This window comes from Microbispora sp. KK1-11, assembly GCF_006874435.1.
In the GTDB taxonomy this organism is placed as follows: Bacteria; Actinomycetota; Actinomycetes; order Streptosporangiales; family Streptosporangiaceae; genus Microbispora; species Microbispora catharanthi.
The window spans coordinates 1-55,018 of sequence record NZ_VIRJ01000034.1; the positions used below are offsets into that span (position 1 = coordinate 1).

At 68.9% G+C, this 55,018-nt stretch carries 59 protein-coding genes and 1 tRNA gene (1 of these 60 cut by a window edge); 40 read left to right on the plus strand and 20 right to left on the minus strand.

All coding sequences use genetic code 11. The annotated features are described in order from the left end of the window. Nucleotides 1-546: cellulose binding domain-containing protein (locus FLW16_RS35145; protein WP_185949726.1), on the plus strand; the 546-nt coding region annotated here is incomplete at its 5' end. 65 nt (nt 547-611) lie between these two features. Here FLW16_RS35145 and FLW16_RS35150 read toward each other — a convergent pair. The 3 genes from FLW16_RS35150 to FLW16_RS35160 all read right to left on the minus strand — a co-directional run bounded on the left by FLW16_RS35150 (nt 612) and on the right by FLW16_RS35160 (nt 3,368). Continuing rightward, nucleotides 612-1,646, minus strand: coding sequence for a LacI family DNA-binding transcriptional regulator (locus tag FLW16_RS35150; RefSeq protein ID WP_142564836.1), 1,035 nt, complete (start codon nt 1,644-1,646; stop codon nt 612-614). Between the two features lie 121 nt (nt 1,647-1,767). Continuing rightward, on the minus strand, nt 1,768-2,619 hold the full coding sequence (locus tag FLW16_RS35155) for a helix-turn-helix transcriptional regulator (RefSeq protein ID WP_142564838.1): 852 nt from the start codon (nt 2,617-2,619) through the stop codon (nt 1,768-1,770). Nucleotides 2,620-2,645: 26 nt separating this feature from the next. Next, a complete protein-coding gene (locus tag FLW16_RS35160; protein ID WP_221891437.1) occupies nt 2,646-3,368 on the minus strand; it encodes a TetR/AcrR family transcriptional regulator in 723 nt (240 codons plus the stop codon). A 105-nt stretch (nt 3,369-3,473) separates the two neighbouring features. On the opposite strand from FLW16_RS35160, the gene FLW16_RS35165 reads away from it, so the two are divergent. Further along, complete coding sequence (locus FLW16_RS35165; RefSeq protein WP_260615922.1) at nt 3,474-4,163, plus strand: DUF2306 domain-containing protein; 690 nt, start codon at nt 3,474-3,476, stop codon at nt 4,161-4,163. 2 nt (nt 4,164-4,165) lie between these two features. Here FLW16_RS35165 and FLW16_RS35170 read toward each other — a convergent pair whose 3' ends face one another. After that, on the minus strand, nt 4,166-5,680 hold the full coding sequence (locus tag FLW16_RS35170) for an MFS transporter (RefSeq protein WP_142564840.1): 1,515 nt from the start codon (nt 5,678-5,680) through the stop codon (nt 4,166-4,168). Nucleotides 5,681-5,762: 82 nt separating this feature from the next. Between FLW16_RS35170 and FLW16_RS35175 the strand changes: the two genes are divergently transcribed. The 3 genes from FLW16_RS35175 to FLW16_RS35185 all read left to right on the plus strand — a co-directional run bounded on the left by FLW16_RS35175 (nt 5,763) and on the right by FLW16_RS35185 (nt 7,307). Next, entirely contained in the window at nt 5,763-6,173 is a 411-nt protein-coding gene (locus FLW16_RS35175) for an SRPBCC family protein (RefSeq protein ID WP_142564842.1), read from the plus strand. Between the two features lie 103 nt (nt 6,174-6,276). Beyond that, nucleotides 6,277-6,492 carry a hypothetical protein gene (locus tag FLW16_RS35180; protein ID WP_142564845.1) on the plus strand — a complete coding sequence of 72 codons (216 nt, stop codon included), beginning with the start codon at nt 6,277-6,279 and terminating at the stop codon, nt 6,490-6,492. After that, the gene (locus FLW16_RS35185) at nt 6,489-7,307 is read left to right on the plus strand and encodes a sugar nucleotide-binding protein (RefSeq protein WP_142564847.1); all 819 of its coding nucleotides are present in this window, start codon (nt 6,489-6,491) and stop codon (nt 7,305-7,307) included. The genes FLW16_RS35180 and FLW16_RS35185 overlap by 4 nt, the downstream gene beginning before the upstream one ends. A 91-nt stretch (nt 7,308-7,398) precedes the next feature. Here FLW16_RS35185 and rph read toward each other — a convergent pair whose 3' ends face one another. Then, entirely contained in the window at nt 7,399-10,089 is a 2,691-nt protein-coding gene (gene rph, locus FLW16_RS35190) for a rifamycin-inactivating phosphotransferase (protein WP_260615923.1), read from the minus strand. A 124-nt stretch (nt 10,090-10,213) separates the two neighbouring features. Here rph and FLW16_RS35195 point away from each other — a divergent pair, with 124 nt between their 5' ends. From FLW16_RS35195 to FLW16_RS35205, 3 genes are all read left to right on the plus strand, one after another. After that, entirely contained in the window at nt 10,214-10,807 is a 594-nt protein-coding gene (locus tag FLW16_RS35195; RefSeq protein ID WP_142564849.1) for a DUF4291 domain-containing protein, read from the plus strand. A 124-nt stretch (nt 10,808-10,931) separates the two neighbouring features. Beyond that, nucleotides 10,932-11,915 carry an ATP-binding cassette domain-containing protein gene (locus tag FLW16_RS35200; RefSeq protein ID WP_142564851.1) on the plus strand — a complete coding sequence of 328 codons (984 nt, stop codon included), beginning with the start codon at nt 10,932-10,934 and terminating at the stop codon, nt 11,913-11,915. After that, nucleotides 11,912-12,775 carry an ABC transporter permease gene (locus FLW16_RS35205; RefSeq protein ID WP_142564853.1) on the plus strand — a complete coding sequence of 288 codons (864 nt, stop codon included), beginning with the start codon at nt 11,912-11,914 and terminating at the stop codon, nt 12,773-12,775. The genes FLW16_RS35200 and FLW16_RS35205 overlap by 4 nt, the downstream gene beginning before the upstream one ends. A gap of 6 nt (nt 12,776-12,781) precedes the next feature. On the opposite strand, the gene FLW16_RS35210 is transcribed toward FLW16_RS35205, so the two are convergent. Further along, entirely contained in the window at nt 12,782-15,895 is a 3,114-nt protein-coding gene (locus FLW16_RS35210) for a BTAD domain-containing putative transcriptional regulator (protein WP_142564855.1), read from the minus strand. A gap of 59 nt (nt 15,896-15,954) precedes the next feature. Between FLW16_RS35210 and FLW16_RS35215 the strand changes: the two genes are divergently transcribed. Together FLW16_RS35215 and FLW16_RS44095 are read left to right on the plus strand one after the other, a co-directional pair. After that, nucleotides 15,955-16,386: a hypothetical protein gene (locus FLW16_RS35215; protein ID WP_142564857.1), complete on the plus strand. Its 432-nt coding sequence runs from the start codon at nt 15,955-15,957 to the stop codon at nt 16,384-16,386. Nucleotides 16,387-16,513: 127 nt separating this feature from the next. Continuing rightward, nucleotides 16,514-16,690 (plus strand): hypothetical protein, encoded by a 177-nt coding sequence (locus FLW16_RS44095; protein ID WP_185949727.1) that lies wholly within the window; start codon nt 16,514-16,516, stop codon nt 16,688-16,690. A gap of 257 nt (nt 16,691-16,947) precedes the next feature. Here the strand turns inward: FLW16_RS44095 and FLW16_RS35220 are convergent, their stop codons facing one another. Continuing rightward, nucleotides 16,948-17,487 (minus strand): GNAT family N-acetyltransferase, encoded by a 540-nt coding sequence (locus tag FLW16_RS35220; protein ID WP_142564859.1) that lies wholly within the window; start codon nt 17,485-17,487, stop codon nt 16,948-16,950. A gap of 479 nt (nt 17,488-17,966) precedes the next feature. Beyond that, on the minus strand, nt 17,967-18,377 hold the full coding sequence (locus tag FLW16_RS35225) for a VOC family protein (RefSeq protein ID WP_142564861.1): 411 nt from the start codon (nt 18,375-18,377) through the stop codon (nt 17,967-17,969). A 411-nt stretch (nt 18,378-18,788) separates the two neighbouring features. Between FLW16_RS35225 and FLW16_RS35230 the strand changes: the two genes are divergently transcribed. Together FLW16_RS35230 and FLW16_RS35235 are read left to right on the plus strand one after the other, a co-directional pair. Then, entirely contained in the window at nt 18,789-19,169 is a 381-nt protein-coding gene (locus tag FLW16_RS35230) for a YccF domain-containing protein (RefSeq protein WP_142565008.1), read from the plus strand. A gap of 639 nt (nt 19,170-19,808) precedes the next feature. Continuing rightward, the gene (locus FLW16_RS35235) at nt 19,809-20,480 is read left to right on the plus strand and encodes a shikimate kinase (RefSeq protein ID WP_142564863.1); all 672 of its coding nucleotides are present in this window, start codon (nt 19,809-19,811) and stop codon (nt 20,478-20,480) included. Between the two features lie 956 nt (nt 20,481-21,436). On the opposite strand, the gene FLW16_RS35245 is transcribed toward FLW16_RS35235, so the two are convergent. After that, nucleotides 21,437-22,048, minus strand: a complete 612-nt coding sequence (locus FLW16_RS35245) for a TetR/AcrR family transcriptional regulator (protein ID WP_142564865.1) — start codon at nt 22,046-22,048, stop codon at nt 21,437-21,439. 144 nt (nt 22,049-22,192) lie between these two features. Here FLW16_RS35245 and FLW16_RS35250 point away from each other — a divergent pair, with 144 nt between their 5' ends. Together FLW16_RS35250 and FLW16_RS35255 are read left to right on the plus strand one after the other, a co-directional pair. After that, nucleotides 22,193-22,927 carry an SDR family NAD(P)-dependent oxidoreductase gene (locus FLW16_RS35250; RefSeq protein WP_142564867.1) on the plus strand — a complete coding sequence of 245 codons (735 nt, stop codon included), beginning with the start codon at nt 22,193-22,195 and terminating at the stop codon, nt 22,925-22,927. A gap of 32 nt (nt 22,928-22,959) precedes the next feature. Beyond that, nucleotides 22,960-23,583, plus strand: a complete 624-nt coding sequence (locus FLW16_RS35255; RefSeq protein ID WP_142564869.1) for an NADPH-dependent F420 reductase — start codon at nt 22,960-22,962, stop codon at nt 23,581-23,583. Nucleotides 23,584-23,778: 195 nt separating this feature from the next. Here FLW16_RS35255 and FLW16_RS35260 read toward each other — a convergent pair whose 3' ends face one another. Next, nucleotides 23,779-24,243: a hypothetical protein gene (locus tag FLW16_RS35260; RefSeq protein WP_142564871.1), complete on the minus strand. Its 465-nt coding sequence runs from the start codon at nt 24,241-24,243 to the stop codon at nt 23,779-23,781. Between the two features lie 464 nt (nt 24,244-24,707). Here FLW16_RS35260 and FLW16_RS35265 point away from each other — a divergent pair, with 464 nt between their 5' ends. After that, nucleotides 24,708-25,298 carry a DUF6461 domain-containing protein gene (locus FLW16_RS35265; protein WP_142564872.1) on the plus strand — a complete coding sequence of 197 codons (591 nt, stop codon included), beginning with the start codon at nt 24,708-24,710 and terminating at the stop codon, nt 25,296-25,298. Between the two features lie 676 nt (nt 25,299-25,974). Here the strand turns inward: FLW16_RS35265 and FLW16_RS35270 are convergent. Next, complete coding sequence (locus FLW16_RS35270; protein WP_142564874.1) at nt 25,975-26,295, minus strand: STAS domain-containing protein; 321 nt, start codon at nt 26,293-26,295, stop codon at nt 25,975-25,977. A 310-nt stretch (nt 26,296-26,605) separates the two neighbouring features. Between FLW16_RS35270 and FLW16_RS35275 the strand changes: the two genes are divergently transcribed. Beyond that, on the plus strand, nt 26,606-26,977 hold the full coding sequence (locus FLW16_RS35275; RefSeq protein ID WP_221891438.1) for a tyrosine-type recombinase/integrase: 372 nt from the start codon (nt 26,606-26,608) through the stop codon (nt 26,975-26,977). 379 nt (nt 26,978-27,356) lie between these two features. Here the strand turns inward: FLW16_RS35275 and FLW16_RS35280 are convergent, their stop codons facing one another. Together FLW16_RS35280 and FLW16_RS35285 are read right to left on the minus strand one after the other, a co-directional pair. Then, nucleotides 27,357-28,097, minus strand: a complete 741-nt coding sequence (locus FLW16_RS35280) for a carbonic anhydrase (protein ID WP_142564878.1) — start codon at nt 28,095-28,097, stop codon at nt 27,357-27,359. Nucleotides 28,098-28,514: 417 nt separating this feature from the next. Then, nucleotides 28,515-28,760, minus strand: a complete 246-nt coding sequence (locus FLW16_RS35285; RefSeq protein WP_221891439.1) for a hypothetical protein — start codon at nt 28,758-28,760, stop codon at nt 28,515-28,517. A 600-nt stretch (nt 28,761-29,360) separates the two neighbouring features. On the opposite strand from FLW16_RS35285, the gene FLW16_RS35290 reads away from it, so the two are divergent. Both FLW16_RS35290 and FLW16_RS35295 read left to right on the plus strand, forming a co-directional pair. Next, the gene (locus FLW16_RS35290) at nt 29,361-29,585 is read left to right on the plus strand and encodes a hypothetical protein (protein ID WP_142564879.1); all 225 of its coding nucleotides are present in this window, start codon (nt 29,361-29,363) and stop codon (nt 29,583-29,585) included. Beyond that, complete coding sequence (locus FLW16_RS35295; RefSeq protein ID WP_142564881.1) at nt 29,582-29,983, plus strand: hypothetical protein; 402 nt, start codon at nt 29,582-29,584, stop codon at nt 29,981-29,983. Before FLW16_RS35290 ends, FLW16_RS35295 begins: the two co-directional genes overlap by 4 nt. Here the strand turns inward: FLW16_RS35295 and FLW16_RS35300 are convergent. Continuing rightward, nucleotides 29,972-30,045: transfer RNA gene (locus FLW16_RS35300), tRNA-Gly, on the minus strand. The two genes, FLW16_RS35295 and FLW16_RS35300, sit on opposite strands and share 12 nt — an antisense overlap. A gap of 119 nt (nt 30,046-30,164) precedes the next feature. On the opposite strand from FLW16_RS35300, the gene dcd reads away from it, so the two are divergent. The 3 genes from dcd (at nt 30,165) to FLW16_RS35315 (ending at nt 32,513) form a co-directional block, all read left to right on the plus strand. Then, complete coding sequence (gene dcd / locus FLW16_RS35305) at nt 30,165-30,740, plus strand: dCTP deaminase (RefSeq protein WP_142564883.1); 576 nt, start codon at nt 30,165-30,167, stop codon at nt 30,738-30,740. 156 nt (nt 30,741-30,896) lie between these two features. Beyond that, a complete protein-coding gene (locus FLW16_RS35310; RefSeq protein WP_030510423.1) occupies nt 30,897-31,514 on the plus strand; it encodes a DUF47 domain-containing protein in 618 nt (205 codons plus the stop codon). Next, complete coding sequence (locus tag FLW16_RS35315; protein ID WP_142564885.1) at nt 31,515-32,513, plus strand: inorganic phosphate transporter; 999 nt, start codon at nt 31,515-31,517, stop codon at nt 32,511-32,513. Nucleotides 32,514-32,568: 55 nt separating this feature from the next. Here the strand turns inward: FLW16_RS35315 and mshD are convergent, their stop codons facing one another. Next, entirely contained in the window at nt 32,569-33,459 is an 891-nt protein-coding gene (mshD, locus tag FLW16_RS35320; RefSeq protein ID WP_142564887.1) for a mycothiol synthase, read from the minus strand. A gap of 130 nt (nt 33,460-33,589) precedes the next feature. On the opposite strand from mshD, the gene FLW16_RS35325 reads away from it, so the two are divergent. Then, nucleotides 33,590-35,380: a bifunctional UDP-sugar hydrolase/5'-nucleotidase gene (locus FLW16_RS35325; protein ID WP_142564889.1), complete on the plus strand. Its 1,791-nt coding sequence runs from the start codon at nt 33,590-33,592 to the stop codon at nt 35,378-35,380. A gap of 41 nt (nt 35,381-35,421) precedes the next feature. Here the strand turns inward: FLW16_RS35325 and FLW16_RS35330 are convergent, their stop codons facing one another. Further along, nucleotides 35,422-36,129, minus strand: a complete 708-nt coding sequence (locus FLW16_RS35330; protein ID WP_142564892.1) for a response regulator transcription factor — start codon at nt 36,127-36,129, stop codon at nt 35,422-35,424. 247 nt (nt 36,130-36,376) lie between these two features. Here FLW16_RS35330 and FLW16_RS35335 point away from each other — a divergent pair, with 247 nt between their 5' ends. From FLW16_RS35335 to FLW16_RS35385, 11 genes are all read left to right on the plus strand, one after another. Beyond that, entirely contained in the window at nt 36,377-36,625 is a 249-nt protein-coding gene (locus FLW16_RS35335) for a MoaD/ThiS family protein (RefSeq protein WP_139580713.1), read from the plus strand. Nucleotides 36,626-36,665: 40 nt separating this feature from the next. Continuing rightward, entirely contained in the window at nt 36,666-37,346 is a 681-nt protein-coding gene (locus tag FLW16_RS35340; protein WP_142564893.1) for a DUF2993 domain-containing protein, read from the plus strand. A 61-nt stretch (nt 37,347-37,407) separates the two neighbouring features. Next, complete coding sequence (locus tag FLW16_RS35345) at nt 37,408-37,920, plus strand: sigma-70 family RNA polymerase sigma factor (RefSeq protein WP_256862628.1); 513 nt, start codon at nt 37,408-37,410, stop codon at nt 37,918-37,920. Beyond that, nucleotides 37,917-38,840: an anti-sigma factor gene (locus FLW16_RS45610; RefSeq protein ID WP_142564896.1), complete on the plus strand. Its 924-nt coding sequence runs from the start codon at nt 37,917-37,919 to the stop codon at nt 38,838-38,840. Before FLW16_RS35345 ends, FLW16_RS45610 begins: the two co-directional genes overlap by 4 nt. Nucleotides 38,841-38,978: 138 nt before the next feature. Continuing rightward, nucleotides 38,979-39,344: a thioredoxin family protein gene (locus FLW16_RS35355; RefSeq protein ID WP_260615943.1), complete on the plus strand. Its 366-nt coding sequence runs from the start codon at nt 38,979-38,981 to the stop codon at nt 39,342-39,344. 173 nt (nt 39,345-39,517) lie between these two features. Then, on the plus strand, nt 39,518-39,928 hold the full coding sequence (locus tag FLW16_RS35360; RefSeq protein WP_142564898.1) for a DUF4395 domain-containing protein: 411 nt from the start codon (nt 39,518-39,520) through the stop codon (nt 39,926-39,928). Next, nucleotides 39,925-40,764 carry a sulfurtransferase gene (locus tag FLW16_RS35365; RefSeq protein ID WP_142564900.1) on the plus strand — a complete coding sequence of 280 codons (840 nt, stop codon included), beginning with the start codon at nt 39,925-39,927 and terminating at the stop codon, nt 40,762-40,764. Before FLW16_RS35360 ends, FLW16_RS35365 begins: the two co-directional genes overlap by 4 nt. Beyond that, the gene (locus tag FLW16_RS35370; RefSeq protein ID WP_142564902.1) at nt 40,764-41,063 is read left to right on the plus strand and encodes a DUF1416 domain-containing protein; all 300 of its coding nucleotides are present in this window, start codon (nt 40,764-40,766) and stop codon (nt 41,061-41,063) included. Before FLW16_RS35365 ends, FLW16_RS35370 begins: the two co-directional genes overlap by 1 nt. A 114-nt stretch (nt 41,064-41,177) precedes the next feature. Then, entirely contained in the window at nt 41,178-41,405 is a 228-nt protein-coding gene (locus FLW16_RS35375) for an AbrB/MazE/SpoVT family DNA-binding domain-containing protein (protein ID WP_142564904.1), read from the plus strand. Further along, nucleotides 41,395-41,829 carry a type II toxin-antitoxin system VapC family toxin gene (locus FLW16_RS35380; RefSeq protein WP_221891440.1) on the plus strand — a complete coding sequence of 145 codons (435 nt, stop codon included), beginning with the start codon at nt 41,395-41,397 and terminating at the stop codon, nt 41,827-41,829. Before FLW16_RS35375 ends, FLW16_RS35380 begins: the two co-directional genes overlap by 11 nt. Nucleotides 41,830-41,859: 30 nt before the next feature. Then, nucleotides 41,860-43,197, plus strand: a complete 1,338-nt coding sequence (locus FLW16_RS35385; RefSeq protein ID WP_142564906.1) for a hypothetical protein — start codon at nt 41,860-41,862, stop codon at nt 43,195-43,197. Here the strand turns inward: FLW16_RS35385 and FLW16_RS35390 are convergent. Genes FLW16_RS35390 through FLW16_RS35400 form a run of 3 tightly spaced genes read right to left on the minus strand, consistent with a single transcriptional unit; the run spans nt 43,151 to nt 45,407 of the window. Then, nucleotides 43,151-44,077 carry a hypothetical protein gene (locus tag FLW16_RS35390; RefSeq protein ID WP_142564907.1) on the minus strand — a complete coding sequence of 309 codons (927 nt, stop codon included), beginning with the start codon at nt 44,075-44,077 and terminating at the stop codon, nt 43,151-43,153. The genes FLW16_RS35385 and FLW16_RS35390 overlap by 47 nt on opposite strands. Next, the gene (locus FLW16_RS35395) at nt 44,074-44,751 is read right to left on the minus strand and encodes a DUF4352 domain-containing protein (protein WP_142564909.1); all 678 of its coding nucleotides are present in this window, start codon (nt 44,749-44,751) and stop codon (nt 44,074-44,076) included. Before FLW16_RS35395 ends, FLW16_RS35390 begins: the two co-directional genes overlap by 4 nt. Then, complete coding sequence (locus FLW16_RS35400) at nt 44,751-45,407, minus strand: hypothetical protein (protein ID WP_142564911.1); 657 nt, start codon at nt 45,405-45,407, stop codon at nt 44,751-44,753. Before FLW16_RS35400 ends, FLW16_RS35395 begins: the two co-directional genes overlap by 1 nt. Before the next feature lie 145 nt (nt 45,408-45,552). Between FLW16_RS35400 and FLW16_RS35405 the strand changes: the two genes are divergently transcribed. The 4 genes from FLW16_RS35405 (at nt 45,553) to FLW16_RS35420 (ending at nt 52,697) form a co-directional block, all read left to right on the plus strand. Then, complete coding sequence (locus FLW16_RS35405) at nt 45,553-47,481, plus strand: hypothetical protein (RefSeq protein WP_142564913.1); 1,929 nt, start codon at nt 45,553-45,555, stop codon at nt 47,479-47,481. 126 nt (nt 47,482-47,607) lie between these two features. Next, on the plus strand, nt 47,608-50,697 hold the full coding sequence (locus FLW16_RS35410; protein ID WP_142564915.1) for an ATP-binding protein: 3,090 nt from the start codon (nt 47,608-47,610) through the stop codon (nt 50,695-50,697). 28 nt (nt 50,698-50,725) lie between these two features. Further along, nucleotides 50,726-52,000: a MurT ligase domain-containing protein gene (locus FLW16_RS35415; RefSeq protein ID WP_142564916.1), complete on the plus strand. Its 1,275-nt coding sequence runs from the start codon at nt 50,726-50,728 to the stop codon at nt 51,998-52,000. Then, a complete protein-coding gene (locus tag FLW16_RS35420; RefSeq protein WP_142564918.1) occupies nt 51,990-52,697 on the plus strand; it encodes a type 1 glutamine amidotransferase in 708 nt (235 codons plus the stop codon). The genes FLW16_RS35415 and FLW16_RS35420 overlap by 11 nt, the downstream gene beginning before the upstream one ends. Nucleotides 52,698-52,719: 22 nt before the next feature. Here the strand turns inward: FLW16_RS35420 and FLW16_RS35425 are convergent, their stop codons facing one another. Beyond that, entirely contained in the window at nt 52,720-53,082 is a 363-nt protein-coding gene (locus tag FLW16_RS35425; protein WP_142564919.1) for a DsrE family protein, read from the minus strand. Between the two features lie 119 nt (nt 53,083-53,201). Here FLW16_RS35425 and FLW16_RS35430 point away from each other — a divergent pair, with 119 nt between their 5' ends. The 3 genes from FLW16_RS35430 to FLW16_RS35440 form a co-directional block, all read left to right on the plus strand. Beyond that, nucleotides 53,202-53,693 carry an FABP family protein gene (locus FLW16_RS35430; RefSeq protein ID WP_142564921.1) on the plus strand — a complete coding sequence of 164 codons (492 nt, stop codon included), beginning with the start codon at nt 53,202-53,204 and terminating at the stop codon, nt 53,691-53,693. A 392-nt stretch (nt 53,694-54,085) separates the two neighbouring features. Next, on the plus strand, nt 54,086-54,499 hold the full coding sequence (locus tag FLW16_RS35435) for a Fur family transcriptional regulator (RefSeq protein ID WP_142564923.1): 414 nt from the start codon (nt 54,086-54,088) through the stop codon (nt 54,497-54,499). A gap of 84 nt (nt 54,500-54,583) precedes the next feature. Continuing rightward, nucleotides 54,584-55,018 carry the 5' portion of an STAS domain-containing protein gene (locus FLW16_RS35440; RefSeq protein WP_260615930.1) on the plus strand. The gene runs 402 nt beyond the window's last position, so the window shows 435 of its 837 coding nt (coding positions 1-435); the start codon lies at nt 54,584-54,586; its stop codon lies off the right edge, out of view.

Below are 55,018 nucleotides of genomic sequence, written 5' to 3' on the forward strand. Positions count from 1 at the left end.
TGCACCGGCATCACGGTGTGGGGCATCACCGACAAGTACTCCTGGCGCAGCGGCGACAACCCGCTGCTGTTCGACGGCAACTACAACAAGAAGCAGGCGTACACCGCCGTCCTCGACGCCCTCAACGCAGCGACCCCGAACACGAGCCCGTCTCCGACCACCAGCCCGAACACCAGTCCGTCTCCGACCACCAGCCCGAACACGAGCCCGTCTCCGACCACCAGCCCGTCCTCGACACCGTCTCCGGTGACGGGGGCGTGCTCGGCGAGCATCGAGACGACCAACAGCTGGCCGGGCGGGTTCCAGTCGACGGTGACCGTACGGGCGGGCAGCGCGCCGGTGAACGGCTGGACCGTGAAGTGGACCTGGCCGAGCGGGCAGACCATCAGCAGTCTGTGGAACGGCACGCAGAGCGGGTCCGGCTCCTCCGTGACGGTCAGCAACGCCGCCTACAACGGCTCGATCGCGGCCGGCTCGTCCACCACCTTCGGCTTCACCGCCAACGGCAGCGCGGCCACGCCGTCCGTCACCTGCACCAGCCCCTGACGACCACTTCCCCGGGGAAGCGGGCCTCCGGTGCGGCGCACCCCGTCGCGCCGGAGGTCTCGCCCCTAGCGCTTCGGAGGAGCGGTGCTCTCGCGTACGACGAGGGTCGTGGCGAACTCCTTGCGGTGATGGGGGAGGGGCTCGCCCCTGGCGAGCGTCACCAGCATGGCGGCCGCGGCCCCCGCCATATCGGTCAGCGGCTGGTTGATCGTGGTCAGCGGCGGAATGGCCCACCGCACCGGGGGCATGTCGTCGAAGCCGACGACGCTGAGGTCCTCGGGGATGCGCAGCCCCAGTTGGTGGGCGGCGTGGTAGACCCCGATGGCCTGGCCGTCGTTGGAGGCGAAGACGGCCGTGGGCGGGTCGGACAGACGCAGCAGCCGGTGGGTGTGCGTCAGGCCGTCCTCGATCTGGTAGTCGCCCTGGCAGATCAGCTCCGGGTCGACGGGCACCCCGGCCGTGTCGAGCGCGGCGCGGTAGCCGTCGAGACGCGCCCGGCTGGACAGCGCGTGCGGCGGCCCGGTGATGATGGCGATCCGCCGGTGGCCCAGCTCAAGCAGGTGGCGGGTGGCGGTGAGCCCGCCGTTCCAGTTGCCCGCGCCGACGGAGGGGACGCGGTGTCCCGGGTCGCCGGTCGGGTCGAGGAGGACGAGGGGGATCTTGTGAGTGGCGAGCCGCTCACGCTGGACGCCGGTCAGGCTGGAGAAGACCGCGATGACGCCGGCGGGGCGGCGGCCGAGCACGTCTTCGAGCCAGTCGGCGCCGGGGATGTGGTTGCCCTGTAACTCGGAGATCGCCACGGCCATGTGATGCTCGCGCGCGACCTGTCCCACCCCCCGGGCGATCTCCGTCGGGTAGTCGCCCGCCAGTTCGTGGAAGACCAGCTCCAGCACGGCGGCGGGGCTGGAGCGCCGCCGCTGCCTGCGGAAGCCGTGCTCACGGATGAGGCCCTCGATGAGGGCGCGGGTCTCCGGCGCCACCGCGGATCTGCCGTTCACCACCTTGGAGACCGTCGCCTTCGACACTCCCGCGAGTTCGGCGAGCTGAGCGAGGGTCAGCGGTTCTCGGTCGGATGCGGGCGGCTCGTCGACAACGGTCACAAGGCGCAGTCTAACGTCGAGACGCGGCTAAAACTCTGAATGTTTCGGTGATCAGCCGAATAATTTCAGTCGGCCGCCAAGTTCGTCCTGATGTCGCCTACGAAAATTTTCGGAAACCGGTTTATACGGCGAGTGTCGGCGCGCTGAGCGCGGTGAGGGATGCGAGGCGTTCGGCGTCCTCGGTGCCGGGCTCGGCCGTGTAGACCATGATGCGCAGGTCGCTGCCCGTCACGGTGAGCACGTCGCAGTCCAGTGTCAGGGGACCGGCGTCCGGATGGTCGATGGTCTTGCGCCCGGCCTCGTGCCGGTCGACGGCACCGGAATCCCACAGCTCGGCGAACCGCTCGCTGTTCGCGCGCAGATTCGCGACCAGCCGCCGCAGCCGCTGGTCGGCGGGGTAGCGGTCGGCGGTCGCCCGCAGGTCGGCGACCAGGGCCGCCTCGAACGCCCGCAGGGACTCCGGAGTGTGCCGGGTCCGGCTGCCGGGGCCGAGGAAGTGCCGCCACACCGCGTTGCGCTGGTCGCCGCGCCACTCCGACGGGTCGCCCATCAACGCGGCGTACGGCGGGTTGGCCAGGAGCAGCGTCCAGCACGCGTCGAAGACCGCGACGGGGGTGCCGGCCAGCCGGTCCAGCAGCCGCCGGACGCTCGGCGTGATGTGCGCCGGCACCGTCTCCGGGCCGGGCGGCGCAAGCCCGGCCAGCCGGAACAGGTGCGCGCGCTCGGTGCCCGACAGCCGTAATGCCCGGGCGAGGGCCTCGACGACCTGGGCGGACGGGTGGGACGCGCGGCCCTGTTCGAGCCGGGTGACGTAGTCGACGGAGATTCCGGCCAGCAGGGCCAGCTCCTCACGGCGCAGTCCGGCCGCGCGCCGCTGTCCGGCCGCGGGCAGTCCGGCGGTCTCGGGCGCGACCCGGTCGCGCCAGCGGCGTACCGCCTCGCCGAACGCTCCGATCGTTCCTCCCGTCGCCATGCACACCAGTGTGCACCCGAGCGCCCTCAGGACCGGCCGGAGGACGTCCATCCCTGCCGGTGCAGCCGCTCGAACCCGTCGAGCAGCAGGTCGAGCGCGAACTCGAACTCGAACTGGTCGTCGCAGCCCTGGCCCACGACCGACCCTTCGTCGTGGGCGGCGGCCATGGCCACCTCCAGGATGTGGGGATACCTCCGGGCCATCTCCGCAATCATGGCCGCCTGCACCTGCGGGTCGGCCGGTGGCGGCGGGGAGGGGAACAGCTCCTGCGTGAACCCCCACATGCGGCTGCCGAGGACGTGCATCACATGGTGGGTGAGGTTGGCCGACAAGCCGCCGGCCCGGAACGTCGCGATGATCGAATCGATGTAGTCCAGCACGGCCGGGGTGGGGTGCGGGCGCGACTCGATGACACGCGACGCCCAGGGATGGCGCAGCAGCGTGCGCCTGGCCGACAGGATGCGCCCCCGGACCGCGCTCTTCCAGCCGGGGCCTCCTGCCGGGGGATCGATCTCGCCGACGATGACGTCGACCATGCCGTCGAGGAGCTCCTCCTTGTTGGCCACGTGCTTGTAGAGGGCCATCGGCACGACACCCAGCCTGTGGGCGAGGTTGCGCATGCTCACCGATTCGATTCCGGACTCGTCGGCGAGCGCGACGGCGGCACGCAGCACGCTGTCCCGGCTGAGGGGTGACCGGCGCGTGCCGTCCACCTGCTGGGGCATCTCGACCGCCTTTCGCGGAGTCATCCCTTGACGGTGTACGGCGTACACCCTACTGTGAGTCAAGAGGTGTACGCCGTACACCTGAATGACTCCGGCCGATCGAGGTCCGGTGCGAAGAAGGGACAGTGCGTGACCCCCTCCGCCAAGCGAGACTGGCTGGTGCCCGTCGGACTGATCCTGCTCAGCGCGATACCGGTGATCGCGGGCGCCTCCCGGGCCGCCGAGCTCGCCGGTGGCGCAGCCGTCACACCGGACAACGCCCGGTTCTTCGCCTCGCCGGTGCCCGTGCTCGTGCACATCGTGGGCGTCACCCTCTACTCGCTGCTGGGAGCGTTCCAGTTCCACCGCGGCTTCCGCCGCCGCAGGCCCGGCTGGCACCGCATGGCCGGGCGGCTGCTGGCCGTCTGCGGCCTCGCCGCGGCACTGTCGGGCCTGTGGATGACGCTGTTCTACGCCCGCCCTCCCGGCGACGGCGAACTCCTCACCGGCTTCCGGCTCGTCTTCGGCTCGGCCATGACCGGCTGCATCGTGCTCGGCGTCGCCGCCATCAGGCGCAGGGACGTCGCCCGCCACCGTGCCTGGATGGCCCGCGCCTACGCGATCGGCCTGGGCGCGGGTACGCAGGTCCTGACCCAGTTGCCGGTCATGCTGCTGATCGGCCGGCCCTCCGAGTTCGTCCGGGCGATGCTGATGCTCGCCGGCTGGCTGATCAACGTCGCCGTGGTCGAATGGGCCCTGCGCAGGCGCCCGGCCAGGCCGTCCCGGACGGCCGGGACCCGCCGTACCGGAGAACACCCGGGTGTCCTCGCCGGCCGATAGGTTCACGACGTGGGCGGGTGGGTTCGTTGATCCGTACCCCGATCGAGGTTCTCGAACAGGGCCGCCGCGCGTACGGCGGTGCCCAGAGCCGGGCGCCCGGTGCTGAGCAGCGCAAGGATCAGGATGCCGACGCCGAGTCCGAGCACCAGCCACCACACGCCGTGCTCCGCGCTGGTGTAGGCCGTTCCGCCGTGGGCCACGGCCGATCCCAGGAGCGTTCCGGCGATCGCGACGCCCAGGGTGGTGCCGGTCTGCCGGCCGGCCGAGGCCAGCGAGGCCGCCACCCCGGCCATCGAGCGGGGCATGCCGGAGACCGCCGTGTTGGTGATCGGCGGATTGACGGTGCCCAGGAAGACGCCGAACAGCAGATAGGTCGCGAGCACGGCCGGCAGCGGGGTGGCCGGCCCGAGCCAGAGTGACGCGCCGCCGCCCAGCGCCAGCGCGCTCCCGGCGACCACCAGCGGCAGCCGGGGACCGCGCGTGCCGACCAGCCGGCCGGTGAGCGGGGAGAGCAGCAGGACCAGCGCGCCGACCGGGAGCAGGCACAGCCCGGCAGCCAGCGCGGGCATGCCGCGTACGTCCTGGAGATACTGGGTGGTCACGAACAGGAACGCGCCGAACCCGCACAGGGCGAACAGCGCCATCAGGATCGCGGCGCCGAACGGCACGCTGCGAAACAGGCGCAGCTCCAGCAGCGGGTCGGCGCGGCGCGGCTCGTAGGCGAGGATGCCCAGCACGGCGACTACGGCGACGGCGAGCAGGCCGAGGATGACCGGCGAGGTCCAGCCCGTCGTCCTGGACTCGATGATCGCGTAGACGACGCTGCCCAGCAGCAGGATCACCAGGGTCTGTCCCACCGGGTCGAACCGGCGGGCCCGGGCGGCGCGGGACTCGGGCACGAACAACGCGGTGCACACGATCGCGGCGGCCGCGATCGGCATGTTGACCCAGAAGACCGAGCGCCAGCCGAAGCCGTCGACCAGGGCGCCGCCGAGGATCGGGCCCAGTGCCAGTGCGAGGCCGCTCATGGAGCCGAACACGCCGATGGCCCTGGCCCGCTCGGCCGGTTCTGGGAAGGTGTTGGCGACGATCGCCATCGCCACCGGGTTGAGCATCGTGCCGCCGACGGCCTGCAGCGCACGCGCCGCGATGAGCCAGCCGGTGCTCGGCGCCAGGCCGCAGAGCAGCGAGCCGAGCCCGAAGGCGGCCAGGCCGATCTGGAAGACGCGCCGGCGGCCCACCCGGTCGGCCAGTGACCCGGCCAGCACCAGGAAACCGGCCAGCACCAGCGTGTACGCGTCGACCGTCCATTGCAGGCCGGACATCGAGGCGTTCAGGTCGCGGCGGATCGCCGGCAGCGCGACGTTGACGATGGAGATGTCCATCACCACGACGACGATGCTGGCGCAGCAGATGGCGAGCACCAGGAACCGGCGGCGCGGGCTGAGTTCGCCCACGTCGGGCCGTAGCGGCCCGCGTTCGCCGGCCGTGGTTCCCGGCGGGAGTGAAGCAGTCATGACCGCGACGCTAGGAATTCGAGCGCGCTCGAGGTCAAGGGCACCGGGCAGGCAGTGTGGCCGGCTCCGGCATGATGGCGGCATGGCTTCGGAATCCAGGCACATCAGCGTGTGGATCGACCGGCACGCGGCCGACGTCTACGCGTACGCGTCGAACCCGGCCAACCTCCCCGAATGGGCTCCGGGGCTCGGCAGCTCGGTGGAGAACGTCGACGGGCAGTGGTACGTGGAGACCCCGTCGGGCCGGGTCGGTCTGGTCTTCGCGGAGCGCAACGAGTACGGCGTTCTCGACCACGACGTCACGCTGCCCTCCGGGCAGGTCGTCTACAACCCGATGCGGGTCATCCCCGACGGCGACGTCTGCGAGGTCGTCTTCACCCTGCGCCGCCTTCCGGGTGTGAACGACGAGGACTTCGCCCGCGACGCGGGACTCGTCCAGGCCGACCTCACCCGGTTGAAGCACATACTCGAATCCGCCGCTCGAGCACAGTGACCTCGCTTTCCCGTTGGTGAGGTGACGGAACGGGCGCGGGGCGCGGGGCATTTCCTTGCGCCTTCCGCTCGATCGGGATTCATTTCGTAGCATGCGCAGTCGCTTGAGGAAGCTCGTCGGCCTGACGCTCACCGGTCCGGACGGAGCTGCGATCGGCCGCCCGGCGCTTCTGGCGATCAGCGCGGTGGCCGGATTCGCCGTGCCGCCGGCCACTCTTCTCCTGCGCGGGATGACACGCTTCCAGAGCGACGTCACGGCGCCCAGCGAAGACAGCACTGCCGAAGCGGCCGCCTCGTTGAACTACGGTCACAGCCCATGAGGATCCTCATCGTCGGCGGCAGCGGCTTTCTCGGTCACGAACTCATGCGGCAGTCCGCGGCCGAGGGCCATGTCGTGGCCGCGACCTACCTGACCCGGCCGGGAACGGCCGCGGGAGTCGAATGGGTGCGACTCGATATCCGTGACCGTACCGCTGTGCTCGACCTGATCGGCGCGTTCAGGCCCGACGCCGTCGTAAACGCGGCCTACGGTCAATCGGACTGGGTGACGACGGCTGTCGGCGCCGCTCACGTGGCCATCGCGACCTCCGGGAACGGCGGGCGCCTGGTGCACGTGTCCAGCGACGCCGTCTTCTCAGGTAAGGCGATCACCTATGCCGAGGACCGCGTCCCCGATCCGGTCACTCCGTACGGAGCGGCGAAGGCGGCCGCAGAGGTGGCTGTGCAGGCGATCAGCCCCACGGCGGTGATCGCACGGACCTCCCTGATCATCGGGGACGGCGGCTCTCCGCACGAAGACTTGGTGCACGCGCTTGCCTCAGGTGGCATGCACGGGATGCTGTTCACCGACGATGTGCGCTGCCCGGTGCATGTCCGTGACCTGGCAGCGGCCCTCTTGGAGCTTGCGACGTCTGATCGCGCGGGGATCCATCACGTGGCCGGGGCCGACGCGGTAAGTCGATATGAGCTTGGATGTCTTGTCGCGCAGCGTGACGGCATCGATCCGGCTCGGCTTCCGTACGGCCGGCGTGCCGACACCGACCTGCCCGGGCCCCTCGATGTGCGGCTGGACTGCGGCCTGACTCAGCGGCACCTGAGGACCAGGCTGCGCGGCGCGCGAGAGTTCGTGAGATAGCTGTTACGCGACCCTGTGGACGTGTGGGCAGGCCGCGATCCGCGCACGCGGCCTGCCACTGCTGCTGGAGTCCCGGGCCCGAGGCGACGGTTCAGGAGAGGATCTCGACGTACCCGTCGGTTCCGTGAACGCGGATCCGCTGCCCGTCTCGGATCAGCCGGGTGGCCTGCTCCACACCCACGACGGCGGGCAGGCCGTACTCCCGCGCGATCACCGCGCCGTGCGTCATGAGGCCGCCCACCTCCGTCACCAGTCCGGCGACCGAGACGAACAGGGGGGTCCAGCTGGGGTCGGTGTAGGCGGTGACCAGGATGTCGCCCGCCTCGAGGTCGGCCTGAGCCATGTCCATGACGACACGGGCACGGCCCTCGACGGTCCCGGCCGAGACCGGGAGGCCGGTCAGCGCGCCGGGCGGGGCGTCGTCACGCCGATACCGGCCAGTGACGGCCTCGCCGTCCGACGTGAGGACCCGTGGCGGTGTGAGCGCCTCGTACGACCGGAACGCCTCACGCCTTTCCCGGATGAGTTCGGCGTCCACGTCGTTGGTGCGCACGACCTTCTTCAACTCATCGAGCCGGAGGAAGAAGATGTCGTCCTTCTCACGCAGGACACCGGACCGGACGAGGCGCTCGGCTTCCTGCAGCAACGCCTGCTTGTAGACGAAGTAGCGGCTGATCATGCCGTACTTGGGGTACTCGCGGTATCCGGCGAAGGTGCGGACGCGGTCGATCATCCGCTTGGTCTCCTCTGCCTTCTGCTCCCCATCGGGTAGGGCGCGCAAGCGCGTCAGCAGTTCCTGTTCTTTCCGTCGTGACTCCTGGCGTCCTTGCTCGAAGCGTCGCTTGCCGGCGCCCGGCTCGAAGTTCTTGACGTTGCCGAGGATGGCGGGCACGAGCATCGCGGGTTGCTCGCTCCAGCGGGTCCTGGTGATGTCGATCTCACCCGCGCAGCGCATGCCGTACTGGTCGAGGTAGCCCCGGATGGCGTCACGCGCTTCCCGTCCGCCGGCCAGCGCGGCCAGCTCGTCGAGGAAGCCGTCGCCCTCCCGGCCTTCGTCCACGACGCGCTGCAGGAACGCCACGACCTCGTCATGGGGTCGGATCGTGTCCGCGACGTCGAGGAGCGCCAGCCCCATCTCCGAGGTGACGTTGTGGGGGACGGACTGCGTGAGCGCGTCGGCCGCGTTCTTCTCGCCCAGCCATGCCTCAAGGTGTTCGTTGAGCCACCAGGTCGCCTCCATCCCCGCCATGATCGCCTGGTGGCTCCGCGGCTCGAACAGGATGCGCTTCAGCTCTGCGATGTCGGCCACGATGAAGTCGAGCAGCGCCGGCCCGGACAGATCCCGGATCTCGCGCCGCAGGGTGGCGACGGACGCCTCGCTGCGTCGGATCAGCTGGGTGACGACGGCCGGATCGGTCTCGATCGGCGCGGGTGCGTCACCGGCGGGTGGGGCGCCGGCGGGCGCGGCGCCAGGCCCTTCGTCCGGAAGCGAGCGGAGGAAGTCACCGCGGTCGAGGACGGTCTGTAGCGCGTCCAGAAACAACGGGTCGGCCTTTTCCAGCATCGCGAGGAAGTTCGCGCGACCCGCGGGTGTCGCCAGGATGGGGGTTACATCGACGAACAACCGTCCGCCCGCCTCGTGCATCGGTCGCGGCGTCGTCAGCTGCCACAGGGAGAGTCCCAGCGGCTTCATCGCGTCGGTCATCATCTGCTGGTGACCGACGGAGATGTAGACGTGGTTCTCCTGGTCATCGGTCGTGGGGACGGGGAACAGGGTGGTGATCGCCCGACTCTGGACGATGTGGAAGTCGTCGCCGACCAGGCACCATTCGATGTCCTGGGGCCGGCCGAAGTACGCTTCGATCCGCCGGCCCAGCCGCACCAGGCGCACGACTTGCGCGTCCGTCAGAGCCGGCTGCGTCTGCCGCCGCTGCTCGACCGGTGCGTCCTGGGTGCCGCCTTCCGGCGACGCCTGGACGAACCGCGACTTGGTGGCGACCGCTCTGCTGACGACCTGGTCGTCGCGCACCGTGTAGACGTCCCCGGAGACCAGGCCGGAGACAAGCGCCTCGCCGAGCCCCCAACCGGCCTCCACGGTGGCGATCTTCCGGTTCGATGTCACGGGGTCCGCGGTGAACAGGATCCCGGCCGCGTCGGGGAACACCATCCGCTGTACGACCACGGCCATCCGTACCTTCCGGTGGTCGAAGCCGTTACGGCGCCGGTAGGTCACCGCCCGCTCGGTGAACAGCGAGGCCCAGCACCTCCGGACGTGCAGAAGGATCGCCGTCAGGCCCACGACGTTCAGGTACGAGTCCTGCTGGCCGGCGAAGGACGCGGTCGGCAGGTCCTCGGCCGTCGCGCTGGAACGCACCGCGTAGGAGGCGTGCTCCCCGAGCCGGGCGAGCGATTCGCTGATCGCCGCCACGAGATCGTCGGGCAACGCGACGCCCTCGACGGCGCGGCGGATATCCGCGCTCAGGGTGCGGATCGTCGCGCGGTCGTCCGGTTCCACCCGCGACAACAGGTCAAGCTGGGCGTCGATCGACGGCACCTCGGCCACGACCCGCTGGAAGGCGTCCGTCGTGACGCAGAAGCCGTCAGGCACGCGGATGCCGTCGATTCGCGAGAGCTCGCCCAGGTGCACCCCCTTTCCGCCGACGTCTGCGACGTTCGTCGAGTCGATGTGCTCGAAACCCATCACGTAGCGCAATTCGCTCGCTCCATCGTTCGTCGGGTCGGTTCGCAACGGGCAAGTATGGAGCACTTTCCGACGCCTCATGAGGCGTGGGGATCTGCTATAAAGTGAAAGTGGAGGGGTGTGGAGCCTGCCACCGACGCCTGCGCCGCCGCGTTCCGGTTTATCCGCTTGTCCGGCTGGCCTGCGGTTCGCGATGCTCTGCGGAATGAATGTTCCGTACCGGCAGATTCGTGCCGCATTCACCGACGAAGCCATCACCGTCTACCAGGCCTACGACCCGGCCATCGCGGCCCCGGCCGTCGCCGCGCAACGATTCGTTTCGCCCTTCAAGCGCGAACGAATGACCTGGATCAAACCGTCCTTCCTGTGGATGATGTACCGCTGCGGCTGGGCCGCCAAGCCCGGTCAGACCAGGGTCCTGGCCATCGACATCACCCGAGAGGGATTCGAATGGGCGCTTGAGCACTCCTGCCTCAGCCATGCCGGCGACGGCGACGACCACGAGGCGTGGAGGAAACGCCTCCACGAAAGTCCGGTTCGAATCCAGTGGGATCCCGAACGGGACCCGCATCACAATCCTCTGCCGTACCGATCGATCCAGGTGGGCCTGTCCGGCGAAGCGGTCGCCCGGTACCTCGATCAGTGGGTCCTGTCGATCACCGACCTGACCGATCAGGTCCGCGACATCCGACAGGCGCTACGCGATGGCCGGGACCCCACGGACATGCTTCCCGTGGAACGCCCGTATCCCCTGCCCACAGAACTCGCCCGGGCCATCGGCGCCACGATCGCGCGATGACGCCGGAGCCGGTGGTGAAACCGGCAGGTCAGAGGTGAAACCAGCGTGAAGCCGCGATGAAGCCGGCAGCGCGGAAGCTCTTCTCGTACGCCGGGAGGTACCCGGCGGAGAGAGGAGACGCGTCATGGCGGACCTCAGTGCCGTCCGGGCCGACAGTCTGATCAAGAACTTCGGGGACTTCCGGGCCGTGGACGGCATCGACCTCGACGTACGGCAAGGCGAGATCTTCGGGGTCCTGGGCCCGAACGGAGCAGGTAAGACCACGATGCTCCGGATGCTCGCGACCCTGCTCCCGATCGACGGCGGCCACGCGGAGATCTTCGGCGTCGACGTCCGGCGGGAACCCCACCGCATCCGGCAACTGGTGGGCGTCACCGGCCAGTACGCCTCGGTGGACGAGGACCTGACCGCCCGGGAGAACCTCTGGCTGTTCGCCCGCCTGCAGGGCCTGACGAGCGCCCGAGCCAAGAGCATCGCCGGCGACCTGCTCGAACGCTTCGACCTCCAGGAGGCGGCCGACCGTCCCCTGTCCCAGTTCAGCGGCGGCATGCGCCGCCGCCTGGACCTGGCGTCGAGCCTGATCACCCGCCCACCCCTGATCTTCCTGGACGAGCCCACGACCGGCCTCGACCCGAGAACCCGTGGTCAGATGTGGGACACCATCCGCGAGCTGGTCACCGACGGTTCCACGATCCTCCTGACCACCCAATACCTGGACGAGGCCGATCAACTGGCCGATCGCATAGCCGTGATCGACCGAGGCCGGAAGGTCGCCGAGGACGTCCCCGACGCCCTGAAGACCCAGGTCGGCGACTCGACCCTGCAGCTCAGGCTCGCGGACGGCTCCGACACCGCCCTGGCCGCGGACGTCGTACGGCGGCTGCTGGGGGAGGAGCCGGTCCTGACCCCGGAATCAGGGCGCATGAACATCCCCCTCCCCGACCCCGACCGGGCCGCGGACGTCCTGATCGGCCTGCGGGAAGCGGGCCTCGGCATCTCCTCGGTGAGCGTCGCCAAGCCGACGCTGGACGAGGTCTTCCTGGCGCTGACCGGCCACGGCGCCGACGACGAATCCCAGATGAAGCCCCAGATGGAGGCGGCCCGATGACCACAAGCACCGTGACCACGACCACCGGGACCCCGGCCACCCGCGGCTCCCAGCGCATCGACCCCTCCGCCGTGGTCGCCCGCACCACGTCCCACAGCTCGCTTCAGGCAACCTGGGTCCAGATCCTGGCGATGGCATGGCGGGCGTTGAAGAAGATGCGCCGCAAGCCGGAGCAGTTCTTCGACGTCCTCATCCAGCCCTTGCTGTTCACGGCGATGTTCGCGTTCATCTTCGGCGGCGCGATCTCCGGCAGCGTGTCGAGCTACCTCCCGATACTGATCCCCGGCATCCTCGCCCAGACGGCCCTGACGGTCTGCATGGCGACAGGCGTGCAGCTGCGCGAAGACATGGACAAGGGGGTCTTCGACCGCTTCAAGTCCCTGCCGATCGCAAGGATCGCTCCCCTGGCCGGCCCGATGATCGCCGACCTCATCCGTTATGGCATCGCGTCGGTGCTGACGGTCGTCACCGGCCTGCTCATCGGTTACCGCCCCGGTGGCGGCGTGCTCGGCTGCATCGGTGGCGTCGCGCTCACCGTGATCGCGGGCTGGTCGCTGGCGTGGATCTTCACCTGGCTGGGCACGATGGCGCGTTCGGCGCAGAGCGTCCAGGGCATCTCAATGATGATCATGTTCCCGCTCACCTTCCTGTCCAACGCCTTCGTCCCCGCCAAGACGCTGCCCGGCTGGCTGGAGGCGTTCGTGAAGGTCAACCCGGTGTCGCACGTCGTCTCCGCGGTGCGCGACCTGTTCAACGACGGGGCCGTGACGGCCGAGGTCGGCTGGGCGGTCATCGGCTGCGCCGTCGTCGTCGCGATCTTCGCTCCGCTGGCGGTCCGCTCGTACTCCCGCAAGATGTAGCCGGTGTCAGAGCACCCGCTCCAGGACGGCGCGGGCCTCGGCCAGCAGGTCGGGGCCGCGCCGTTCGCCGTATTCGGCCTCGATCCGGGACATGACGCCGGGGGCGATCCGTTCGGCGTGCGCGGACAGCACCGACCACTGCATCGTCGGGACGAACCGGTTGTAGGCGAACCGATCGGCGAGCACGAGCAGCCGCACCGCCTCCTCGGCGGGCAGCGCCCCCTTTCGCAGGCCCCAGATGCTCAGCCCGGCGAGCACCATCCCCATCACCGGGTAGTCCCTGGAAGTGCGGTCCCTGTCGAACACGATCAGGACTTTGCTCCGCAACGACTCGAAGAGGTCCGCGCCGTCGTCGCCCTCGCCGTACTCCGCGAACGCCGACAGCGCGATGGCCTCGCCCAGGACGCCCCACGGTGTGAGGGAGTCGGGCGCGCCCGGGATGCGCATGTTCCTGAGCACCTCGGCGGTCTCACGGTGCCGCCGCAGGCCTTCGGCGATGTCGCCGTCGGCGAGAGCAAGCTGGGCTCTGCCGGCGGTGGCCGACAGGATCTCTCCGTAGGAGGTGGCCTGGGAAGCGAGCGCCTCCAAGTCGTCGATGATCCGTGCGGCCTCGTCGCGGCGCCCTTCGGCGAGCGCCGCCATGGCGATGGTGGCGCGGATCTGGATGACGTCGTCCATCGCCCCGAGGCGTTCGAGCACCGGGAGCGCCTGGGCGGCATGCCGGGAGGCCGACGCGGAGTCACCGAGATGCGCGTACAGGCCGGACAGCTGGGTGTGCAGCACCGCCCGGTGCCAGGGACCGACGTCCTCGCCCACGAGTTCGAGGGCGGCTCGGGCCGCCTCGATCGCGCCGACCGGGTCGCCGACGTTCTCCCTGCCGTGGCTCAGCCAGTGCAGCGCGATCCGGCGGATCATGGGGTCGGGATCGGCGGCCAGCTTCTCCAAGCCGCTCTCGGGATCCGACACCGTGGTGAGCAACGCGGTCACCAGCGCCCGGACGGCCGGATTCGCCGAGTCGGCGCCCAGCTCGGACAGCAGCCGCGCCGGCGTCGCGGAATCCTCGTAGGTGACGAGGATGGTGCTGAACAACGCGATGCTCAGGGCCGTACGGGTCCGGTCGAGGCGCCGGGGCGGAGGCGCCCAGCCGGTCAGGGCGGCGGCGACGGCCTGGGTGAGGACGATGATCCGGGGGTGGTCCCCGCGGATCATCCAGTAGCCGCCCAGAGCGGAGAACAGCACCACGACCGCTTCCGGGTCGGGGTCCGCGAGGGCCTCGCGCAGGATGTCGGCGAGGTTCGTCTCCTCCGAACGCAGCCGGTCCATCGCGTCGACCTGCTCCGGCGAGTACAAGCGGACGCCGTGCCGGTCGGCGTACCCGACGGCCCACGCGCGTACGGCCGCCCGCGCGTCAGCGGTCTCGCTGGCCGAATCCAGCCGCACCCGGCCGAACTCCCGCACCGTCTCGAGCATGCGGTAGCGGACGCCGCCGGCGGTCTCCACGACGGTGAGCAGGGACTGCTCCACGAGCTCTTCGACGTCGCCGAGAGCGTCGTCGCCGAGCACCTCCTCCGCGGCGTCGAGGGAGAAGCCGTCCGGGAAGGCCGAGAGGCGGCGCAGGGCCCGGCGCTCCCGCTCGCCGAGCAGGTTCCAGGACCAGTCGATCACCGCCAGCAGCGTCTGGTGCCGGGAGGGCGCGCTCCGGTCGCCGCCGCGCAGCAGCGAGAACCTGTCCTCCAGCCGCCGGGCGATCTCGCCCGGTGACATCACCCGCACCTTCGCGGCGGCCAGTTCGATCGCGAGCGGCAGGCCGTCCAACCGGGCCACGACGGCACGTACGTCGTCCTCGTCGAGGCGCACACCGGGCCGGGCCGCGGTCGCGCGGTCGCGGAACAGCTCGACGGCGTCACCGGTTCCCAGCTGGGGCAGCGAATAGACGCGTTCGGCGGCGATCGCCAGCGGCGAGCGGGTTGTGGTGAGGACGCGCAGCTCCCGTGTGGTCGCGGTCAGATAGGCGACCAGATCGGCGACCGCCTCCACCAGATGCTCGCAGTTGTCGAGCACCAGCAGCGTCGGGGCCAGATCGAGCTGCTGGGCGACACGCGCCCGGACGTCGGCGCGCTGCTGCGGGGTGAGCCTGCGGCGTCCGGTCACCGAGTCGCGGACGCCGAGCGCCGACCCGACCTCACCGACCAGGTCCTCGGGCGCGGTCACGCCGACCAGCTCGACGAAGTGCACCACCGGCTGCGGGGCCTCGCGGGCGACGGCATGGGCGAGCCGGGTCTTGCCGAGCCCGCCCGGACCGAGGATCGAGACCACCCGGGAGGTGGCGAGCAGTGCCCGCACCCGCCGGAGGTCGTCGTCGCGGCCGAGCAGCGGGGTCGTGTCGAACCGCACGCCGGCGCGCACGGGGCTGTCCAGCGCCAGCAGCTCACGGTGGATCCGCCGCAGCTCCGGGCCGACGTCGGCGCCGATCCGGTCGCGCAGGTCCGACCGATAGCGCTCGAAGCGGTCCAGCGCGGCGCCCGTTCCGCGCACCGCCGCCTCGCTGCGCAGGAGGTCGGCGAGCAGCCCCTCGTCCTCGGGGTGGACCCGCACAGCCTCCTCGAGCTCGGGCAGGGCGAGGCCGTGGTCGCCGCTCCGGCTACGGGCCCGGGCGAGCACGACCCGCGCGGACGCCAGATCGCGTTCCGCACGCCGGCGCACCTCGGCCAGCGGGCCGCCGCCCTCGGGCGGCAGCGCCCCGATGCCCAGCGCGAGCGCCTCCTCCGCCACCGCGACCGCCGCGGCCGGATTCTCGGCGAGCAGCGCCCGCGCGCGGCCCGACAGACCGTGCAGCCGGCCGGCGTCGACCCACTCGGGCGGAACTTCGAGCCGGTAGCCGCCCCCTTCCGTGACCAGCGCCTCCGACCCCACGACCGACCTGGTCCTGGACACCAGGACCTGCAGCGCCTTCGCCGGATTGGCCGGTTCGCTGTCTCCCCATACTTCCGCGACGAGCTGATCCGCGTTCACGGCCCGGCCGGCGAGCGCGAGAGCTGCGAGCAGCGCCTGAGCCCTCTCGCCGACCACCGGCTGCCCCCGCCACCGCACAGCGTCGAGCAGGGTCAGGTCGATCGGCATGCCGCAAGTCTAGGCTCCGATGAGCCATCCACCCGTGCCCCTCCTTGGAGCAACGCCCCATGACCCTCGCCCACGTCGAGCTCGCCTCCGGGCGAAGTCTCGGCCTGTCGGCCATTCGTCTCGACTCCACCTACGACGGCCTACTTGAGGGTTATCCGTGCACCAGGCTGAACGACAGACTCTTGTCCGTCCTGCGTAGCTGGGCGCAGACGTCTTATCCATCCCTGCCGTTCCATCTCATCGACCCTCCCCGGGCGTACCCCGACGAGAAGCCCGGCCCGTGGGGCCCGGTTGAGCTGTTGCCTCCGGTGAGGTGCCTGGGCCTGTTCAGCTCGTTCCCCCTGGCAGAGGACCACGAGCCCGTGCTGTACGAGTCGGTGCTCGTCGTGGGCTGGTTTCAGGCCGCTGTCTCTCTCCCGGTTGGAGAGGACGCGATGCCAAGGTTCCGGTCGCTGGCTTGGGAGGACCTGGCCCAGGACAGGGAACGCTGACGCGCTGATCATCTGGGCTGGCTCGCCACGACCCCGAAAACAATCAAGGCTCAGGTCGGGATCCATCTCCTGATCGTGTGGCCAAGTGACCGCCGCCGTTCGGGAAGCGCTTGGAGCACCCGGGAGCATGGTTCTGCAGAACGACAACATCCCAGGCCAGACGCTTTCTCATCTCCACGTCCACGTGATCCCTCGTTCCCCCGATGACGGTTTCATCCTCTCGGACCCCGGCAAGATCGAGGTTCCCTTCGAGGTCCGAGCGCAGCAGGCGGCTCAGCTCCGCAAGGCGCTCAGCAAGCGGTAGTCGAGGAACTGTGTCCCTGGCCTGGGCCTTTGTGCGTGGAGCGGGTGACGGGGATCAAACCTGCGCTGTCTGCTTGGGAATCGCATGGATCATGCCTTATAGCGGCGCTGAGCCCGACGTGGGGCCGGCCATGAGTGACCGTGGTTGACCCCTTGTCACCTCGTCCAATTGCACGCTGATCAGCCCGCGAGCGCGATCTTTCCGGAGGAGTGATACATCTCGCCGGCCTGGCCCGTCTGCCGCCGAGCTGAAGGCGTCTATTCGCTCTGAGTCGGCTTCCGCGCCGTCTCGGGACTCACGTAGTAGTGCAGCAAAGCGTTTTCGCCTGCTGCGTTCAGCCACTCGGCACGGGCGCTTGCCACGCGTTGCCATCCGGCGCGTTCGTACAGGGCGATGGCCGCGTGGCCGTCGTCGGATACGTCGAGCACGAGAGGTATTCCTAGATCGGCGGCCTTCTTGCCGACCACGTCGAGGAGGCGAGTGGCATGCCCGTGGCCTCGTCCCTGAGGAGTGACGAAGAGCCGGGTGATCGATCCGACCGGACCGGCCGACGTACTGATGGCCCGGGCGAGGGGCGCTTCAAGCGTTGCCGCGTCCAACTGCGAGAGGCCAACGTGTCCGACGACGTCAGAGCCTTCAACCACCACCCATGCTTCAACAAGGTTGGAAGGTGTCAGCCATCGCCAGGGATCGGCGGGCCAGTCCACTGGGTAGCGATCGGAAGCATGCACGGTGGCGAGAGCATCGATGCAGGCACGCAGATCCTTGACGGTTCTTGGACGGATCAAAGGGCTCATCACCCAGCGATTTTCTCAGGGCAGGGGCTTGGTCAGGACAGCGTCTTCCTCGTGGCTGCCGACCCCGGGACCGGACCGGCGCGTGAAGGGTCAGTGGAGCTGAGCGCGCAGCGACGTAGTAGGCGCCCTTGACTCGGCGGGCACAGCCGGGACGCTCGGGCAGCGAGGAGGATCGCCCGCTGCACCTGGCGCGAATCCGGTACGACGATCACGGGGTCCACCAGTACGGATGCACCTGGGATTGGGCCTCTCGGTCTCGTGCCCAGTGGTCCCTGGCCCCCTCGGTCTGTGCGCCCTCCGCGCCCTCCGAGACGGTGGGCCGGACTGACGAAGGAAGCCCGGACCTTCGATCGCCGTCGACCAGTTCGTTGATCAGCCACAGCGCGATCGCGACCTGTACGGGTGTGGTTGCTGACCCATAGCCAGGGCTTGTCTCAAAGTCGTCGCGCCGTAGGCCAGACGGCTTAGAGACAGGCCCTCTAGTCGCGCTTTGGCCAGATCGGGCCCTGGTCGGTCCAGATGACGCCCTTGTTGCGACACAGGCAGAAGGGGTGGCCGATCGGGTCGGTGTAAACCCGCCAACCGTAGCCGTTGGGGCCGATGAAGTCCTGCTGCAGTGTAGCGCCGAGGTCGAGGACGCGGCGCTGCTCGGACTCGATGTCGTCCACTTCGAAGTCGAGGTGGAACTGCTTGGGGTGCTCGCTGTCGGGCCACTGCGGAGCGCGGTAGTCGTCCACCCGGATGAAGGCCAGCTCGACCTCGCCGAACTTGATGCCGGCCCAGTCCTCGTGGCTGCCTTCCTTGATCGGGCGACCCGTCACCTCGGAGTAGAAGGCCGCCAGCTTCATCGTGTCCGGGCAGTCGATGATGAAATCGGTGAGTCGCAGCATCCCGCGATCGTGTCACAAGATCAAGGGCGCCTAGGGACTGTGCCCGAGCTGTCCTCTCTGTGGACGCAGTGGCGGGGCCGGCCGCGGGCTCGGGTACTGGGGTCCGGGCAGCCGTACCTGGTCCTGGAGTCCGACGAGGCGGACGTGACGGTCTCGACCACCGGGCCGGATCGGTACTCCGCCGACGACCTCGACATCGCGCGGGAGATCTTCAACGCCGCCGCGCGGTACCCGGCCGACTGCGAGCGCATGTACGCCGAACACCCCCAGGCCGCTGACCGCCTGGTCACTCAGTTGGTCGCTGGGGTGGTGACCGTCACCCTCCCATCCGTTGGTGCGGCGGCGAAATGTCGGCGCTGCCCAGAACTGATCCACTACCTGCCGAGCCGGCCGGATGGGACAGTGAGCACTATGAAGACCGTCCTTAATGTCATCTGGCTGATCTTCGCCGGCCTGTGGCTCGCATTAGGGTACGTGGCGGCGGGGATCATCTGTTGCGTCCTCGTCGTCACCATCCCGTTCGGCATCGCGTCGTTCCGGATCGCGGGCTACGCGCTGTGGCCGTTCGGCCGGACCGTCGCCGACAAGCCGTCCGCCGGCGCGTGGTCGGTGCTCGGCAACGTCATCTGGCTGCTCGTCGCCGGGATCTGGTTGGCGATCGGGCACATCGCCACCGCGATCCCGCTGTTCATCTCGATCATCGGCATCCCGCTGGGGATCGCGAACCTCAAAATGATCCCGATCTCGCTGATGCCGCTGGGCAAGGACATCGTTCCCGTGAGCCGCGGATAAGTGACCCGTGACGAGAAGTGGGTTTTCCCCGGGATAAAGCGCATCCCGTGCCCGGGAAACGGCCGGCCTGCCGAATAGCCGAAATTGTCACTGACGGACTCTATGCTTCCCGCCTATGCCTGAACATCGCCGCTCAGTGGGGATGATGGACTTCACGGTCGCTGTCGCCGATCGGGATCCGGGTGCCCACTTTGACGGCTACGAGGACATCGTTGAGATCAGTTTCGAGTCCCCGTCAGGCGAGGTCCTCCTGGCGGGATGGCAGACGGATTGGGACGGTGGAAAGGCGCACAGCCTTCCTCGGCTGCCTGCTGGTCCCGGACCATACCGATTGCGGTATCACACCCCGGGGATGAGGAGAGCGTACTCGTCCGGCTCCGGCCTGCTTGTTCACACGCAAGTAGCCTCGCCAGTGGATCACGGCGAACATGGGTCATCGTGGCACGGGAGCCGGATGCTCCGCACCTGCGCGCACCCCGCCTACTGATCACCCCGTCCGCCTTGGTCTGCTCGGCTCGTCCCGAATTGATGGCGGGCGGGGTGGTCACGCCGCATACCTCAGCCACTACGGCCGGCCCGCTGTGCACCGGGCGTTCGTCCCCAACGCCCACTGGGAAGGCACTCGACAGGAGATAACGAATGCACTCTGAACCGCACGAAGGTGCTTCTCTCGGGGTTTGGAAGGAACGGTTGCGCCACGTCTATTGGATCGGCGGCGGGAGCGGGTCCGGAAAATCCACCATCGCCCGACACATCGCCGATCGGTACGGGATGCGGCTGTTCGATACCGACGCGGTCATGCCCGACCACGCCCTCCGCATGCCCGTGGAACAAGCTCCTTACCTGCGCAAGTTCGCTGCCATGGACATGGACGAACGCTGGGTGGCCAGGAGTCCACGCGAAATGCTCGATACCTTCCACTGGTTCCACGGCGAAGGATTCAGGCTGATCGTCGAAGACCTTCTAGCCCTCCCCGCCGACCTGCCGGTGGTCGCCGAGGGATTTCGGCTGCTGCCCGAACTCGTCCAACCCCTGCTCGCCGAATTGCGCCATGCCGTGTGGCTGCTGCCGACTCCCCAGTTCCGCCAAGCGGTGTTCGACAGCCGTGGCGGACCGGCATGGGGATTCCTCGCAAAGACCGGTGACCCGCAGCGGGCGCTGCAGAACCTGCTCCAGCGCGACGCAATGTTCACCGACCGGCTCATCAAGCAGACCCGGAATCTGGGCCTCTACGGGCTCAGGGTGGCTTCCGGGGACACCGAGGAAGATCTCGCACGGCGAGTCTCCGCGGTGTTCGGTCTTGAGGTGTAGGTGGTCGACGCGGGGTTCAGCGGTGGTAGCCCATCGGCATTTCCAGCGGCCCATCATGTCGACGAAGTCCTACTTGTAGGGATGCAGCCCAACGCGTCGCCCATGTCCGCGCCACGCCGGCCTCAGTCCTCTACGAAGGCAGGGCCTCGGTTCCGGTGCCCGGCCTGACGGGGCGATCAGGAGTGCCTCCGCCGGAGGCATCTGCGGCTGGGGTTGTCGGCCAGTAGGTGGGCCGGTTGGTGCCGAGCTTTCGCACGCTGAACGGAGACAGAGTCATGGGCTTGACCCATCCTTGCCGGGTCAGTGCCACTTGGGCGGGGACGGGGATGACCGGGTAGAGCTCGATGCCTTGCGTCCAGTTCATCAGCACTCCTTCGGTCGCATCCGGATCCACCATGATGATCGAAATGGGCTGTCCGTCTTCGGCCCAGGTGTTCCAGATGGCCCGGTCCGATGCATCCGTGGTCTCGGCGGCGCGCAGTCCGTCGTAGGTCAGCTCGCCGCTGGAGGTCGCGTTGGAGTTCGCCGGCGGCGGCGAGGGCCTGCACCGTGAACTTCACGGTGGACAGCAGCTCGCGACGACCGGGTCCTCGATCCCGGCCTCGTCCAGGACGAGGTTCTGTCGGGCGGCCGACTGCCGGTCGGTCGAGACCCGCTTGTAGATCAGGTTCGCCACTGAGGGCCCCTTCCGTGCGGGAGAAAGGGCCCTATCCGTCGTCAAACCCTGTCAGCAATCGCCATCGGATCTGATTGGATTCGCGCCGCCTCGAACCCCCGGATTGCCCGGGTTCATTGGACGCGCCCGACGCCTGTCGTCAAATGATCGTTTGCCGACACTCGCATAGCCAATCACATGGCACTCCGTTCGGTGCTCGTTGACGACCCCGGGACAGATGCCGGGCGGCTGGTGTCGCGTACCAGCGGGTGCACGTCCAGCCCGGCCGCGAAGTGCCACGTTAATTTGACACTTCCTCCCGTCGCCGGTCATCGCCGGCTGTGGCGGGGATGGCGGTGTCGATGAGGACGGCGGCGATGGCGGCGGCGGTGGGGAAGGCGTCGGCGTTGAGGACCCGGGTGCGGGCCGCGGCGCCGTCGATGAGCAGCGCGAGCTGCTCGCCGAGCTGTTCAGGGTCGGCGGCGCCGGCTTCGCGGGCGGTGTCGGCGAGCCGCGCGGCGACGGCTTTCTTGTAGTCGCGTGCGTACTGGGATGCGGGGTGCTCGGGGTCGTGGAGTTCGACGGCGGCGCCGATGTAGGGGCACAGGGGGGTGGTGGGGGGGACGTCGAAGGCGGCGAGGAGCCGTTCGCGGGGCGTGAGGTCGGTGCGGTCGAACACGCCGGACAGAACGGAGGGGTCGAACTGGCGCAGGTACTCGGCGACGAGTTCGTCCTTGCCGGTGAAGTGCTGGTAGGCCGTGCGCTTGGACACCTGGGCCGCCGCGCAAAGCTGGTCCATGCCGGTGCGGTTGATGCCCTGCTCGCGGAACAGCTGTTGGGATGCGCTGAGGATGCGCTCGCGGGCGCCCCGGCCCCGGCGGCGGCCCTTGGGGCCCTTCTCCAACTCCGTCATGGGTCCATGGTACGCCGGCTGGGTAACGACCGGTGTACATAGTTTGCGTCCCGGTCGCCCACCCCATACCGTAAGCACACAGATCGGTGTACATAACATCGTTACCCCTGGTGCGCACGGCACCACCGACCCAAGGAAGCGACTATGGGAAAGCTTGACGGCAAGGTCGCGGTCATCACCGGCGGCACCACCGGCATGGCGCTGGCCGGCGCGAAGCTGTTCGTCGATGAGGGAGCGCACGTCTTCATCACCGGCCGCCGTCAGGAGGCCCTGGACGAGGCCGTGAAGCAGATCGGCCGCAATGTCACCGGCGTCCAGGGCGACGCCGCCGACCTGGACGACCTGGACCGCCTGTACGACACTGTCAAGCGGGAGAAGGGAAGCCTCGACGTGCTGTGGGCCAGCGCCGGCGGCGGCGAGCCCGCCCCGCTCGGCGAGATCACCGAGGCCCAGTTCGACACCTGGTTCGGGCTCAACGCCCGCGGCACCCTTTTCACCGTCCAGAAGGCCCTCCCGCTCTTCAACGACGGCGGCTCCATCCTCATGACCGGCTCCAACGCCTCCCTCGGCGCCTTCCCCGGCTGGAGCGTCTACGCCGGCAGCAAGGCCGTCCAGCAGGCCTGGGCCCGCGTCTGGCTCAACGAGCTCAAGGACCGCCGCATCCGCGTCAACGTCCTGACCCCCGGCCAGGTCGCCACTGCCAAGCAGGAAGAACTCTTTGACGAGGCCACCAAGCGCCAGTTCGAGTCCCTCATCCCTCGCGGCCAGATGGGCCGCCCTGACGAAATCGCCACCGTCGCTCTCTTCCTCGCCTCCGACGACTCCAGCTACGTCAACGGCATGGAACTCGTCGTCGACGGCGGCACCACCGCCATCTGAACCGAACAACGGACAACCGGGGCAGGACATTCATGAGCAACATCAGCATTATTGGCACCGGGAATATGGCCCGCACCATCGGCGCGCGGGCGATAGCGGGCGGCAACACCGTCGAGGTCATGGGCCGCGATCAGTCCAAGGCCGCTGACCTGGCCAAGGCTCTCGGCGGCGGCGCCACGACGGGAGAATGGGGCACCGCTCCGGCCGGGGACATCGTCATCGTGGCCCTGTTGTACGACGGTGTCGTGCCGGTCGTCGCCCAGTACGGGGACGCTCTCGCGGGCAAGGTCATCGTCGACATCAGCAATCCCTTCAATTCCACGTTCGACGGGCTAGCCCACCGCGAGGAGACCTCGATCGCGCAGGAAGTCGCCAAGGCGGCCCCGGCCAGCGCCAGCGTGGTGAAGGCGTTCAACACCATCTTCCGTCATGTCCTGGAGAAGGGCCGGCCCGACGTCTTCATCGCTGGCGATAATGCGCAGGCCAAGGCAAGCGTGGAGGCGTTCATCGAGAGCCTCGGGCTGCGCCCGCTGGACGTCGGCGACCTGAAGATGGCGCACTGGCTGGAAGGAGCGGGCGTGGTCACGGTGGGCCTCGCCAACCACGGGGTGGGGCACTTGGACTTCGCCCTCAGCATCACCGAACTTCCCGTCTGAGCAAACGGTTGACGGATCAACGCCTCGTCCAGGCCAGGCGCGTCCGGTCGCGCAGCGGGCGTAGGGCGCCGGCGGCCAGGCGCAGACCTGGGCTGCGGGCCGGTCATGAGTGACCGTAGTTGCCCCCTCGTCACCCTGCCTAATGGCCCGCTAACGGCCCGGCGGCGATCACGCGCCTACCCCTGTTCCGAACAGCTAGGGAAGTTGCTCGCGGAGAGCAAGCCACTGATCCAGCGCTCTTGCTGTCAGCGTCGTCGACAGGTAGCGACGGATGGTCTGGGCCGGTGCCAATAGGTTCTTGCACTGACGGAGGGTCAAGATGTCCGGGTGGGGCCGCTGCTGCCAGTTGGTGGCCCATTCTGCGGCGTCCTCCAGCTGAATGGGGAGGGCTGCGAGGATGTCCATGGCGAGGGCATCGGGGTTCAGGAGGGGTGAACGCGTGGGGCCGAGGTTCTTGATCAAACATGCGCGTAGGTGGAAGCGGCTCACGTTGGCGGTGATTGCGTCCAGCCCTGCGGCCTCGGCTCTGGCAAGCGCGTACATGGCCGTCTCCGCCCACATTCGCTGTCCTTCGCCTTGCTCGGGCTGACGGGCGTAGAAGCTGTTCAACTCCCAAACCGCGAGCCAGTAGTCGATGGATCCAGAGGGGTGGTCGACCACAAGGTCACTTTCTCATGCGCGGCGCGCAAGCCTTCGCCTTCCTGATCACCCGTGTGCCGTCGACCCGCCGGAAGGGGTAGCGGATTCGGCAGCCTTGGTCCGCACGGCTTGTCCCGGGACGATGGCGGGCGGGGTGATCAGGTCCCCTACCTCAGCCAGTTACGGCCGGCCACGATGGGCAGGACTTTGGTGATCACCCCGGAGCCGGAGTGCCCCCGCCGGAGGCGAGGTCTCGAGCCAATCGATCTGATCGGTGGCCGGAAGCGCCAGATGGGAAAACGAGGATGCAGGTCAGTGCTGGTGGAGTGGCCGTGAGTTCCCATGAGTGACCGGTTCCCCGCCTGTTCTGGCACGCGATCATGGACATGATCTTTTCCTTATCGGCCCTGCCGCCGATCGACGATTGGTCAGGAGGGACTGATTCCTCGGCAGGTTGTGTCGGTCGGCTCTGCCATGATCGCTGCGTGATCACGCACTTCGGCGACTACGCCTGGTTCGCCGCCTCCGGCCTCGCGGAGGCTTACAGCTTCATCTTCGTCCGAGGGCTCACGCCCGAGCAGCTCGTAGCCCGGATGGGTGGCCGAGTAGAAGACTTCTCCTGGATGACGCTCGATGAGTCGATCGACGCCGGCGCTCGCTACGACTACAAGACCGAGTTCGTCGCGGTGACAGCCGTCGGTGACTGGGCGTTCGTCGCGCAGTACAACAGCTGGCTCGGCTCCGACGACGAATTCATCGTGCCGCTGTCGGCGGGCACCCGCCTGGTCTCCCTCTACCGCCTCGACATCAAGGGCCTGGAGGAGTTTCGTTGGGTGGAGGACGGGGAGATCCGGTTCGCCTTCTGGGCCCAGGAAGGCTTCTCCGAGGTTCCCGAGGAACTCGTGGAGACCATGGAGCGGCTCGATCGCGACTGCGGGGAGCACAAGTGGGAGCTCTACCGGGGGCCGGGGCTCGTCCTGATCGAGCGCCTCACTGGGATCAAGCTCACCCCCCAGATCCTGGAGCAGTCCGCGTACCTATCCGGAGTCATCTCCAAGCCGCCGACCACCACGTGAGCGTTCCTGTTGGGACGGTACGTCTTCTGTGCTTTTGCCGTCCATGGCTCGTCCGGATGCCACTCGCCGGATGCGGTCGGCGGTAGTGGTGCCATCTTTGGTGAGATACGCCAGGGTACGAGACGCATCGCCTGCCGCGAACAAGCGAGATCCGGATAGATCGGTCACGTAACGGGCGCGGACGATCGAACAGGTGCCAGAAATGATCAAGGACCGAGTCTGGATCTCTGTCCTGACCTGGGCCTTCGTACGTGGAGCGGGTGACGGGAATCGAACCCGCGCTGTCAGCTTGGGAATAGGCTACTGATCTTGCCGTGCTGAGCTGGGAAAACATGGGTGCAGGTCAGAGTTGGCCGAGTGACCGTGAGTCCCCCGGTTTACTGCTGATCGCCGTCCGTTCTGGCACGCATCCGGCACGTGATCATGGCTCTGACCTCTTATCAGGACTGTCCACACCGAGATCATGAGATCGCGCCCTCCTCCTGACCAGTGCTGGGTGGTTGTGGATGTGTGCGGTCCTGTGCTCAGGAGTCAGGTACGGTCCGCTGCTCAAACCTGCGGTGTGAGGACTCGAGCGGGGAGCGGCCGCGGGGCCGGATCGACAAGAACCGGCTCGACGAATCGCGATGCTGGTCTGGGCCGACGGCTGCACCATCTACTACGGGGAGGCCTGGTGTCATCTCGCAGAGGCGGTAGGGAAAACCTGCGCGGCTCCGGTGATTTCGAGAAGGCGCTGCAGGATGCCGTGAACGTTGATGAGTTCCAGAGTTCCGCCCATGGCGGTGACAGTCCGCTTGGCTCTGATCAATGCCCAGAGCCCAGACGAATCGCAGAATGTCAGGTTGGCGACGTCCACCAGGATTTGCTGTCGGCCTCCGTACAGGGCGGCGTCGACCGCGTCGGTCAGGCGGATCGTTGAGAGAATGTCGAGCTCGCCGTGGAGGGTGAGGATCGTGCGGGCGGCTTCGTGTGTGATGGCGACTGACAGAGCAGTCATTGCAGCATCCGATCTCGATGCGAGAGAAGTCGTCCAGGCGCCTGAGTCAGGCGGGGACAAGTCACCGGTACGGCCACGTTACCCCTCAGTTGATACCGCAACCTCACATGGAGGGTCAGTGACCACCCGATCTACGGCAACCCGCCGCAGCCCGAGCAGCGCTATTCCGACACGGCGTCGCTCATGAACCCGACGCCTCGCCCCGAGCACCCGTTGAGCTATAAGTCGCCTCGGTTGGTCCTAGGACGGCTCGGTCACGATCGGGCCTCCCAAGTCGGAGGCCGGCAAGCGCATCGTCAGCGTCCCGGCCGTGCTGCTCCCCGATCTCCGGGCGCACCTGGAGACGTACGCCGAAGCGGGGGATGAGGGCTTCATCTTCGTCGGGCCGAAGGGCGCCCAGCTCCGGAGGGCGAACTTCACCCGGACATGGAGCAAGGCACTCAAGGACGCGAAGCTCAGCGGCTTCCACTTCCATGATCTCCGTCACACCGGGAACATGTTCGCCTCGCAGCCCGGCGCGACTTTGCGGGAGCTGATGAACCGCATGGGACACTCGACCACGCGGGCCGCGCTGACCTATCAGCACACCGCGATGGAGCGGGACCGGGCCATCGCCGACGCGCTCGGGAAGCTCGCCGAGGAGGCGCTGAGCAAGCAAGATCCAGACGGATCGGGCACGTAACGGGCACGGAAGATCGAAATGACCCCGAAAACAATCAAGGCCCCGGTCGGGAATCTGTCCCTGACCTGTGCCTTCGTGGGTGGAGCGGGTGACGGGAATCGAACCCGCGCTGTCAGCTTGGGAATAGGCTACTGATCTTGCCCCCTTGAGCTGGGAAAACGAGGATGCAGGTCAGCGCTGGTCGAGCGGCCGTGAGTCCCCGAGATTCACCGCTGATCGCCGTCCGTTCTGGCACGCATCTGGCACACGATCACGTGCTGACGTGTCGCAGTGCTCCTCGGTGGTGGATCTCCGCGACATCCGAGATCGGGCAGCGATTGAGTGATCCGACGGGCAGGTGCGTGCACTTTCGCCAGGGCGAGGTTCTATTCCCGCCGGGTCAGACGAGGCGGGTGACTGTGCCGGTGTCGATCGAGTAGTACACGCCGATGACTTTGAGCTTGCCCTTGGCGATGCGAGGAGCGAAGAGATTGTCCTTCTTGAGCTGGTTCACCACGTCGACGGTGTTGATGCGGATCATTTTGTCGACGTCGCCGCCCGAACGCGTGTAGGCCGAACGCAGGGCGGAAGCGATCGTGCTCAACTCGCCAGGCAGCTTCTTGTGCTCGTGCAGCGATTCTGCGGCGGCCGTGACGGCCCCGCAGCGCTGATGGCCGAGCACGACGACGAGCGGGGTGCCGACTTCGGCTGGGCCGTACTCGGCGGCACCTGTCACCAGTGGGTCAATGGTCTGCGCGGCGGTCCGTACCACGAACAGGTCGCCCAGCCCGGTGTCGAAGACTAACTCGGGGGAGACCCGCGAGTCGATGCACGAGAATACGACCGCGAACGGGTTCTGCTTCTGCGCCACCTCCCTGCGGCGATCGGCGTCCTGGTGCGGGTGGGTGGCGGTGCCGTTCACCCAGCGGCGGTTGCCCTCGCGCAGGGTCGCCCACGCTTGGTCCGGGGTGGCGGCACGCTGGTCCGGCGCGGTTCTGTTCGACGGCTGAGCGGTGCGGGCGAATACGGCGGTGCCCGCGGATGCCGCACCGGTCAGGATGCCTCCGGCGAGGATGCCGGCGCGCAGGAGGGCCCGCCGGTTGATCACGTGAATATCCGGATCCGGCTGTTGTGCTCCCATGAAGGGATGCCTCCTTCCCCACCCTCGATGCAGACTTATGTACCTGCTTGCTACCTGTGTCCAGTTTGGCAGGGAGGATTGAGGACCTGCTCGACGGGGGCGAGGCGCAGCCGATCCACGAGTGTCGCAGTGGCGCTGGCGGAACAGCACCGGAACAGCGGCACCTGATCCACCCATAGGCCTAAGCCAGGGATGTGGAGGTGGACGAGCCTGCCTGTAGACCGGGTTCTTCTTACGCTGGTTCTCTGACCTGCGGCGGACCTCCGAGACCGCGTTTGAGCAGGAATTTTATGTTCCAGCAGTTGCCAGGCGGACAAGGTGATTCACCGATGCGATCAATAAGCAACTCCAGGCGCGGGACGTCGCCGAGGCGGAAGAACTGCCCGCAGGCTGATCATGGATCTAGTGGTGGTTGCGTCAGCTCCGGCGGCGTTTCCTATTGATCACTGAGTGGTGGGCCAGCCAGATCGTGGTTTCCTTGGCGATGTGGCTGAGATCGGTCTCGACAGTCACACGATGCTCGCGGTGGAGAGTGTCACGGTATTCAACCTCGTAACGTCCGTCCTCCAGGAGAGCTACAGAGGCGAACCAGGTCGAATCCTCTTCGTCGGGCTCGATGATGACGTAGGTGTTATCCGGATGGGTGAGATCCTCGATCATCATGTAGATGGCGTCTTCGGAGGATCTTCTTTGACGTCACCGCCCTCGGACTTCGCAATGTAGTAGATGGGTTCGCGCTCCATGGCTGTCCTTCCGCTGGGATCGGTTCCGTGGCCCGACCACAGCATCCAAGATCCAAGCCTGGAACAAGACCTAATGGCACGCGAAGATCAAAGAGTCGTAGAAATGATCAAGGCCCGGGTCTGGATTCGTGTCCTGACCTGGGCCTTCGTGGGTGGAGCGGGTGACGGGAATCGAACCCGCGCTGTCAGCTTGGGAATTGCATGGATCACGGCTTGTAGGGTGCCTGACCTGGGCGTAGGGCCGGTCATGAGTGACCGTGGTTGACCCTTCGTCACCCTGTCTAGTTGCACGCTAATTGCACGGTGATCGCGTCGGGATGTGGAGGTGGGACGCTTCTTGGATGGATCCCTCGGAGTTTGCCGCTGTGAAGCAGCAGGTGATGGACGAGTCGTTCCCCAGCTCTGGGGCTGACCTCGACGGCATGGCAATGGACTTCGATGCTTACCTCTGGCACTCGCCATTGATCAGGGAGGTATCAGTTCGCCGTACCGGCGATACGAACAACCTGATCGCGGCTACGTGCTGGCCTGTGCCGGGGTCTTCGACCGTGGAGATTGGGCAGAGCTCGAACGGATCTGGTTGCAGGATCTCAGCTACCGGCACTTCGAGGCTCACATGATCACTGCGGACGAGCGGGCAGTCCGCCTTGATGCGGTGACGCAGATCGCTCCGGACGATTTCTACGTCACGGCCGCCATCGTCGCAGAGACCGCGCGGCCGACAACGGGAGGAGCAACAAGGTGATCACTTTCGACGGGACCTTCTACCGCGTTACGGATCCTGAGTTCGAGATGGTCATTCCAGCCTGGGAGGGGTACGAGCCGGACACTGCTGACCAGGCAGACGCAACAATCACCTTCCGCGACGGCTCGCGCCGGTATGCGACCTTCATGACCCTGGACGCGATCCAGCACATCATGGACAAGGATGCGCGTACTGGTGAGTGCCTCGATGGCCGGTACTTCTGGTGCTCAGACTTGATCGTCATCAGGGGCGTCGGGTTCGAAGGCATGGCGGCCGCGATCCGAGACCTGGTCTCCTCGGGAGGCATCGAAGGAGCATGTGGCCTGCTCGACCCGATTGGTGATGACGAAGCGAAATCAACGTCTCGGGAGAGCCCGGGGCGAGAGTGGAGCGGGTGACGGGAATCGAACCCGCGCTGTCAGCTTGGGAAGCTGATGTTCTGCCATTGAACTACACCCGCGTGACCGGCTGTGGAGCCCGTCGCTGCCCCTACTGTAGCGGATCCGGGGCGTGCTCCTGCAGTCCCGACGCGAAGATCCCCGATACCTCCCGGTCAGGGGGCCCACTAGCCTTGCACCCGTGCTGCTTTCCGATCGTGACCTCCGTGCCGAGATCGAGTCGGGCAGGGTGAAGCTCGACCCGTACGACCCGGCGATGATCCAGCCGTCCAGCATCGACGTGCGGTTGGACCGCTTCTTCCGGGTGTTCGAAAACCACCGCTACCCGCACATCGACCCCGCCATGGAGCAGCCGGACCTCACCCGGCAGGTGGAGCCGGACGGCGACGAGCCGTTCATCCTGCACCCGGGGGAGTTCGTGCTGGCCAGCACGTACGAGGTGATCAGTCTGCCCGACGACATCGCCTCGCGGCTGGAGGGCAAGTCGAGCCTGGGCCGGCTGGGTCTGCTGACGCACTCGACGGCGGGCTTCATCGACCCCGGCTTCGAGGGGCATGTCACGCTCGAACTGTCCAACGTCGCCACGCTGCCGATCAAGCTGTGGCCGGGCATGAAGATCGGTCAGCTCTGCATGTTCCGGCTCAGCTCGCCCGCACAGTTCCCGTACGGCTCGGACCGGTACGGCTCGCGCTACCAGGGGCAGCGGGGCCCGACCCCGAGCAGGTCGTTCCTGAACTTCCACCGCACCAAGATCTGAAGCGGCTCAGGCAACAAGTGTGTTACGGGAGACGTTCTGGGCAGCGGGAAGGGGAAGAGTAGGTTACAAGCGGGCTTGCATGGCCTGAACTTCGCATTTCCACTGGTAACCCGTACTCTTCTCTGCGGACCGTCCCCGCACATCTGGAGAAACGACGTGCGCCTGCGTCTCACGCCCCGTGAGGACAGCTACTACGACTTGTTCGCCGACTCGGCGAACAACCTCGTCACCGCATCGCGTCTGCTGGTCGAGATCATCAGCGACGGTTCGGACCGGGAGGGTCTGGCCGAGAAGATGCGCGCCTGCGAACACGCGGGCGACGAGCGCACTCACGCGATCATGAACCGCCTCAATGAGAGCTTCATCACGCCCTTCGACCGCGAGGACATCTACCGCCTCGCGTCGAATCTCGACGACGTGATGGACTACATGGAGGCCGCGGCCGACCTGATTGTCCTCTACCAGATCGACCACCTGCCCAAGGAGGTCGTACGCCAGGTAGAGGTTCTCGAACGGGCCGCCGAGCTGACGGCGGACGCGATGCCGCGTCTGCGTTCGATGCAGCACCTCAACGAGTACTGGATCGAGATCAACCGACTTGAGAACCAGGCCGACCAGGTCTACCGCAGGCTGCTGGCGAAGCTGTTCAGCGGCGAGTACGACGCCCTGACGGTCATGAAGATGCGAGAGGTGATCGAGCAACTCGAGCTCGCCGCCGATGCCTTCGAGCACGTCGCGAACACGATCGAGACGATCGCGGTCAAGGAAAGCTAAGTGGAGCTCGCGCTTGTCATCGGCGTGATCGTCATCGCGCTGGTGTTCGACTACACGAACGGTTTCCACGACGCGGCGAACGCCATCGCCACCTCCGTCTCCACCCGCGCGCTGACGCCGCGGATCGCCCTCCTCCTCGCCGCGGTGATGAACTTCATCGGTGCCCACCTCGGCACCGCGGTGGCCCACACCGTGGGCAAGGGGATCATCGACGCTCCCGACGGCACCCACGGGCTGCTCATCGTGGGCGGCGCCCTCATCGGTGCGATCGTCTGGAACCTCATCACCTGGTATTTCGGCCTGCCGTCGTCGAGCAGTCACGCCCTGATCGGCGGGCTGTGCGGCTCCGCCATCGCCGCCAGCGCGACCGTGCACTGGTCGGGGGTGGTGGAGAAGGTCGTCATCCCCATGATCTTGTCGCCTGTCATCGGGTTCATCCTGGGCGGCATCATCATGACCATTCTTCTCTGGATCTTCCGCAAGTCCAACCCGCACCGCACCAGCCGGGGGTTCCGGTACGTGCAGCCCGTGTCGGCGGCCGCCATCGCGCTCGGCCACGGGCTGCAGGACGCGCAGAAGACGATGGGCGTGATCTTCCTGGCGCTCGTCGTCGGCGGATACGCCTCCCCGAACGGCGGCATTCCCGAGTGGGTCATCACGGCCTCGGCCACGGCGATCTCTCTCGGCACGTACTCCGGCGGCTGGCGCATCATGCGGACGATGGGCAGGCGGATCATCCACCTGGACCCGCCACGCGGTTTCGCGGCCGAGACGGCGGCGTCGTCGGTCCTCTACGCCGCCGCCATCGGGTTCGGCGCCCCGATCTCGACCACGCACACCATGACCTCCGCGATCATGGGCGTGGGCGCCACGCGGCGGCTGTCGGCCGTGCGGTGGGGCATCGCCGGCAACATCGTGACCGCGTGGGTCCTGACGATCCCCGCCGCGGCCGTCGTCGCCGCGATCGGCTACTTCATCCTCAACCTCGTCCTCGGATAGAGGACGCCTCCATACGAGACGGGCCGGCCCCCGAAGGGGACCGGCCCGTCGGCGTTCAGCGCCGATACATCACATCGGTGCTCCACCGCGTGAACCCGAGCGACTCGTACAACCGGACCGCCGCGGTGTTCTCCTCGTCCACGTAGAGCATGACCTGGGCGAGGCCGAGCGCGCGCAGGTGCGCGAGCCCGGCGAGCGTCAGCGCCCGGCCGAGGCCCGTGCCGCGCTCGCCGGGCGCGACCCCCACCACGTAGACCTCCCCGATCGGCTCGTCGCCGCCGTGCACCTTGGTCCAGTGGAAGCCCGCCAGCGCGTCTCCCCGTACGGCGAGGAAGAAGCCGGCGGGGTCGAACCACGACTCCCGCTCCCGCAGTTCGAGGTCGGCCGGCGTCCAGGAGCCCTGCTCGGGGTGGGTGGCGAAGGCCAGGGCGTTGAGCGCCAGCCACGCCTTCTCGTCGCGTCCCGGCTCGAACGTGCGCAGCCGTACGCCCTCGGGAAGGGCGACGGCGGGCAGGGGTTCGGACAGCGGGCGGCGCATCTGCCACAGGGAGCGCACCCGGGCCAGGCCGACGCTCGCGGCGAGACGGGCGGCGCCGGGCAGGTCGCCGTGCGCCCACAGGCGCAGCCTGCCCCCGCTCGCCTCCAGCGCGTCGCCCAGCAGTCGCCGGCCCAGACCACGCCCGCGGAAGGCGGGATGCACCACGAGCTCGCCGCTCGGCCCCTCCTCCGGGTCCGCCGGATCCAGGTGGGCGAAGCCCGCGACCTTTCCGTCCTCATACAGCAGTACGGCCCTCGCGCCGTGATCGCCGCCGTGCCGCACCTGGAGCATCACATGCTCGTTGAGCGGAGCGACACCGTCGGCCTCGGCGGCCGCCTCAACCAGGGCGAGCACCGCCGCCACCTGCTCGTCATCGAGCCGTTCCGTGATCTCCACGCGTACGTCCATGTCTGGCACGATAGGTGAAGGCCCGGCGATTCCCCTACCGGGCTTTGGCAATAGACGCCATGGGTTCCCTCCCTGAATCGTTATCTTTGCGCCATTTCCCGCTTAGATCCCCGCTCTACTGTCGGGGGTCATGACCCGAGCATCCCTGACGCGACTGGCCGTCGCCGGTGCCACCGTGGTGGGCGTCGCCGCCCTCACGATGGGCACGGCCGCCGCATCTCCCGCTCCCCAATCCGGCAAGCACGACCAGAAGCCCGGTCCCTCCGTTCCCGTCCGGTTGTTGACCATCAACGACCTCCACGGCAACCTGGAGCCCCCGACCGGGTCCAGCTCCCGGATCCTCGACCCGAACGGCCCGCTCACCGACGACGCCAAGGGCACCCAGACCGGCCTTCCCGGCGGCAAGTACTCGATCGCGGGCGGCGCGTCCTACCTGGCCGCCCACCTCAAGCAGTTGCGCGACGCCAACACCCTCCTGGTGGCCGCGGGCGACCTCATTGGGGCCTCGCCGCTGCTGTCCGCCGCCTACCACGACGAGCCGACCGTCGCCCTGCTCGACAAGCTCGGCCTGGTCACCTCCTCGGCCGGCAACCACGAGTTCGACGAGGGCATCGACGAGCTCAACCGCATCATGAACGGCGGCTGCCACCCGGTCGACGGCTGCTCCCCGGCCGGTCAGTGGACGGGCACGAGCTTCGACTACCTCGGGGCGAACGTGCTCAAGGAGGGCAACGGCGACTACGCCCTGCCGCCCTTCTACGTCAAGAAGATCAACGGCGTGAAGATCGGCTTCATCGGCCTGGTGACGCAGACCACCCCGAACATCGTCACCGCCGCCGGCATCAAGGGCCTCCAGTTCACCGAGGAGGTGGCGGCGGCCAACAAGGTGTCGAAGTACCTCGCCAAGCACGGGGTCAAGGCGCAGGTCGTGCTGGTCCACGAGGGCGACAACATCACCCCGAACCAGGACCCCAGCTCGTGCCCGGTCGTCCCCGGCAACGGCTCGCGGATCGCCACCGGCCTCGACCCGCAGATCGACCTGGTCATCAGCGGCCACAGCCACCAGGCGTACGTCTGCAAGGTGAAGGACCCGGCCGGTCAGGACCGCGTCTACACCCAGGGCTCGTCGTTCGGCCGCGCGATCACCCAGATCGACTTCCGCGTCGACCGTAGGACGAAGGACGTCATCCGCTCCAGCGTCGTCGCCAAGAACAACGTGGTGACCCGCACCGTCACTCCGGACGCCGACACCGAGGCGTACATCAAGACCTGGCAGGAGCGGGTCTCGACCGTCGCCAACAAGCCGATCGGCAAGATCACGGCCAACATCGGGCGTGGCAACAACGTCGGCGAGACCCCGCTCGGCGACCTGATCGCCGACGCGCAGCTCGAGGCGACCAAGGACGGCGGCAACGCGGAGATCGCGCTGATGAACCCGGGCGGCGTCCGCACCGACCTGACCTACGCCCAGAGCGGCTCCGAGGGCGACGGCGTCGTGACGTACGGCGAGGCCTTCCAGGTGCAGCCGTTCAACAACCTCATGCAGGTCGTCACGCTCACCGGGGCCCAGCTCAAGGCGCTGCTCGAGCAGCAGATCTGGACGGTCGACCCGGCGACGGGCGGGATCACCCAGCGGATCCTGCAGCCGTCCTCGTCGCTGACCTACACCTTCGACACGACGAAGCCGGTGGGCTCGCGGGTCTCCGACATCAAGATCAACGGCACTGCGGTGACCGACACCCAGCAGATCCGGGTGGCCGCCAACAACTTCCTCGTCGGCGGCGGCGACGGCTTCAGCGTCTTCACCCAGGGCACGAACCTGTGGAGCGGCCCGCTGGACATCGACGCGTTCGTCGCCTACATGGGCGCGCACTCGCCGATCGCCCCGCCGGCCACCGGACGGATCAACCTCATCCGATGATCGACTAAACAGTGATGGCCCGCCCCTTCAGGGGTGGGCCATCAGCGTCTGGCGGGTTCGGCCTCGTTCTGTTCGCCGCGATCGGGGACGAAGCGGTAGCCCACGTTGCGGACCGTTCCGATGAGCGCCTCGTACTCGGCGCCAAGCTTGGCCCGCAGGCGCCGTACGTGCACGTCCACGGTGCGCGTGCCGCCGAAGTAGTCGTAGCCCCAGACCTCCTGCAGCAGCTGGGCGCGGGTGAAGACCCGGCCCGGGTGCTGGGCGAGGTACTTCAGCAGCTCGAACTCCTTGAAGGTGAGGTCCAGCGCGCGCCCGCGCAGCCGGGCCGTGTACGTCGCCTCGTCGATCGACAGGTCGCCGCTGCGGATCTCGTCGGGGACCTCGTCGGCGGCGGCCAGCGACAGCCGCCCGACCGCCATCCGCAGCCGGGCCTCGACCTCGGCCGGCCCCGCGGTGTCGAGGATCACGTCGTCCACACCCCACTCCGCCGTCATCGCCGCGAGGCCGCCCTCGGTCACGATCGCCATCAACGGGCAGGTGACGCCGGTCGTGCGCAGCAGCCGGCACAGGCTCTTGGCCTGCACGAGCTCACGGCGCGCGTCCACCAGGATGGCGTCCGCCGGGGGCGTGTCGATCAGCGCGGAGGCCTCCGCGGGCGCGACCCGCACCGAGTGCAGCAGCAGTCCGAGTGCCGGAAGTGTCTCCGCCGACGGCTCCAGAGCGTTGGTCAGCAGGAGCAGATTGCTCACATGAGCCTCCTCGCACCATGTCGGCTCGGCGCCGTTTGCAGCACTGGAAACCGCGACAGCCGTACAAACACGTAAGGACCCGGGGGCCACATCGCCCGAGTCCATTAATTCGTAGGGTAGCCCACACGAAGTTTGCGTCCAATGTGCGTCACCCGTGTGAACAACACGTCACGTGGTTTAGCACCGTAACGTGACGGTGACGGAGAGCTTCCGTGAGGTGACGTGAGAGTGAGGGGAGCGGCGCGTCATGGCCAGGGGAACCATCCGCTACTGGGCGGCGGCCAAGGAGGCCGCCGGCGTGCCGGAGGAGCCGTTCGACGCCGAGACGCTGGGAGACCTGCTCGCGGGGATCTCGCGGAATCCGGCCGTCGAGCGCGTGCTGCGCCGGTGCTCCTTCCTCGTCGACGGCGCACCCGCGGGTACGCGCGATCCGGCGACGATCGACCTTCCCGAAGGGGCCGTGGTCGAGGTTTTACCCCCCTTCGCCGGGGGATGAGCGACTACTCTGATCACAAAGGCGCCTTCGGAGGGGTCGGATGCGCAAGTTGGTCGTGGCCGTGGCCCTGCTGGCCATCGTCCTCGTCGTGCTCGACCGGGTCGCCGTGGTCGGGGTGCAGCGTGAGATCGCCCGCCAGATCGAGGCCAAGTACGACCTGGCGGAGGCCCCCTCTGTGCAGGTCAAGGGCATACCGTTCCTCACCCAGGCCATCTCGGGCCGATACGAGGAGATCAGCATCGGCATCGGGAAGGTGGAGCGGGAGGGCGTGCAGCTCGAACGCATCGACGCCACGCTGTACGGCGTCACCGCCCCGCTGTCCGACCTGATCCAGAACGCCGCGGCCACCGAGATCAGGGCCGACCGCGTGACGGGGACCGTGGTCATCTCCCGGCAGACCCTGTCGGCCCACGCGCCGCGCGGCATCAAGGTCGAGGGCGCCGGCGACGACAAACTCCGCGTCTCGGGCAACGTGCCCGTGCTCGGGAACCAGGTGCCGGTCACCGCCGACATGAAGATCCAGGTGGTCCAGGGCGGGATACGGCTCACGCCCGCGAACGTGAAGATCGCCGGTGCCATCCCCGTGCCGAACCCGGAGCGGCTCATCTCGTTCAACGTGCCGGTGAAGAACCTGCCGCTCAACCTCAGGATCACCCGGGTGAAGTCGACGAGCGAAGGGCTCGCGGTGCAGGGCACCGCGTCCGATGTCCCCCTCCGATGAGGGCTCGCGTGACGATCGTCACACCGCCGAACCGTCGCGCCCCGGCGTACGTGATGAAGGTGTGAGTCCAGCCGGAACCGCCGACGAGGAGCTCATACGCGCACTTTGGGAGGATCACGGAGGGCCGCTGTACGGTTACGTGCTGCGGTTGACCGGTGATCCGGGCAGGGCGGAGGACGTGGTGCAGGAGACGCTGCTTCGGGCCTGGCGGCATCCCTCCGGGCTCCAGGGACGCCCGGTTCGCGCGTGGCTGTTCACCGTCGCCCGCAATCTCGTCGTCGACCAGCACCGGGCCCGTAAGTCCAGGCCGCAGGAGACGGGGGACGAGGCGCTCGCCGTGCTGCCCGCCGACGACGAGCTGGAACGGGCCGTCGAGTCGTGGGGAGTGGCGGAGGCGCTGGCCTCCCTCAGGGCGGAGCACCGCGAGGTGCTCCTGGAGACGTACTACCGGGGGAGATCGGTGAAGGAGGCGTCGGAGATCCTCGGCATCCCGCCGGGAACGGTGAAGTCGCGGACCTACTACGCCCTCCGGGCGCTGAAGCTCGCCCTGGAGGAACGGGGGCTGGCACCATGACCTGCGAGGAGGTGCGGATCTCGCTCGGCGCGTACGTGCTGGGGGCGCTCGACGCCGAGGAGACCGCCGAGGTCGAGGCCCACCTGGAGACCTGCGCGGCCTGCCGGGCGGAGCTGGCCGAGCTGTCCGGGCTGCCGCCGCTGCTGGCCCGCGTGTCGGCCGAGGACATCGAGCGCGCCGCCGCGCCGCCGCGCGCCGTGCTCGACGGTGTCTTCGCGGATGCCTTCGCGGCTGTTTCTGCAAGTGCGCCCGCGGTCGTGACGCCCGTCCGGCGCGGACGCCGGTCCCGTGTGCTGCTGGCGCTCGCCGCGTCCGTCGTCGTCGCGGCCGTGGGAGGCACGGCGTGGGTGTCGGTGGCGCAGAAGGGCTCGGAGGGTACGGCAGTGGGGTCGGTCGCCGCGGCCCCCGACCAGGCGAGCCGCGCGGCCCAAGGTCAGGCGGCCCCGGACCAGGCAGCGCAGGATCAGGCGGCGCAGGATCAGCCGGGCCAGGCCGACAAGTCGGCGGAGGCACTCGTGGAGCCCTTCGTCGCCCCGGCGTCGCCCGCGCCGTCCAAGGGGGCGGTGGCGAGGAAGGTCCAGCCGCCGCCCGCCGAAGCGACCGTCACGGCGTCGCCCGTGCCGTCCGAGGCGCGCGGGAGCAGCGGTGACGTCCGCATCGTCGTACGGCTGGTGCCGCACGACGGCGGGACACAGGTCGTCGCCAGGGTCGCCGGAGTCCCGGCGGGCACGGTCTGCACGTTGCGCGCGGTCGCCGAGGACGGCACGGTCTCGACCCTCGGCAGCTGGACCGTGGGCAGAGGCGAGTACCGCGGTCAGAAGATGGTCCTCGAAGGCTCGACGGCGCTGCGGCCCGGCCAGATCGACAGGATCGAGCTCGCCGACTCGGGCGGCCGCGTCCTGGTGACCGCCACGCCGTGACCTCGTCGTGATCCGGCGCGGGAATCAGCCGCACCGGGCGTACGGTTGCAGACGGTGATGGCAGGGATCGCGACTCTCGTGGCCACGCTCGTCCTGGGCGTGGTCCTCGGGCTGGTCCTGAGACGGCGCGACGGAAGGATGCGGCTCGTGGAACACGCCCCGGTGACGAGCGGTGATCTCGGCGCCGACCTCGGCGAGCGCGCCACGCTGGTGCAGTTCTCGACCGCGTTCTGCCAGCCCTGCCGGGCGACCCGCCGGGTCCTGGGCGAGGTGGCCGGCATGGTGCCCGGGGTCCGGCACGTGGAGATCGACGCGGAGTCGCGTCTCGATCTGGTCAGGCGCTTCGACGTCCTGCGCACCCCGACCGTGCTCGTCCTCGACGGGGCGGGCAACGTGGTGAAGAGGGCGTCCGGCCAGCCGCGCAAGGCCGATGTCATCGCTGCGCTCGGCGCGGCCGTGGACGGCGCGTCTCACGGGCCGTCTCAGCCATCGGACAAGGTGTGACAGATGCCGAGACGGAAGGTACTGTCGTGGTCATGACTCCCACGACAGAGCTGCTCACGAAGCGGCGAGCGGTGGACTTCTGCCGCGTCGCGACCTCGCTCTGTCGCATGGCCTGAGGGTGATTCCTGCGGCTTCGTGCCGCGTTCCCAGAATCCTTCAGGAGCATCCCCACGATGCAAATCGACCCTCGTGGCCCGCGTTTCGGCGCGGCCGTGACCACTGCGGTCCTCGCGGTCGTACTGGTCACGCAGAATCCCTGGCTGCTCGCCGCGCAGGCGATCGTCTTCGCGCTCGGCGCCGCTGACGCGTCGCCGTACGGGCTGGTCTTCCGCCGGTTCGTGCGGCCGAGGCTGGGGCCGACGGCCGAGACGGAGGACGCGGCGCCGCCGCGGTTCGCCCAGGCCGTCGGGCTGGGGTTCGCGATGGTGGGACTGATCGGATTCGCGGCGGGGATCACCGCACTGGCCTTGGGTGCGACAGCAGCGGCACTGCTGGCCGCCTTCCTCAACGCAGCGTTCGGCTTCTGCCTGGGCTGCGAAACGTACCTGCTCATTCGCCGTCTACAACCTGGGAGAATCCAATGAGCCGCTCCGCCGTTCTGGTGGACGCCGACTGGGTCGAGGCCAACCTCGACACGCCGGGTGTCGTGCTCGTCGAGGTCGACGAGGACACCAGCGCCTACGACAAGGGTCACATCCGCGGTGCCGTGAAGATCGACTGGAGGACCGACCTGCAGGACCCGGTCCGCCGCGACTTCGTCGACAAGGCCGGCTTCGAGGCGCTGCTGTCGTCGCGCGGCATCGCCAACGACGACACCGTCGTCCTGTACGGCGGCAACAACAACTGGTTCGCCGCCTACGCCTACTGGTACTTCAAGGTCTACGGCCACGAGAACGTCAAGCTGCTCGACGGCGGGCGCAAGAAGTGGGAGCTGGAGTCCCGCGAGCTGGTCAAGGACGTCGTCGAGCGCCCGGCCACCCAGTACGCGGCCAAGGAGCCCAACAACGACATCCGCGCCTTCCGCGACGACGTCGTCGCCGCGATCGGCAAGCAGAACCTGGTCGACGTCCGCTCGCCCGACGAGTTCACCGGCAAGCTTCTCGCCCCGGCCCACCTGCCGCAGGAGCAGGCGCAGCGCGGCGGCCACGTGCCCACCGCCCGCAACATCCCGTGGTCGAAGGCGGCCAACGACGACGGCACCTTCCGCTCCGATGACGAGCTCCGCGAGCTCTACTCGGGCGCCGGCGTGGACCTCGCCAAGGACACCATCGCCTACTGCCGCATCGGCGAGCGCTCCGCGCACACCTGGTTCGTGCTGCACGAGCTGCTCGACCAGCCCAACGTCAAGAACTACGACGGTTCGTGGACCGAGTACGGCTCGCTCGTGGGCGTGCCGATCGAGCTGGGGGAGGCCCGCTGATGACCATCCAGGGTTGCGCTGCTCCTGAGCAGACCGTCGCGCTGCCGGCCGGCATCGACCTGTCCAACCAGGCCGTGATCCAGGGCGTCGTCACCGGCGCCGGCACGGCGTACGCCCGTCTGCTGGACCACAGCGGCGAGTTCACCGGCGAGGTCGTCGTCTCCGACGAGGGCATCTTCCGCTTCTTCGCCGCGCCCGGCCAGTGGACCGTCCGCATCATCGCCGGCGGCGGCGTCACCAAGGACGTCCCCGTCGAGGCCAAGCTCGGCGAGGTCGCCCAGCTCTCGGTCACCGTCTGATCCACCGCTTCACAAGAAGGCCGGTGCGTTCTCGCGAACGCGCCGGCCTTCTCGGTTTTCCTGTGGACCGTTAGTATTACGGGATACTTGTAATACGTAATGGGAACGGGCGCGATGCGGCTGAACAGCAAGGGACAGGTCACCATCCCCGCCGAGATCCGCGAGAAGTACGGCCTGCACCCCGGTGACGAGGTCGACGTGATCGAGGTGGGCGACACCCTGCAGATCGTGCGCCGGGAGAGCAGCAGCACCCGGGGCCGGCGTGCCGCGCAGCGACTCCGAGGCAGTGCGACGACGTCCATGACGACCGACGAGATCATGGGGCTGCTGCGTGACGAGTAACACCCTGCGCGTCGTCCGTGAGCAGGTCACTCTCGTCGACTCCTGCGTCCTGCTCGACGTCGCCACCGATGACCCCAAGTGGGCGGCATGGTCCGCGGACGCATTGGCCGGGGCTCTGGACGAAGGACGACTGGTCGTCAATCCGGTCGTGTATTCCGAGGTGTCAGTCGGCTACGCGAGCATCGAGAGCCTCGACGAGGCGTTGCCGCCCGAGGACTACGAGCGTGAGGACGTTCCCTTCGAGGCGGCCTTCCTGGCCGGGAAGGCATTTCTCGCCTATCGCAGACGTGGTGGTGAGAAGAGGTCGCCGCTGCCCGACTTCTTCATAGGCGCGCATGCTGCGGTGCGAAAATACCGGCTGCTCACTCGTGATACCGCCCGATATCGGACCTACTTCCCTACAGTCGAGCTCATCGCTCCGTAGGGAGGAGCGAGAGCCGATAGCATGCGGCAGGTGTCCGGAACGTCCGCACTTGCCGCCCCTCGCCAGGATGCCGCGCCGCGCCGGGCCTCCTGGACGCTGTCGCCGTACGCGATGCCGCTGAACGCCCTGCGCATCCTCGCCAAATGCGCCCTGCCGCTGATCCTCTGGTTCTCGGCCGGACGGCTCGTGCGGTGGGCGCTGCTCCTGCTGGCCGCGACCGTCTCACACGGCTCGTGGTATCAGGCCCGGCTGGTCCTGACGATGTTCCTCTTCACGCTCGTCGTGATGACGTCCCTCGCCACGACCGTGGGCATGCTGCACGTCGTCCGCGAGGCGCTGCTGGAGACCCAGGCCAGGCGCGCGGGCGGCGAGGCCAAGGAAAGCTTTCTGAACTCGCTCAACCGGACCGCGCTCGTCTTCGCCGGTATCTACACGACCTGGGGGTTCGTCGCCGACGACGCCCGGGAGTTCGCCGGCATCGACATGCTGCGGCAGCCGGACCGGTACGTGCTCGACGCCGGGAGCGGCAACGACAGCGGGGTGGCGGCCGGGCTGCTCAACCTCGATCCGAAGGTCTCCCTGGCGACGATGGCCGTCGCCTACGTGGTCAAGTGGTACTTCGGCCGCCGCCACGAGGCGGGCGAGGGCCGTTTCTCCGGCATGCTCGCCACGTTCGGGGAGCTCTCGTTCGCTTTCTACGGGCTCAACGCGATCGCCGCCGCCGTGGGGGCACGCTCCGACTGGATCGGCCACCGGTCCGCCGTCGCCGCCTGGCACGACTTCGCGGCCAGTGCCGAGGACGGCGTCCCGGGGTGGAAGCAGGCCTCGGAGTGGCTGGGCGACGTCTGGCCGCACGTCGTCGACGCCCTCGCCATCCCGCTCACGTGGCTGACGGTCGGCATCCTGGTCTACGGCGCCTATGCGGAGGACACGCGGACCACGATCAGAGGGACACGCCTGGAGCAGGCGGCGGTCCACCTGGAGCGCACCCACAACTGGACGCGTCTCGCCCTCGCGAAGCTGAGCGCCGGCTGGACCGCTCGATGGATCCCGCTGCTCAACTCCCTGCGCCTGACGGTGCGCGGGGGCGCCCCGCTGTTCGGGCTGTTCGCCCTCTGCTACGTCGGCCTGCACATCGGCGGCGACTATCTTCTCAGGGCCGGTCGCTATCTCACCGCGAGCGAGGAGCCGTATCTGTGGTTCGCGACCGGTGAGCCGGTCGTCTACGTCGTGGACCTGGTCGTGACCCTGGTGACGATGTGCCTGATCGCCGCCACGTTCGACCTGGCCGCGCTGCGGGCGCGGGTGAGGGCGAACGGGGTCACCGGCGGAACCGCAGAACCTGATCGTCCTTCTCCGTCGAGGTGAAGGCGGCCTTCACGAAGTCCGCGGCGGACTGGCCGGGCACGTCCCGATAGGTGCTCGGCCGCAGGACGACCTCGACTTCGTCGGCCACGGAGGGCGGGACCACACCCATCATCTCCAGCCGGTACGGCGTGCCGATCTTGTTGTCCTTCACGTCGGGTGGCGTCTCGTTGTTCACCATCTCCACCTGCCACGTGCGCCCGGCTCGGTCGGTGAACGTGACCTCCGCCGGCTCTCCGTGACGAATGGCGCCTTCGGCGTCGAGTGCGGTCCTGGTCGCCGAGATCTTCAACCACTGGCGGTCGGATCGCTCCGGCTTGCCGGTGGGGTCCTTGATTTTCTCCACGGTGGCCCGCCATGACACGTGCTGCCAGACTCCCGCCTGGCCGGGTGGCACGACATGGACGGTGTAGTCGGGGCGGCCGTACTTGTAGGCCTGGTAGCCGAACAGGGTGGGGGCGCCGACGGCGAGCACGACGGACAGCACGGTGCCCCCCACCAGCAGGCCCGTACGCCGCGCGGGCACAGTGGACACTTCCGCGGACACCTCGGCGGGCGTCTCGGCGGGTGCCTCCGCAGGCGCTTCGGCGGGCGGGGGAACGGGCGCGAGCGCCGCGGGAGGCGGCTGCCGGTTCGTCCGCAGCGCGGGGAAGGGCTGCGTGGACCTGTCCTCCCCTTCGGGCTCCAGAGGCGGCCACACGCGCAGATCCGTCGGCGGCTTCAGCGTGCCGGGGATGGGCACGGAGGGCGGCGCCGTCGGAATGGGCGGGGGAAGGGCTCCGCTGTAGGTGATGTCGGAAGGTTGCTCGGCCGGGGGAGCGAACCAGTCGCGGGCGTCCGGACCTTTCCTCGGCGGGGTTCCGTCCATGGGCGTCTCGGTCATCGGCTCGCGCTCACGAGAGAGTGGTAGTCCTCCGCCTGTGAGATCAGCCGGTCGGCGGCGGCGCCGGACAGGCCCAGGTCGATCTGCGCCTCTGGCGCGTAGTTGTCGCTCACCAGCGGGCTGACGGGAGGAACGAAGACGAGGTCGGCGCCCGGCACCGCGTCTTTGGGCACCTCGAAGACGAGCAGCCCGCTGGACCAGAACCCGGGCTGGATGTACTTGTTGAACAGCGTCAGCGCGTCGTTCACCTTGTCCGTCGGCTGGTAGCGACGGCCGTCCGCCGTCAGGAGGACGGGGGGACCGAGTCTGCTCAGTTTGAAGGGCTCGCGCACGCTCATCGCCGAGACGTCGACCAGGAGGAACAGGTTGCTCGTGGCCACCTTGGTCACCTTGTTGGAGTAGTCCGTGGTGTCCACGGCGCGGGCGGCCGCGACCGACAGGACCTTCACGGTGAAACGCTTGGTCTCCACCGTCTCGCCGATCCTGCCGTTGTAGGTCAGGTAGGAGGTGCGCTGCTCGAAGGACATCGAGAAGTTCTGCTGCGCGTAGACCGCGGCCGCCGCGAGCACGATCCCGGCCACTCCCGCGGCGATCCGCCGCCCCACACCGCGCCTCGGCGGCTTGGCGCGGACCGCGCGACGGGAAACACGGCTCTCCGTCTGTGTGACCGTCATCAGCTGCTCTCCTTCCGTACGGGAAGGGTGATCTGCGTGGCCACCTCGGGCTCGAAGGGGCCCTTGTCGTCCTTGTACGCGCCCGCGAGCATCCAGTCGTGGCCCTGGTTCAGCAGTCCGAGTTGCTCGTAAACGAACGAGCCCACGTCGAGGCTGATCTCCGGAGGTGCGGTCGCGGTGGGCTCGAGTTCGTACTTCACCACGACTGTGGTGGTGATTCCGGGTTGCAGCTGATGACTCTCGACGCCGAGGCTGAGCACGGAAATCTGGGGGCCGTACTTGGTCTTGATCTCCGGACGGGTCCGCAGGAGAGAGCCGGCGAAGGAGCCGAACGGCGAGTACTTCCCTCCGTCCGGGATGACGCCGATCGAGGCGGTCTCCTTGTCCATGTTGGTGACCTTGAGGACGAGCTCCAGGTAGCGCTTGTCGGTGCCGAAGTCGCCCTTCTCGGTGGTGTCGATCGCCTTGATGAACTGGGTGCGGAACTGCCCCTGGTCGATCGTGTCTCCGGGCGACACCGTGGGCGGGGGCTCGTCCGGGGCCTCCTTCAAGCCGCCGAAGGCGGCCGTGACGCCGATGACCACCACGGCCAGCGCGAGGGCGACCGGGACGAGGACCGGGCGTCGTCGGCGGGCGCCATTGGGGGATGACGTCATGGCAAGCGATGGTAGTACGACCACAGTTGCCCCATTGGTCGCAATGGTTCTGTCCCTCGCGCGGAAATACGTCCGAATGGCGAGAAGCACGCCCTGACAGGGCTTCCAGCTCCTACGCTGTGACCGAGGCGGACATGGAGGGCCCGTGGGCGACCCGCACCCCGAGCATGCCCAGTTGCAGGCGGACCGGATCTACCTGGGCTGGCAGTACGCGCTGCTGTACCCGGATCCCGGGCCGCCGCCGAAGCGACCGGCCAGGGAGGACGTCACCGAGCCTCCGGTGGACACCGACACCGAGTGGATCCACCGGGAGCGGCTCCAGAAGGACCTGCTCAACCGCCCGGTCCGGATCTTCCGTACGTTCATGGCCGTGGTGGCCGCGGGGATCCTCGTCCTCGGCGTGACCGGGCTGCTCACCTGGTCGTTCGTCATGCTGGGCCTGGTGGCCGCGGGAGGCGTGGCCGCCATCTGCACCTACGCCATCCGGCAGGGCGACCGTACGGTCAACGAGCGGCTCGACGAGCGCCGCCGCAAGGCGCTGCGGGAGCAGGAGCGCCGCCAGCGGGAGATCGTCACGGCCCAGGAGGAACACGCCGCGAAATACCGCGACTGGGCCGAGAAGAAGAACCGCTTCGACAGGCAGATCACCTGGTACGCCGTGGCGGTGCCCGACGACATCGACCGGGTCGACGTGGCCGGGGGCACGCTGACCGGCTGGTCGGCGCTGGTCACGCTGATCGGCGCGACCCGGCTCTACAGCGGCGGCCACCTGACCGTGCTCGACCTGTCGGAGGGCGCGATCGCCAAGGACCTGATCGAGCTGGCGCGCAGGGGCGGGGACGACCCGCTCGTCTGGGTGCTCCCGGTGGACCTGCCCCGGCTCGACCTGGGCGCGACGCTCAAGCCCGAGGCGTTCGCCGACGTGCTCGCCCACGTGGTGAGCGTCAGCGAGGAGACCAGCAGGGACATCGGCTTCGACAACGCGATCCTGGAGCGCGTGCTCGAGGTCCTGGGCGAGAACGCGACGATCAGCCAGGTCACCGCCGCCCTGCGGGCCCTCGCGCAGGTGGGCGACCCGCGCGACGACATGAAGGGCGGCCTGCTCACGGCGTCGCAGCTCGAACGCATCGGCACGCTGTTCGGCCGGGGCGTGGCCGACCGGGTGGTCATCGAGCGGGCGTGGGCGCTGGAATCGCAGCTGCGCAAGCTGGAGACGCTGGGCTCGCAGGCCGTACGGCTGCCGCCCGCACGGCTGCGGGTCGTCAGCATGGACCGGCAGGCGGGGGTCTTCGGCAACCGGGTGCTCGGGACCTACGTCGCGACCGCGCTCACGCACATCCTGCGCCAGTCGCCGGCCAGCGAGCGGCCCTGGTATCACACGATCATCGTGGCGGGCGCGGACAAGTTGCGCGGCGACGTGCTCGACCGGCTCATGGACGCCTGCGAGACCTCGCGCACCGGGCTCGTGCTGACCTACCGCAGCCTCACCCCGACGGTGCGGGAGCGGCTCGGCCGGGGACACGCGGCGGTCGCGTTCATGCGCCTGGGCAACGCCGAGGACGCCCGGGTGGCCAGCGAGCACGTCGGCACCGAGCACCGCCTGGAGCTCGCCCAGCTCACCGAGACGTTCAGCTCGGCGGTCAACGGCCCGAGCGGCTTCTACACCTCCACCGTCGGCGAGAGCCGTACGGAGGGGGAGGAGAAGAGCGAGGGCGACCTGCGGGAGGACATCACCGAGTCGACCGAGTGGGGACGGCGCGCCCCTACGGTGGCCGACGGGGTCCTGCAGCGGTCGCGGGAGTTCCTGGTCGAGCCGCACCAGCTCCAGCAGCTCCCCACCACCTCCGTGATCGTCACCTACTCGACGGCGGAGGGACGCCAGGTGCGCCTCGCGGACGCGAATCCGGCGATACTCACCTTCCCCAAGACGACGCTGGGGGAGTTCGAGGAGATCCGGCGGGCCGCCCTCGCGCCACCGGAGCCCGAGCCGGAGCCGGAGGAGCCCGTGCTGCCTGACGTGCCCCCCAACCTGGGCCCGCCGCCGCCCCGCCTCGACTGGCGCAAGCGGCCGTGAGCGCTCCCGAAACGCCGTACGCGCCCATGACACCGTCCGCTGTCGGTAAGGGCATCGTCAACCGGGGTGTGCGGGCATGATCGTTGAAGGAGTCTCTCCCCTGTTCGTCGTCACCTGAGGGGTCTGATGCAGCCGTTTCCCCTGAGCGGGCCGTGGTACCGGATTCAGGCGATCACCGCCCCATCGCGTAGTTCGTCCGCGGAGTGGGACTTCGTCACGGTGCTCCCCGCGGTCCTGTCCGCCGCGCAGCGCAACCGGCCGTTCGTCATCGGCTGGCTGTCGCGGGGTTCGGGTGCACCGCTGGAGCTCATCACCAACGCGGGACCGCTCACGCCGCCCAAGCCGCCGAAGCGGGCGGCGACCACGCCGGAGCCGCCGGTCACCGGCCCGCAGCCGCTGCTGTTCCCCGGCGGCGCGCGCGGCGTGGAGATCGGCGACGAGTGGCTGGCCGACCTCGCCGACCTCGTCTGGACGCCGTGCCCGGGCCGTCAGGCCCCGCCGCTCTACGGCAGGCGCGAGCCGGAGCCCGACGAGCCCAAGCGGCCCACGCTGTTCGAGTCGACGCTGGTCACGCTCATGTCCCGGCCGTTCGCGTGGGTGGTGGTCGCCGAGCCGACCGACCTGCTCGACGCCGAGGTGGCCCACCTGCGCACCCAGCTCAACGTGCTGCGCCAGTATGGCGACGCCTCGGAGCGGTCGCGCTTCGACGCCGAGCGGGCCGAGCGCAGGATGCAGGAGCTGGACGCCTTCCGCGAGGCCGGCCTGTGGAACGTCCGGGTGCTCGCCGGCGCGGCCGGCCCCGACGAGCTGCGCCAGATCGCGCCGGTGCTGGTCGGGTCGGTGGAGATGAGCCACCACCCCTACCGGCTGCGCAGCGCGATGTCGCTGCCCGCCCTGAGCGGCGACGGCACCTGCGAGTCGGTGTACGGCTTCAACGAGGCGCTGGCCGTCAACCTGCAGGATTCCGCCGACGGGGCGGCGGCGCCGTTCGCGGCGACGGCCGGGGCGCTCGCCGCGCTCGCCGGGCTGCCGCGCCGTGAGGTGCCGGGCGTCCGGGTGCTCGACGCGGGCTTCTTCGACGTGACGAGCGAGACCGAGGTCGAGGGCTCGGCGGAGACCGTCGACCTCGGCGCGATCGTCGACGGGCAGGACCGCGCCGTCGGAACGTTCCGGGTGCCGCTGGCCACGCTGAACCGCCACGCCTTCATCACGGGCGCCACCGGCTCCGGCAAGTCGCAGACCGTGCGTCACCTGCTCGAACAGCTCACCAAGGCGGGCATCCCGTGGCTGGCGATCGAGCCGGCCAAGTCGGAGTACGCCGCGATGGCCGGCCGGGTCGAGCACCTGGCGCCGCTGACCGTCATCAACCCCTCGGCGCCCGACAACGTGCCGATCAGCGTCAACCCGCTCGCGCCCGAGCCCGGCTACCCCGTGCAGGCCCACATCGACATGGTCAGGGCGCTGTTCATGGCGGCGTTCGACGCAGAGGAGCCGTTCCCGCAGATCATGTCGCTGGCGTTGCAGCGCGTCTACGAGGCCAACGGCTGGGACGTGGTCACCGGGGGCGGCATCCCGGGGGCCGCCGTGCAGCCGGCCGTACCGACCCTGGAGCAGCTCCAGCAGCACGCGCTCGAGGTCATCCAGGAGATCGGGTACGGCAACGAGGTCCAGGCCGACGTCGAGGGCTTCATCAGCCTGCGGCTGCGCAGCCTGCGCGTGGGCAGCGCGGGCCGGTTCTTCGAGGGCGGCCACCCGGCCGACATCGGCGGCCTGCTCCAGCGCAACGTCGTGCTCGCGATCGAGGACGTGGCCAACGACGAGGACAAGGCGTTCCTCATGGGCACGCTCATCATCCGCATCGTCGAGCACCTGCGGATGCGCGCCCGCTCCGAACCGCGGGCCGAGGACGGCGTCGGCGGCCTGCGGCACGTCATCGTCATCGAGGAGGCCCACCGGCTGCTGCGCGACCGGGGCTCCCAGCGGGCCTCCACGCACGCCGTCGAGTTGCTGGCCGGGATGCTCGCCGAGATCAGGGCGTACGGCGAGGGCATCATCGTGGCCGAGCAGATCCCGACCAAGCTCGTCTCCGACGTGGTGAAGAACACCGCGCTCAAGGTCGTGCACCGGCTCCCGGCCGAGGACGACCGCGCGCTCGTCGGCGCGGCCATGAACCTGAGCGAGGACCAGTCACGTCAGGTGGTGTCCCTCCAGCCGGGTTTCGCCGCGGTGTTCGCCGACGGCATGGACCGCCCGCTGCGCGTCCAGGTGCCGCTGGGCGAGGACCGCGAGCGCGAGACGCTCGGCCCCGTGCCGCCGATCTGCGGGCGCCGCTCGGCCGCCTGCGGGCGCGAGTGCCGTACGGGGAAGGCGTGCACGCTGGTCGAGTTGCGCGAGGCCGACCTGCTCGCGGTGGCCCCGGAGTGGGCGTGGCTGCGGATCTGGACCGACACGGTCGTCCTGGCGTTCGTGACGAACCGGTCGCTGCCGGGCGTGCCGCGCGTGCTCGCCGACATCTGGGCGGAGCTGCCGGCCAAGCGGCGCGAGTGCCTGCTGGCCACGCTGGTCGAACGGTCGGTCGCGCGCCGCGCCTGGTCGCTGCGGACGTGGTTCGACCCCGCGCTGCTCACCGAGAAGGCCGCTGAGGTCGCCGCCGGGCTGCTGGCGGCGGGCCAGGCGGACGGTGGGGAGAGCGAGCCGCCGATGCGGGCGGGCGAGCGGCCGGGCGCGGCCTGGGTGATCCCGCAGGTCCGCTGGCTCCACGAGGTGGACCGGCTGTTCCCGTTCGGGCATCCCGCGCCGAACCTGCGCAGCGCGGCGCCGGCGATGGAGTATCCGCTGTTCGGCACCGACCCCGCCGGCCGGCCGTACCCGCACCAGGGGGTCAACGGCGCCGAGCCGGCCGAGGGCGGGGTCGCGGTCGGCGTGCGCACCGAGCTGCTCGGCCATCGGGCCAAGGCGCTGCGCCACCACCCGCTGTCGATGGAGGTGGATCGCAACCGCGCCCTGGCGTGGCGGGTCATCCTGGGCGACGACGAGCACGAGGGCATCCAGCGCGACGTGACGACGGTCGCCATCGGGGTCGAGCCGCGCGAGCGGGTCAAGTACGTGGCCCAGACGATGAGCGCGGGCTGGCTGGAGACCGTGCTGTCCTGGCCACGCCGGTTCGTCCTGCCGTTCGACGGCGACACCCCCGCGGAGCTGTCCTTCGGATCGTGACATGCACGCGGCCGACTAGGATCGCGGCATGAGTCAGCTTCCGTTGCGGGCGCAGCTCGCCAGCGCCCTGGGCCGCACGGCCGCGACGCTGTCCAGGGCCACCGGGCGTGGCGACGGCTCGGTGATCGGCGGCAGGGTCGGTCTCATGCTGGAGCCCGACCTGCTGCGCAAGCTCGCGGCCGACCGCAAGCTCGTCCTGGTCAGCGCCACGAACGGCAAGACCACGACGACGCGTCTGATCACCTCGGCGCTGCAGGAGCTCGGCGACGTGGCGACGAACGCCTTCGGCGCCAACATGCCCGCCGGGCACGTGTCGGCCCTCGCCTCCAACAAGGACGCGCCGTACGGCGTGCTGGAGGTCGACGAGAAGTACCTCCCCGAGGTCCTCGACACGACCAACGCCGGCATCCTCTGCCTCATGAACCTGAGCCGCGACCAGATGGACCGGGCCGGGGAGATCTGGCTGCTGGCCCAGAAGTGGCGCCGCGCACTCGCGGGCCGGCCCGCCCACGTGATCGCCAACTGCGACGACCCGCTGGTCACCTGGGGCGCGTCCACCGCCGCCCGGGTCACCTGGGTGGCGGCGGGGCAGCGCTGGCGCGAGGACTCCTGGTGCTGCCCGGAGTGCGGCGGCCCGCTCGACCGCGCCGGGTTCGGCAACGGCGGTCAGGGCCTCACCGCGGCGCAGATGGCCGACACCAACTGGGCGTGCCGCGAGTGCACCTTCCACCGGCCCGAGCCCAGCTGGGTGCTCGACGGGGAGTACGTGACCGACCCCCGGGGACAGCACTGGCGCCTGGATATCCAGCTTCCCGGCCAGGCCAACCGGGCGAACGCCGCCATCGCGCTGGCGGTCGCCGAGACGCTCGGCCTCGACCCCGGCCGGGCGCTGCCCAGGCTGCGTATGGTCACCTCCGTCGCCGGGCGTTACACGACCGTCGAGCGGGACGGCCGGTCGCTGCGGCTGCTGCTGGCCAAGAACCCGGCCGGCTGGCTGGAGGCGTTCGACGTCGCCGACCCGGCGCTGCCGATCATCCTGTCGGTGAACGCGCAGGGGCCGGACGGCCGCGACACCTCCTGGCTGTGGGACGTCGACTATCGCATCCTGCGCGGCAGGCCCGTCCTCGTCACCGGCGAGCGCCGCCTCGACCTCGCGCTGCGGCTGGCCGTGGCGGGGGTCCCCTTCCAGCTCTGCGATTCGTTCGAGCAGGCGGTGGGCCTCCTCGCGCCCGGCAAGATCGACGTGATCGCCAACTACACCGCGTTCCAGCAGATCCGAGCGGAGTTCGGCCGTGCAGTCTGAATTGTCCATCGTCTGGATCTATCCCGACCTCCTCAGCACGTACGGAGACCAGGGCAACGTCCTGGTGCTGGAGCAGCGGGCCCGGGCCCGGGGCATCCGGACCAGGACCGTCCACGTGCGGTCGTCCGACCCCGTGCCGCAGCAGGGCGACGTCTACCTGATCGGCGGCGGCGAGGACCGGCCGCAGATCCTCGGGGCCGAGCGGCTGCGCCGCGACGGCGGCCTGCACGCCGCGATCCAGCGCGGCGCGGCCATGCTGGCGGTCTGCGCCGGCTACCAGATCATGGGCACGGTGTTCGGCGGCGAGGAAGGGCAGCCCGTGCCCGGTGTCGGGCTGCTGGACATCAGCTCGGGGCGGGGCGAGCGGCGCGCCGTCGGCGAGCTGGCCGCCGAGGTCGACCCCGCCCTGGGGCTGCCCACACTGACGGGCTTCGAGAACCACATGGGCGTGACCAGGCTCGGTCCCGGCGTGCGCCCGCTTTCGCGGACCATGGTCGGCGTCGGCAACGGCGACGGCACGGAGGGCTGCTACGCGGGCCGCGTCATCGGCACCTACCTGCACGGGCCGGCGCTCGCCCGCAACCCCGCCCTGGCCGACCTGCTGCTGAGCTGGGTCACCGGACCGCTGCCCCCGATCGACGACAGCTGGTATCAGGCGCTGCGCGACGAACGCCTGCGCGCGGTGCTGCCGAGCTGACCTCTCGGCAGATCCCGGCCGGTCAGTAGATCAGCGCCTGCACGCCCTCGCCCAGGGCCTCCTCGACGAACGTGGAGGCCCCGGCGATGCGCACGCCGTCGATCACGTCGTCCACGGTGATGCCCCGGCGGGCGGCGCACTGGGTGCACAGCGTGACCCTGCCCGCGGCGAGCACGGCGTCGAGCATGTCCTCAAGCGGGGCGGCCTCGGCCAGGGCGAACTCCTTGGCCCGTCCCGGCAGCGCGAACCACGAGGACTCGCCGGTCAGCCACAGCGAGACCGGGACACCGCTCGCCAGCGCGGCCGCCGCGACCGTGAACGCCTGGTTGCAACGCTCCGGGGCGTCCGCCCCGGCCGTGACCTTGATGACCAGTGATCGTGCCATAGCTGGCAGCCTAGTCCGCCGGGGTCGCCGGCGTGCCGCCGCATGCCGTACAAGTTGGGCAATCGGCGCATGCCACGCGTGGTGCGAGGGGCCGCTCGCGCGCCTCTAAGCTCGTCTTCATGGACGTACATCCCGACCTCGAGCCGATCGCCTTCCTCCTGGGCCGCTGGGAGGGGGCCGGGGTGATCGGCTATCCCACCATGGAGAGCGCCAACTTCGGCCAGGAGATCGTCTTCGGCCACAACGGGAAGCCGTTCCTGACCTATCAGAGCCGCACGTGGCTGCTCGACGCCGAGGGCAACAAGGTCCGGCCTCTGTCCACCGAGACGGGGTTCTGGCGGATCCAGCCCGAGCGTCAGATCGAAGTGTGCCTCGCCCACCCGACCGGCATCGTGGAGATCTACGTGGGGGAGGTCGTCTTCCACAAGATCGAGCTGCGTACGGACGTGGTCGCGCGGACCACGACGGCCAAGGACTACAACGCGGGCCACCGGCTCTACGGCCTGGTCAACGGCAACCTCATGTACGCCTACGACATGGCGGCGATGGGGCACCCGCTGCAGTCGCACGCCTCGGCGGAGCTCAAGCGGGCCGGCGACTTCGAGGAGTAAGGGGAAAAGAAAGAACCCCGGGCGCGCTCCGCCTCCTGAAGAGGCGGGCCGGCTGGACCATGGCCGGGGACGAAAGTCGTCCACGGCCGCCGGCTGCCCGGGGTTCCGGTGTCTGTCGAGGATTCGCCGGGACGTCGTACGACATCCAGACGGAAGGTCCAGATGGACGAGTCCTAGCGGACAGCCACCTCGCTAGCCCAAGAATGATCAACCATTGTTTGGACCACCTCCCTTCTGCGTGCCTTCACGCTATGCGAGGGCCCCGGGCGCGGGCAAACGATTAATGCGATGAAGTTCGAGCCCCTCCCGCGACAACCGGGGAGACCTCGGGGGGCGACGAGGGAGCGGCCGACGTAGGGCATGTTCCGGCGGGCACGACTTACACTCTGGGCATGGCCGAGACTTGGCACGAGGAGCTGCGGGCCCGCGGCTACCGGATCACCCCCCAGCGCCAGCTCGTGCTGGAAGCGGTCACCGAGCTGGGGCACGCCACGCCCGAGGACATCTGCTCCCGCGTGCAGCAGACGGCCAGGGGTGTCAACATCTCGACGGTCTACCGGACCCTTGAGCTCCTGGAGGAGCTCGGGCTGGTCACCCACACCCATCTCGGCCACGGCGCTCCCACCTATCACCTCGCCTCCGAGGCCGACCACGTCCACCTCGTCTGCCGGGGGTGCGGCGAGGTCACCGAGGTGCCCCCGGAGACGGTGGACGGCCTCGTCTCGGCCCTCGACACCGAACTGGGCTTCGCCACCGATGTCCGTCATCTCACCGTATTTGGCCATTGCCGCAAATGCCGTCTTTGACTAACGTGGGGTGTTTTGGGGGCTATGTCCCGGGACCGGTAGCGTGACGAGTGGCGCACCACGCCGATTCGTCAGGAGATGAGGGTGACCGTTCCCGCGGAGGCCGCCAGGCGGCGCATAGTCGAGCTTTTCATGTCCAGCGAGGAGCGGTTGCTCCAGCGGTGGGCCCAATTGTCCGGAGCGTCTCGCGACGAACTCCGTGACCTCTACCAGGCGTTGCGCGCCGCGCTCAGCAGCGAGGACGGAGACTTCGCCGACGTACGCGGGCTGCTCGCCGAACTTTCCCGCGCCCGCGTCCGGCAGGGGCACACGCCCTCCGACACCGCGCGGCTCGTGTTCTCGCTCAAGGAGGCGTTGTACGAGGTGGCCGAGGACGACGGCGGCCCGGACGCGTTGCGCGGGTTCGTATGGTTCTCCCGGCTCGTCGACGACCTCGGCCTGTACACCTTCGAGACCTACACCGCCGCTCGCGAGAAGATCATCTTCGACCAGGCCGAGCAGCTGCTCGAGTTGTCGACG

Bases quoted from the DNA above. Each gene is read 5' to 3' on its own strand.
- FLW16_RS35255 (WP_142564869.1), top strand. From the start codon at position 22,960: ATGAGCAACATCAGCATTATTGGCACCGGGAATATGGCCCGCACCATC.
- FLW16_RS35360 (WP_142564898.1), top strand. From the start codon at position 39,518: ATGCAAATCGACCCTCGTGGCCCGCGTTTCGGCGCGGCCGTGACCACT.
- FLW16_RS35250 (WP_142564867.1), top strand. From the start codon at position 22,193: ATGGGAAAGCTTGACGGCAAGGTCGCGGTCATCACCGGCGGCACCACC.
- FLW16_RS35365 (WP_142564900.1), top strand. From the start codon at position 39,925: ATGAGCCGCTCCGCCGTTCTGGTGGACGCCGACTGGGTCGAGGCCAAC.
- mshD (WP_142564887.1), bottom strand. From the start codon at position 33,459: ATGGACGTACGCGTGGAGATCACGGAACGGCTCGATGACGAGCAGGTG.
- FLW16_RS35370 (WP_142564902.1), top strand. From the start codon at position 40,764: ATGACCATCCAGGGTTGCGCTGCTCCTGAGCAGACCGTCGCGCTGCCG.
- FLW16_RS35245 (WP_142564865.1), bottom strand. From the start codon at position 22,048: ATGACGGAGTTGGAGAAGGGCCCCAAGGGCCGCCGCCGGGGCCGGGGC.
- FLW16_RS35400 (WP_142564911.1), bottom strand. From the start codon at position 45,407: ATGACGTCATCCCCCAATGGCGCCCGCCGACGACGCCCGGTCCTCGTC.
- FLW16_RS35425 (WP_142564919.1), bottom strand. From the start codon at position 53,082: ATGGCACGATCACTGGTCATCAAGGTCACGGCCGGGGCGGACGCCCCG.
- rph (WP_260615923.1), bottom strand. From the start codon at position 10,089: ATGAGGCGTCGGAAAGTGCTCCATACTTGCCCGTTGCGAACCGACCCG.
- FLW16_RS35175 (WP_142564842.1), top strand. From the start codon at position 5,763: ATGGCTTCGGAATCCAGGCACATCAGCGTGTGGATCGACCGGCACGCG.
- FLW16_RS35235 (WP_142564863.1), top strand. From the start codon at position 19,809: ATGCACTCTGAACCGCACGAAGGTGCTTCTCTCGGGGTTTGGAAGGAA.
- FLW16_RS35335 (WP_139580713.1), top strand. From the start codon at position 36,377: ATGGCCAGGGGAACCATCCGCTACTGGGCGGCGGCCAAGGAGGCCGCC.
- FLW16_RS35325 (WP_142564889.1), top strand. From the start codon at position 33,590: ATGACCCGAGCATCCCTGACGCGACTGGCCGTCGCCGGTGCCACCGTG.
- FLW16_RS35185 (WP_142564847.1), top strand. From the start codon at position 6,489: ATGAGGATCCTCATCGTCGGCGGCAGCGGCTTTCTCGGTCACGAACTC.
- FLW16_RS35205 (WP_142564853.1), top strand. From the start codon at position 11,912: ATGACCACAAGCACCGTGACCACGACCACCGGGACCCCGGCCACCCGC.
- FLW16_RS35170 (WP_142564840.1), bottom strand. From the start codon at position 5,680: ATGACTGCTTCACTCCCGCCGGGAACCACGGCCGGCGAACGCGGGCCG.
- FLW16_RS44095 (WP_185949727.1), top strand. From the start codon at position 16,514: ATGGTTCTGCAGAACGACAACATCCCAGGCCAGACGCTTTCTCATCTC.
- FLW16_RS35430 (WP_142564921.1), top strand. From the start codon at position 53,202: ATGGACGTACATCCCGACCTCGAGCCGATCGCCTTCCTCCTGGGCCGC.
- FLW16_RS45610 (WP_142564896.1), top strand. From the start codon at position 37,917: ATGACCTGCGAGGAGGTGCGGATCTCGCTCGGCGCGTACGTGCTGGGG.
- FLW16_RS35160 (WP_221891437.1), bottom strand. From the start codon at position 3,368: ATGACTCCGCGAAAGGCGGTCGAGATGCCCCAGCAGGTGGACGGCACG.
- FLW16_RS35375 (WP_142564904.1), top strand. From the start codon at position 41,178: ATGCGGCTGAACAGCAAGGGACAGGTCACCATCCCCGCCGAGATCCGC.
- FLW16_RS35195 (WP_142564849.1), top strand. From the start codon at position 10,214: ATGAATGTTCCGTACCGGCAGATTCGTGCCGCATTCACCGACGAAGCC.
- FLW16_RS35435 (WP_142564923.1), top strand. From the start codon at position 54,086: ATGGCCGAGACTTGGCACGAGGAGCTGCGGGCCCGCGGCTACCGGATC.
- FLW16_RS35285 (WP_221891439.1), bottom strand. From the start codon at position 28,760: ATGATGATCGAGGATCTCACCCATCCGGATAACACCTACGTCATCATC.
- FLW16_RS35280 (WP_142564878.1), bottom strand. From the start codon at position 28,097: ATGGGAGCACAACAGCCGGATCCGGATATTCACGTGATCAACCGGCGG.
- FLW16_RS35390 (WP_142564907.1), bottom strand. From the start codon at position 44,077: ATGACCGAGACGCCCATGGACGGAACCCCGCCGAGGAAAGGTCCGGAC.
- FLW16_RS35410 (WP_142564915.1), top strand. From the start codon at position 47,608: ATGCAGCCGTTTCCCCTGAGCGGGCCGTGGTACCGGATTCAGGCGATC.
- FLW16_RS35220 (WP_142564859.1), bottom strand. From the start codon at position 17,487: ATGAGCCCTTTGATCCGTCCAAGAACCGTCAAGGATCTGCGTGCCTGC.
- FLW16_RS35355 (WP_260615943.1), top strand. From the start codon at position 38,979: ATGCGGCTCGTGGAACACGCCCCGGTGACGAGCGGTGATCTCGGCGCC.
- FLW16_RS35340 (WP_142564893.1), top strand. From the start codon at position 36,666: ATGCGCAAGTTGGTCGTGGCCGTGGCCCTGCTGGCCATCGTCCTCGTC.
- FLW16_RS35415 (WP_142564916.1), top strand. From the start codon at position 50,726: ATGAGTCAGCTTCCGTTGCGGGCGCAGCTCGCCAGCGCCCTGGGCCGC.
- FLW16_RS35230 (WP_142565008.1), top strand. From the start codon at position 18,789: ATGAAGACCGTCCTTAATGTCATCTGGCTGATCTTCGCCGGCCTGTGG.
- FLW16_RS35200 (WP_142564851.1), top strand. From the start codon at position 10,932: ATGGCGGACCTCAGTGCCGTCCGGGCCGACAGTCTGATCAAGAACTTC.
- FLW16_RS35215 (WP_142564857.1), top strand. From the start codon at position 15,955: ATGACCCTCGCCCACGTCGAGCTCGCCTCCGGGCGAAGTCTCGGCCTG.
- FLW16_RS35395 (WP_142564909.1), bottom strand. From the start codon at position 44,751: ATGACGGTCACACAGACGGAGAGCCGTGTTTCCCGTCGCGCGGTCCGC.
- FLW16_RS35155 (WP_142564838.1), bottom strand. From the start codon at position 2,619: ATGGCGACGGGAGGAACGATCGGAGCGTTCGGCGAGGCGGTACGCCGC.
- FLW16_RS35210 (WP_142564855.1), bottom strand. From the start codon at position 15,895: ATGCCGATCGACCTGACCCTGCTCGACGCTGTGCGGTGGCGGGGGCAG.
- FLW16_RS35225 (WP_142564861.1), bottom strand. From the start codon at position 18,377: ATGCTGCGACTCACCGATTTCATCATCGACTGCCCGGACACGATGAAG.
- FLW16_RS35270 (WP_142564874.1), bottom strand. From the start codon at position 26,295: ATGACTGCTCTGTCAGTCGCCATCACACACGAAGCCGCCCGCACGATC.